Consider the following 54589-nt stretch of genomic DNA (forward strand, 5'->3'; position numbering starts at 1 on the left):
CCGACATCGACGCCATTGATCGTCAGCGTGATGTCCGAGGGCCAATCGGCGCTGGTGCCCGGCACTTCCGAAGACAGCTCTATCGCAACTTCGAGTCCGGTGATCTCGGCATTGGCGAGCTTGGCATTGTTGGGGAACTGGTATTCGACAAAACCGCGCGTGAACCATAGCAGACCGGCCTTCATGCGGTCCGGATCGAGGAAAGTGTTCGGCACATCGAGTAGACCGATGATGCCGTCCGGCGAACAAAGGCCGCAGGGCGCGGTAACCTCGAAGCCGGTATAAAGCCCGATCGGCATCGACACTTCGATCGCGTCGTTCTTGACCGCACGATATTCGCTCTTGAACACGACGAGCACTTCTTCCGCCGTCGGATAACAGATTTTCTGACTGCCTTTCTTCGCTTTCAGGTTCTCGGTGCGGATCAGCCCCGCATCCTCCAGCACCTGGATGTTGGTCGAGACGGTCGACTGCGGAAGCGACAGCACGGCGGCGATTTCGTTGACATTCATCGGCCCCTTCTCATGCAGCAGTTTCAGCATCGAGATCCGCGCCGAGGAGGCAAGCCCCTTGAGCACGGCAATGCCTTCCTCAGGTTCAATCACCAGAAAATTGCGACTCATAAAATTGCCCGGCCCATGTTAAATCCATATCCGAAATTACCCTGTATATCGGGATATCTGATTTAATCAATGTGCAGGCGGAACGCCGGGCAATTTGTTGAATCCGGCAGGGCGAGGGTCGCGCGGTGGCCCTGCACAGAATTTGTGCAGGAGCCATATGCAGAGTGGACACCTGAACGCCGATCGCCCAATCTAGTCCGGAGCCGAGCCCGGTGATGGCGGCTTGCACATAAAGCGGTTGGACGGGTCGTGACCAAAGGGTGGAAATTATACGATCAGCGACTGGCCTGGGTCCTCGTCGCGCCTGTGCTTTTACTGCTTACCCTGCTTCTGCTGCTGCCGATCGCGATGATGACGGTCTACACGTTTTTCACCTTCGTCACCGCGGGGGTGGAGTCGGCGGTGCTGACCTTCGACAACTGGAAGGAATTCCTCACCGACAGCTACTATCACGGTTTTCTTTGGAAGACCGTTCGCGTCGGCGCCATCACCGCTGTGATCTGCGCGATCCTTGGCTATTTCCCCGCCTATTTCATCTGGGCCACGACCTTCAGGCACAAATGGCTGTTGTTGCTGCTGCTCATCGTGCCGTTCTGGATCAGCTTCACCATCCGGACATTCTCGTGGATCCATATTCTCGGCGAACAGGGGCTGATCAACGTCGTGCTCATCAGGCTGGGGATTATCAACGAGCCGTTGCCGATGCTCTACACCGAGGGCGCCGTCATCATGGGGCTGCTGCATTTTCTGCTGCCCTATATGATCCTGAACGTCTATGTCAGCCTGGAAAGCATCGACCGCACGCTGATCGCCGCCGCCCGCTCGATGGGCTGTACCAGCGCGCAGGCGTTTCGCGAAGTGACCCTGCCGCTATCGATGCCGGGGCTGGGCGCCGGGCTGCTGCTCTGCTTCGTGCTGGCGGCCGGCTCCTATGTGACGCCGCAGCTGCTCGGTGGCAGCCGCGATGCGCTGTTCGGCAACTTGATCTACGACACCATCATGGGGCAGCTCAATTGGCCGATGGGCGCCACGCTTTCCATCGTCCTGTTCGTCCTGCTCGGCGCGGCCGCGGCCGCCTATAGCCGCTATATGGGCCTATCGCAGATCATGAAGGGCCTCAGTGCATGAGAGCGGATCATCCCGATCGCGAAGGCAGATGGGCGTGGCGGCTGACCGGCGCGATCACGGTGTGCGTCTACGTCTTCATGTTTGCGCCGATCCTCGCCACGGTCGTGCTTTCCTTCAATGCCTCGATGTTCGGCGGCTTTCCCCTCACCGGCTTCAGCCTGCGATGGTACGAAAAGCTGCTCACCAACGAGCCGGTTCTCGACGCCTTCCGGACATCGATGTGGATTGCCCTGGTGACGGCAACGGTGACGACGCTGCTCGGCATCATGGCGGCATTGGCGCTGGTGCGCTTCGAGTTCCGTGGCAAGCAGGCGATCAACACGCTTGTCATTCTTCCCGCGCTGGTCCCCGAAACGATACTCGGCGTCGGCCTGCTGGTCATGATCAAAGCCGTCGACCAGCCGCGCAGCATGACGCTGCTGGTGCTCGGCCACATTATGCTCACGCTCCCCTACGTGGTGCTGATCGTCCAGGCGCGCATGGTCGGCATAAAACGTTCCTATGAGGAGGCGGCGCTTTCGCTCGGGGCGCCGCGCGTGTCGACATTCCGCGAAATCACGCTGCCGCTGCTCATTCCCGCAGTGCTTGCCAGTGTTCTGCTCGCTTTCACCATTTCGTTCGACAACACCTCGGCCAGCCTGTTCTGGCGGCCGGCCGGCGTCGAGACCATGCCGACGCAAATCCTTTCGATGCTGAAGATCTCGATCAGCCCTGAGGTGAACGCGCTCGGAACCGTCATGATCCTTTTGACGGTCGGCATTCCCTTGGCAGGCGGGCTCATCCTGCAAAGCCTCACCTGGTTCAAGGCAGGCAAGTGAAAATGAAAATGGGAGAATGGAAATGAAACTGACAACCACCAAACGACTGGAACGGCTCAACGAACGCTATGCCAATGGTGACATCAGCCGGCGATCATTCCTGACGCTGACGGCGGCCGCTGCCGCCGCCACCGGGCTTTCCATGCCCTGGATGGGACGGGCGCTGGCCGCGGTTTCGGAAGTGCGCTTCGACGGATGGGGCGGCGTGGTGCAGGAGGCGATCGATAAGTACGCGTTCCAGCCTTATACCGCCAAGTCCAAGGTCAAGGTCGTCCAGGGCACCTTTGGCGACGAGAACGAGATCATCACCAAGATCAAGACGTCGAAACCAGGCGACTTCCAGATCGTCCATTCTTCCGGCGTCAACTACTACATCAAATACGTCAATGGCGGTTTCAATTCGGAGATCAACGAGGCAAACATTCCGAACATGGCGAATGTCCTGACCGCCATGATCGAGCCGTTCCGCAAGATCACGCCGAAGCTGTCGGCAGTGCCATATGATTACGGCACCACCGGCATCGCCTACAACAACAAGGTCATCTCGCCGGAGGAAGCCAAGGAAAAGGGCGCCAACCTGCTTACCGACACGAAATATGCCGGCAAGATCGGCGGCTATGCCGATATGACGACGCGCGTCTGGTATGCGGCACTGCAGACGAAACAGGACCCCAACAACATCCAGGACATGGATGCGGTCTGGGCCAAGGTTCGCGAGACCCGCGACCTGGCCAAGAAGTTCTGGAGTTCCGGCGCGGAACTCATGGACCTCCTGTCGCGAAACGAGATCGTTGTCACCGACGCCTGGTCAGGACGTGTCGCCGCCCTGCAGCAGCAGGGCCAGCCGATCGGCTATCTCGACCCTACCGGCTCATACGCGTGGATGGAGGACATGCTGGTCCTCAAGGGTTCGCCGATGGCCGAATGCGAGGAACTGATCAACTTCATGCTGGATCCTGCCACCTCGATCGCCGTCGCCGAGGGCCAGAACTATCCGCCATCGCTTGACCCCACCAAGGTGAAGCTGACCGACAAGATCGCGGCGCTTCCGGCCTTCGACCCGACTGGATCGATGAAATCGCTGACCTTCGCCGATCCGCTCTACTGGGCGAAGAACGAAGACGCCTGGACCAAGCAATGGGACAGGGTGTCGAAAGGTGCATGACGACAACAGCCACGACCAGCAGCCCCGGCCGGCTTCGGCCGGGGCTGATGGCGACCCGCTCGCCCAGAGCGAGCGGCAGCCGATAGGAAAGCCTGCGGTCGAGTTTCGCGACATCGATATTTTCTACGGCAAGTTCGCCGCTGTGCGCGATTTTTCACTGGCAATCCGCAAAGGTAGTTTCGTCACCTTGCTGGGGCCGTCCGGGTGCGGCAAAACGACGATCCTGCGCTCGATCGCGGGCCTGGTCGACATCTCCAGTGGCCAGATCTCGATCGGCGGAAAGCGGGTCGACGACATCCCGATCTATAAGCGCAACATTGGTCTGGTGTTCCAGAACTACGCGCTCTTTCCGCACAAGAACGTCTTCGACAACGTCGCATTCGGCCTGAAATACCGAAACGTGCCGAAACTGGAAATCGTGCGCCGGGTCAAGAAGGCGCTGGATATGGTGCGGCTGCCCGGCAGTGAGACAAAGCTGCCGTCACAGCTCTCGGGCGGCCAGCAGCAACGCATCGCACTGGCCCGCGCCATCGTCTTCGAGCCGGAAGTGCTGCTGCTGGACGAGCCCTTGTCGGCGCTCGACGCCAATATGCGCGAGGACATGCGCGTCGAGATCAAGAAAATCCAGAGGGAGACGGGCATCACTGCTATCTTCGTGACGCACGACCAGGAAGAAGCCTTGTCGATGTCCGACCACATCGTCGTGATGAACGCCGGCCTGATCGAGCAGATCGGCTCCCCCGCGCAGGTCTATGACCAGCCGGCCACCGCATTCGTCGCCAATTTCCTGGGCAAGGCCAACATGCTGCCCGGCAGCGTGACCGTGATGGACGGCAAGATGGCGACGATCGCGCTGGCCACCGGCCATATCGTAAAGGCGGCCGCGCCGAAGGCGCTCGAGACCGGCAGCGTGGTCACCGTCGTCGTTCGCCCGCAGAAGCTTACCGTCGGTACCGCCGGTGCTGCCAACAGGCTGGCGGGACGGATCGTCTCGACCTCCTATCTCGGCGGCAATGCGGTCTACGAGATCGACATCGGCGCCGGCACGCTGGTGCGCGCCAACACGTTGATCGACGGCCAGCCGCTGCGTGAAGGCGAAGCGGTCGATGTCTGCTTCGACCTGCTGGGCTGCGTGCTTCTCGACGCGCAAGGTGTACGCATCGCCTAGCGAGGCGGCGCTGACCCGTTCAGTCTTTCGCGTCACCCTTTGGCCCGAGAAATCGCGCATAGATCTCACCGACAATACCGCGCCGGAAAACCAGCACGCAGACCATGAAGGTCAGGCCCGTGGCGATGGTCACTGGAAAATTCGAGGTGGCGAGCGTGTTCTCCAGGCCGACGACCAGACTGGCGCCGATGATCGGCCCGACCATGGTGCCGATGCCGCCGAGGAGCGTCATCAGGATCACCTCGCCGGACATCTGCCAGGTGACGTCGGTGAGTGTGGCAAACTGGAAAACGATCGCCTTGAGCGCGCCGGCCAGCCCGGCCAATGTTGCCGACATGACGAAAGCCGCCAGCTTGTAGTTGGCGACGGAATAGCCAAGCGAAATGGCCCGGCTCTCGTTTTCCCGGATGGAACGCAGGATCATGCCGAAAGGCGAGTTGATGATGCGCCAGATGGCGAACACGCCGATCAGGAAGACCGCCAGCACGAAATAATAGATGTTCATCGAGACGTTCAGGTCGAGCATTCCAAGCAGCCTGCCGCGCGGCACGCCCTGGATGCCGTCCTCACCTCCGGTGAACGGCGCCTGCACGCAGAAGAAGAAGAACATCTGCGACAGCGCCAGCGTGATCATGGCGAAATAGATGCCTTGCCGGCGGATGGCAAAGAAGCCCATCACAAGGCCGAGCAGCGCGGCACCTAGGACACCGAGCAGGATGCCCGCTTCCGGTGGCCAGCCCCAGACCTTGACCGCGTATGCGGTGAAATAGGCCGCCCCGCCGAAGAATGTCGCATGGCCGAAGGACAACAGCCCGGTGTAGCCGAGCAGAAGGTTGAACGCGCAGGCAAACAGCGCAAAGCACAGCATCTTCATCAGGAAGATCGGATAGACGAAGAAAGGCGCCACCAGCAGCGCCAGGATGCCGAGCCCGACCAGCGCCCATTCAAGCCGTGCCGAATTCTTGGCACGCGTCTCGCGAAGTGTCAGTTCGGCCATCTCAGGCATCCCTTCCGAACAGGCCGGCTGGCCGGACCAGAAGCACGATTGCCATGATGACGAAGACCACCAGATTGGAGGCTTCGGGATAGAAGACCTTAGTCAGGCCTTCGGCGAGGCCGAGCATGTAACCGGTGACGATCGCCCCGAGGATCGATCCCATGCCGCCGACCACGACGACGGCGAAGACGACGATGATGAGGTCAGATCCCATCAGCGGGCTCACCTGATAGATCGGCGCGGCGAGAACCCCTGCAAGTCCGGCAAGAGCGGCGCCGAGGCCGTAGGTGAGGGTCAGCAGCAACGGCACGTTGACGCCGAAAGCCTGCACCAGGCCGGGGTTCTCCGTCGCCGCGCGCAGATAGGAGCCCAGCCTGGTCTTCTCGATCAGCGCCCAGGTGCCGAAACAGACGATCATCGAGGCGACCACCACCCAGCCGCGATAATTGGGCAGGAACATGAAGCCGAGATTGGTTCCCCCGGAGAGCAGCGGCGGCACGGAATAAGGACTTCCCGATACGCCATAGTAGTAACGGAACACCCCTTCGAGCACGAGCGCGAGGCCAAAGGTGAAAAGCAGCCCGTAGAGCGGGTCGATGTCGTAAAGCCTCGACAGCGCCAGGCGCTCGACCACGACGCCGAAGCCGCCGACGATCAGCGGCGACAGGATCAGAGCCGGCCAGTAGCCGATGCCGAACCGGGTGAGAAGCAGGTAGCCGATGAAGGCGCCGAGCATATAGAGCGCGCCGTGAGCGAAATTGATGACGCGCAACAAGCCGAATATGACAGCCAGGCCCAGGCTCAACATTGCGTAGAACGAGCCGTTGATGAGGCCGACCAGCAATTGGCCGAGGAATGCCTGAACGGGTATTCCGAAGATCATCGTCATGGCGCCATCATACACCCAGCACTTCATGCAGCAGCGTCATGCGATCCGGCAGTTCGCCGACCGGAAAGCCCGCCACGACCTTGCCGTGCTCCATCAGGTAGAAACGGTCGGTGATGCGGCTGGCAAAGCGGAAATTCTGCTCGACCAGCAGGATCGTCATGCCGCGCTTTTTCATCGTCGCCAGCAGATCGCCGATGCGCTGCACAATGACCGGAGCCAGGCCCTCGGTCGGCTCATCGAGAAGCAGCATTTTCACGCCGGTTCTGAGCATGCGCGCGATCGCCAGCATCTGCTGCTCGCCGCCCGACAGCCTGGTGCCGGGGCTGTTGCGGCGCTCCTTCAGATTGGGGAAAAGATCGAATATTTCCTCCACGCTCATGCCGCCCTCGGCGACGATCGGCGGCAGAACCAGATTCTCGTCCACGGTCAGCGTCGCGAAGATGCCGCGTTCCTCCGGCACCAGGCCGATGCCTTGATGCGCGGTCCGGTGCAATGGCAGGCGCATGAGATCCTTGCCGTCGAAAAAAATCTGGCCGGTCCGCTGGCGGATCAGCCCGATAATGGCGCGCAATGTCGTGGTCTTGCCGACGCCGTTGCGGCCCAGCAACGTCACAGTTTCACCTGGAAAGACCTCAAGATCGACGCCGTGCAGCGCATGGCTCTCGCCATACCAGGCGTTGAGGCCGCGGACGGCGAGAAGCGGCGCGGCGTCACTCATCGGCGGTGCCCATATAGGCGATCCTCACCCGCTCGTCGCGGCTGACCGTGGAGTAGTCGCCGGCGGCAAGGATTTCACCGCGCTGCATGACGGTTATCCAGTCGCAAAGATCGGCTACAACAGTCAGATTGTGCTCGACCATCAGCACCGCACGCTCCCTGGCGACCGAGCGGATGATGTCGGAAACCGTGCGCACATCCTCGTGCCCCATGCCGGCCATCGGCTCGTCGAGCAGCAGCACTTTCGGGTCGAGCGCCAGCGTCGTGGCGATCTCGAGCACGCGTTTCCTGCCATAGGAGAGATCGGCGGCGGGCCTGTTCTTGGCATCGTCGAGGCCGACCGACCGCAAAAGCTCCTCGGCGCGCGGCGTCAATCGATCGAGCGCAGACAGCGAGCGCCAGAACTGAACGCTGAGCCCGCCCGGCCGCTGCAGCGCAACACGCACATTGTCGAGCACGCTGAGATGTGGAAACACCGCCGAGATCTGGAACGAGCGCACCAGGCCCATCCGCGCGACCTTGGCCGGCGAGGTGCGGGTGATGTCGTGGCCGAGCAGTTCGATCCTGCCGCTGGTCGGCGGCAGGAACTTGGTGAGCAGGTTGAAGACGGTGGTCTTGCCGGCGCCGTTGGGTCCGATCAGCGCGTGGATGTTGCCGTGGTAGAGGTCGAGATCGACATTCCTGACCGCAACAAAGCCGGCGAAGTCACGCCGCAGGCCGCGGGCGGAAAGCACCACCCGCGGCCGATCCGGTTCAGGCGGCGCCATCGGTCCGCCAATCACTCGCCTGCCATGGGACAGCCGCTCTCCTTGGGGCTCAGAAACGCCTCGTTACCGGGGATCGTGGCGAGCGGTTTGTAATAGTCCCACTCCTTGGTGCTCTCGCTCGGCGACTTGACCTGATAAAGATACATGTCGTGAACCATGTTGCCGTCTGCCTGCACTTTGCCGTTTGCCGTAAAGACATCGTTCACCGGCATCGCATGCAATTCCTTGGCGACCGCCTCGGTTCCATCGGTGCCGGCTTTGTCGATCGCCTTCAAATACTGGGTCACCGCTGAATAGGTGGCGGCCTGGATCATATTCGGCATGCGGTTGGTGCGCTTGAAGAAGCGCTGGGCGAACTCGCGACTCTTGTCGTCGCGATCCCAGTAGAAACCTTCGGTCAGCACCACGCCTTGCGCCGCCTCGAGACCGAGCCCATGCACCTCGGCCAGCGTGAACAGAAGTGCTGCAAGCCTCTGACCGCCCTGCACGATACCGAATTCGGCCGCTTGCTTGATCGAATTGGAGGTGTCGAGGCCGGCATTCGCCAGGCCGATAACCTTGGCGCCCGACGATTGCGCCTGCAGCAGGAAGGATGAATAGTCGGTCGAGCCGAGCGGGTAACGCACCTCGCCAGCCACCTTGCCGCCATGGCTCTCGACGAACTTTGCGGTCTGCTCCTTCAGCGAATAGCCGAATGCATAATCGACTGTGACGAAGAACCAGCTGTCGCCGCCTTGCTGGACGAGAGCGCCACCAGTCCCCACTGCCTGCGAATGCGTGTCGTAGGCCCAGTGGAAGCCATAGGGCGAGCACTGTTTACCGGTTAGCTCGGTGGTCGCGGCGCCGGTGACGATGTCAATTTTTTTCTTTTCCTTGGAAATTCCCTGGACGGCGAGCGCCACCGAGGAGGTGGTCAGTTCCATGATGGAATCGACCTGTTCGGTGTCATACCACTGCCGCGCAATGTTGGAGGCGATGTCCGGCTTGTTCTGGTGGTCGGCGCTGACGATCTCGATCGGCGAGCCTTGTACCTTGCCGCCGAAATCCTCGACCGCCATCTTGGCGGCCTCGACCGACCACTTGCCGCCGAAATCGGCATAGACGCCCGACTGGTCGTTGAGAATGCCGATCTTGATCTTGCCGTCGGAAATCTCGGCGGCTGCGGCAGGCATCGCGGTCGCTGCAAGAAGCGCGGCCGAGACCAGGTACGATATCTTCATTGGTGACTTCCTCCCTTATGGTCGACAACCGAGCAACATGTCGGCGGCAGCCTGCTGCAGCACGAAGAGTGGCCTCCCACATTCCGTCCTCGCCGGCGCAAAATCACGCAGCGCTGTACGGCCGCCGTCCTTCAAATCGTAGCATCGCTCGGCAACGCGAGAACAGTTACTTTAGTATTAGGCATCCGCGATGCCCGGCCGCCGAAGCGCAACATAGCGCCGGATCGTGCGGCGTCCAGATCGGCCTCTATTCTCGCCGAAGCAATGATTACGGCTGACGGTCCGGATATCGTTGAACGAGAATTCCCTCGTCAACCGCCGGCTGGATGATGGCAAGCAACCAGGCGGCCCTCGCCAATGCTTTGGAGAAGCGGGCGCTCGCTGCGGCAGATCGGGGTGGCAGCTGGGCAACGGGTGTGGAACCGGCACCCCGAGGGTGGGTTCATCGGGCTGGGCAGATCACCCTTGAGCACCAGCCGGCCGCGCCGCGCCCGGTCGATGCTGGGTATCGGCACGGCGGAACGCAGCGCCGCGGTGTAATGATGTCTGGGCGCCGCAAAGACCTCGTCGGTCGGCCCGCTCTCCACGATTGACCCCAGATACATCACCGCCACACGGCTCGAGATTTGACGCACCACGGAAAGATCGTGGGCGATGAACACATAGGTCAAGTTGAACTCCTCGCGCAGGTCGGCGAGCAGATTGACGATCTGCGCCTGGATCGACACGTCGAGCGCCGAGACCGGCTCGTCGGCCACGATCAGCCGTGGCCGCAGCGCCAGCGCGCGGGCGATGCCGATACGCTGGCGCTGGCCGCCGGAGAATTCGTGCGGGTAGCGCGATGCGTGCTGGGGCGACAAGTCGACCCGGCGCAGGAGCTCGGCCACGCGGTCCGCCATTTCCGATGCCGAGAGGCGTTCATGGATGCGGAACGGATCGGCCAGCAGATCGCCGACCCGCCGGCGCGGATTGAGCGAAGCGCTGGGATCCTGAAAGACCATCTGCATCTGCCGCCGCAACGGACGAAGCTGGCGCTGGGAGGCGTCGCTGATGTCGCGGCCCTCGAATTCCAGCGACCCCGAGCTGATTTCGGTCAGACGCACCAGACACCGGCCAAGCGTGGATTTGCCGCAACCGGACTCGCCGACGATGCCGAGGTTCTCCCCGGGCCAGATGTCGAGCGACACCCTATCAACCGCATGCACGGTCCGGCGCTGCGCCGGGAAGATCGAGCGGCCGACGCTATAGCGCTTCGACAGGTCGCCGGCACGAAGCAGCGGACGTTCGAGTGGCCTGGCATTCATCGTTGCATCTCCACCACGCCGCCAGGCCTCTGGGCAGCGAATTGTCTGCGCGTAGGCTCCGGCAACAGGCACGCGGCGCGATGGCTCTCGCCTTGCATGATCGGCAGTTGAACCAGACAGGCGTCGTGGCGAAAGGCGCAGCGGGGGCTGAAGGCGCAGCCTTTCGGCAGGTTGGAGAGCGACGGCGGAATTCCCGGAATGGCAGCGAGCCGGGCTGGACGTGGTCCCTCCATCGGCGGGATCGAGCCGAACAAGCCCCATGTGTAGGGATGCAGCGGCGCCCGGAACACGCTGCTCTTGCCGCCCTCCTCGACAAAGCGTCCACCATACATAACCAGTACCCGGTCCGCGACTTCGGCGACGACGCCAAGATCATGCGTGACCAGGATCACAGCGGAACCGAACTGGTCGCGCAATCGTCCGATCAGTTCGAGGATCTGCGCCTGCACGGTAACATCGAGGGCTGTAGTCGGTTCATCCGCGACGAGCAGCGCCGGGTTGCACGAGAGCGCCATGGCAATCACCGCGCGCTGGCGCATACCGCCGGAAAGCTGGTGCGGGTAGCTGTCGATGACCCGATCCGGATTTGCGATGCCGACCGCATCCAGCAATTGCACGGCCCTCGCCCGTGCCGCTTTCGCCGATACCTTTTCATGCGCGCGGACCTGCTCGCCGATCTGGTTGCCGATCGTATGCACCGGGGTGAGCGCGGACATCGGATCCTGGAAGATCATCGCGATTTGGCGGCCGCGGATGGCATCGAGCGCACGCCGCTTGAGCCCGATCAGCTCCTGTCCCATGAAACGGATGGAACCGGAGACGATAGCGTTGGGGCTGTCGATCAACCCCATAATGGCGAGCAAGGTCTGGCTTTTGCCCGAACCGGATTCGCCGACCACACCGACGATCTCGCGCTGCTCGACGGAGAACGAAACACCTCCCACCGCCCGCACCAGGCCTTCGTCGCTGCGGAAGGAGACAGTGAGGTCCTTGACCACCAGAAGGGGAGCATCAGCCGACATTGCGCGCCCTCGGGTCGATTATGACGAAGACGACGTCGACGACGAAGTTTGCCATCACCACGAAGAAGGCGGCGTAAATCACCGTGGCCAGGATCATCGGCAGATCGAGGGTCTGCAGCGCCTCATACGTCAGTTTTCCGACACCCTGCAATCCGAAGACCACTTCGGTCAACAGCGCGCCGCCGCCGACCAAGGCACCGAAATCGAGGCCGAACATGGTGACGAATGCGACCAAAGAGGTCCTGAGGCCATGATGCAGCAGCACCCGGCGTTCGCCGATCCCCTTGGCCCGGGCGGTGCGGATGAAATCCTCCTGCATCATTTCGATCAGGCTTGCCCGCAGCACCCGGCCGTAGAGGCCGACATAAAGGGTTGCCAGCGTGAACCACGGAATGACGAGCGCCTTGAACCAGCCCCAGGGATTCTCGGTCAGGGGGATGTAGCCGAGCGGAGGAACCCAGGAAAACAGCCAGTTGTCGTGCCAGCGGCTTTGCGTCAGCAGGTTGGCGACCTCGCCCAGCCAGAAGACCGGGATCGACACACCTACCAGGCTCAGGATCATCAGCGCGCGATCAATGAATGTACCGCGCGTTGCGCCTGCGATCACACCGACGATCAATCCGCCGAGCACCCACAGCACTGCCGCGCCGCCGACCAGCGACAGCGTCACGGGAATGGCGCTTATCACGGTCGGAATGACGCGCTGCCCGCGATTGACGAAGGAGGTGAGATCGCGGCTGACGAAAAGCCGGTTCATCATCAGCCCATATTGCACCGGCAATGGCCGGTCGAGACCGAAATCGTGGCGCACCTGGATCAGCGTCTCTTGCGAAGCATTGCGGCCAGCAATGCGCGCCGATGGATCAGCGCCAGGCGTCGCAAAGAAGATCAGGAAAGCGACGACGCTGATACCGAACATAACCAGCACCATCTGGCCAAGCCGGAAGCCGAGCGCGGCAACCACTAGACGCCCCTCGGCGAGGATTTCGGATCGAGCGCGTCGCGCACGCCGTCGCCCAGAATGTTTAGAGCCAGCACCGTGATCACAATGGCTAGCCCCGGCGCCAGTGCCACGACCGGCCGCGAATAGAGCAGGCCCTGGCCGTCCTGGATGATCGTGCCCCAGCTGGCATCCGGCGGCTGCACGCCGATCGACAGGAACGACAGCGAGGATTCCGTCATCATGTTGAGCGCCAGGATCAACGGCACGAAAACGATGATGCGGGTCACCACATTGGGCATGATGTCGCGCAAAAGGATGCGCCAGGGCGATGCGCCAAGGCCGATCGCAGCGGTGACGAATTCGGCATGCATTAAGGTCAGGACATGGCCGCGGATCGGCCGCGCCACATAGGGCACATAGACGATGCCGATGATGAAGACCGGTAGCCACAGGCTGCCGGAGCGGATTTCGAACGGACCGATCTGGATACTCTGCGCAATCAGCACGATCGACAATGAAATTGCCAACAGGAAAATCGGAAAAGCCCAGAGCACGTCGAGAATGCGCGACAGGCCGATGTCGACGATGCCGCCGAAGAAGCCGGAAACGACCCCAAGGAATGTCGCGAGGACAAGGCACAGCACGGCTGCAGCACCCGAGATCAACAGCGAATCCCGTCCGCCGTAAAGCAGCCGCGCCGCGACGTCACGGCCCTGGTTGTCGGCACCCAGCATATAGGGTCCGATGCGCCAGGTCGGCCCGACCGGCGTCATGCCGAGGCCAAGGCCTTCGGTGGAGGGCTGCAGCACCGGCTGGGTCACCCCATCGACGACGATCTCGCCATTGAGATTGGTCACAAATGGATCGGTGCCGGAGACGTACCGCGCATAAAGCGGCGCCGCGAGCGAGGCGATCACGATGACGACGAGCACGGCGAAGGCAGATATTGCCGAACGATCGCCTTTCAGCTTGCGCCATGCGGTGCGCCACGGGCCATCGGTGGCCCGGCGAACCGGGATGGCAGGCTGGTCCGCAATGACATTGACCATGAACAGGATTGCCTGGGAAAAATCGCGGCCTGGAAGATGCGCTGATCCGCCGGAAAAGGAAATGCGACGGAGAGCCAGCGGCACTCCGTCGCATTGGCTCCGGTCGGCTATTCCACCCAGGACTGGCTGACAATCCAGTAGAATTGCGGGCTGAAGGTGAAGTTCTTCAGCCTGGAAGAGATCACATCGACGCGCTTTGGCGTGAACAGGACAGCGACCGGAGCCTTGTCCGTCACAGCCTTGTCGATGGCGGTCCAGAGTGTCGCGCCCTTGGCCGGATCGGCGATGGTGGCTGCCTCTGCCTCGTCCATCGATGCGTCGATCGACTTGTCGCAGAACCCCGAAATATTGACCGAGGCGTCGGAGCCCGGCGTAAACGAGGCACAGCTGAACAAGACCTGCAGGAAATTCGATGGCGCCGGGTAATCCTGGAACCATTGCGAGATCGAAATCTGCACCTTGTTATTGGTGTTCTGGATGTAGGTGAACTGTATGTTCTGCGAGATCGGCTTGACCGACGTCTTGTAGCCAAGCTGGTTGAGCACATCCTGCAGGTAGACGCCGATCGCTTTGGAGACCGTGGTGTCCTCGGTGATGATCGTCACCTCCTGACCTGCGGTTCCCGATTCAGCGACCAATTGCTTGGCCTTGTCCATATCCGGTGCTGACCACTTCTCGCCCGGATTGGCGGTGAACGGGCAATAGGCCACAAATGACGGGAAGCCCGGTGGCAGGATCTGGCAGGCCGGTTGCGCCAGATTGCTGCCGCCGAACAGCTTGACCATCGCGGCGCGGTCGATCGCGAAGTTCACTGCCTGGCGAACGCGGATGTCGTTGAACGGCGCCAGATTGGTGTTCATCGGCGCGTACCACATCGCTGTCAGCGGATGAACCGTGACCTGCTTGGCATATTTGGTGCCGAGTTCGGCGAGACGGTCGGACGGCGGCGGGTCGAACATCCAGTCCGCCTGGCCGTTCTCGACAGCGGTCACCGCCGCCTCGTCGGTTAGGCCGAATTCGTAGTCGATCTCGTCCGGATATCCGGCCGGCTGCGCTTCCTTGCTCCATTCCTTGAAATGAGGGTTGCGCACAATCTTCATCAGCTTGTTGGGATCGTAACTGGCGATCATGTAGGGTCCGGTGCCCGGGATCGGATCGGTGCCGGCGTCCTTCAGCGGCGCGCTCGCCGGCAGGATCGACGCATGCGGAACAGCCAGCTTCTGCAGGAACTCGGCATCCGGCTGGACCAGGTTGAAGGTAATGTTTCCGGCGGCGTCGTCGACCGACAGGCCACCTTCGAGGGTACACGTCGCAGGCGTCTTCAAGCACGCATCCGCGCCGACGATGCCTTTGTAGAAGGTCCCGGCCGTCGGCCCGCTGATCTTGAAGATGCGTTGGAACGAAGCCACCACGTCCTTCGTGGTGACATCCGACCCATCCGCGAATTTGATGCCCTTGCGCAGCTTGAAGACGTAGGTCTTGCCGCCGTTCTCGACCTGCGGGAGGCTTTCCGCCAGGTCCGCGACGACTTCGAAGCCGGTCTTGTCCCCGGCCTTCTTGTAGGTCACCAGGCCATCGTAGAGGACATAATTGATCTGGAAATACTGCAGCGTGTAGTTGATGTGCGGATCGGCGGTGCCTGCCGCGGCATTGGCCAGCAGTCGGAGTGTGCCGCCTGGCTTGCCCTCGGTGGCCAGGGCACTGTTTGCCGGCGACATCATGGACACGCCGAGCAGAGCCAGGCAGGGCATCAACGCTGCAAATGCTTTTTGGGGTCGCATATTTGTTCCCTCATGGAGGCGTCTCGGCTTTTGCCGCGCTGAGCCCGGTCGATCGACCATTGCGCGGCTGAAACAGTCTGGGTTTGCGAACGGTGTCCGCTACTTGGCCCAATCGCAAAAGACTACGGCGAGCGAAGCCGGACGGGATAGCTATTAAGATAGATAGGGTCGGACAGGCTTATCCCCGCCTATTTGTTGAGCAGCCGGCCGACATGGCTATTTGACAAGCAATCATCAGCGGGTAAGCTTGCCCGATGCAAAGCCTTCCAGGCGATCTAGAGAGCCGGTTCCAAACCGGAATGAGCATCGACGCTGCCATGGCGGTGGCAACGGAGGTGCTGGAGCCTATCGGTTTCACCGCATTCATCTACGACTATACGCCCGTGCCGGTCAGTCACAAGGGCGAGCTTATCACGCCCTCGTTGATGGCTCTGCGCAACGTGCCGCGCGACATGCAGGATCTCTGGTGCAAGGGCGGATATTATCAGCTTGACCCGGTGCAGGAGGCCGCGCTCACCGTATCCAGACCGTTTCTCTGGTCGCACAGCGGCGTTCAGAGCACCGTCATGCAGCGCGTGCTCCAGTCCAAGCACGATCCTGTGGTCAGCTATTTGCTTGACACCAGGATGACCTGCGGCGTCACCGTACCCATTCGCCTTGCCGGCGGCGATCTCGCCACCTTCACTGCGATCCGTGCCGATCCGGAGGCCGGGTTCGAGCTCGAAGCCAGACCCTTGATCGCCGAGATCGGAGATCTGGGTCATCTGCTGCATGACTCCGCCTACGCCGGTTTCGACGCCGGAATCCGCACCTGCCAACATGTCCATCTGACGTCGCGCGAACGTCAGTGCCTGCGCCTGGCCGCTGCCGGACTGACGGCCAAGCAGGTTGCGCGTGAGATTGGCCGCGCGGTGCCTACCGCAACGCTGCACCTCAACGCGGCGACGCGAAAGCTTGGCGCGCGCAACCGCTTCCATGCCATCGCGCTCGCCGCCCATTACCGGCTGCTCGAACCGGAGCATTGAGGCTCGCGACCTGCGGGCGATCGGCCTTGCCTCGGGCGAACCCATAACCGGCGAACCTATAAATAGTGCTAGCTGTAAATGCGCTGGGCCGCTTAGTACCGTCGGCCGCAAACAAGGCTTGGGAGGGGTGCACCAAAGTGGCTCCTGCCGCGCCATGATGCGGAGCTTGGACTGTGACGGCACATGCGATCACCGAAGGATTTAGCGACTACAAGGGCTATCGCACCTGGTACCGTGTGACCGGGGACATCGGGTCGGGCAAGGTGCCCCTGGTCGTCGCTCATGGTGGACCGGGCTGCACCCACGACTATGTGGACTCATTCAAGGAGCTTGCCGGAACCGGGCGAGCCGTCATCCACTACGATCAGATCGGCAACGGCAAATCGACCCATCTGCCGGACAAGGGCGGCGACTTCTGGACCGTCGATTTCTTCCTGGGCGAACTCGATGCGTTGCTCGCCCATCTCAGCATTGCCGGCCATTATACCCTGCTCGGCCAGTCCTGGGGCGGCATACTCTCGGCCGAGCACGCCGTGCGCCGCCCTGAGGGGCTGAAGGCATTGATCCTGGCCAATTCGCTGGCCTCGATGGCGCTGTGGGTGGAAGGAGCCCGGCAATTGCGCGCCGAGTTGCCAGCCGATGTGCAAAGTGCGCTCGACCGGCACGAAGCGGCGGGAACCACCGATCAGCCCGAATATGTTGCGGCGACGAAGGCTTTCTACGACCGTCATGTCTGTCGCGTCGTTCCGATGCCGCCAGAGGTCGCCCGGACATTTGCGGCAATCGAGGAAGATCCGACCGTCTATCACACCATGAACGGTCCGAATGAGTTCCACGTCATCGGCACGATGCGGAACTGGACCATCGTTGACCGCCTGCATCGGATCGAGGCGCCGACCCTGGTTTTCCGCGGCTTCTACGACGAAGCGACCGAGGCCTGCGTCCAGCCCTTTCTGGATCTTATCCCGTGCGTTGAAGGCCTGGTCTTCCCGAATTCCAGCCACATGCCGCATGTGGAGGAAAAGCACGACTGCCTCAGCGCCGTCGGGCGCTTCCTGGCCAAATACGATTGACGTTCCAGCACCAGGCCATCTGTTCCAACGGATCGTCGACACGACGCAGTCGTCGTGAGGCAGGTTCAGAAAACCTCGAACCGTCCCATTTCTCCGCCGACGCACATTGCTATGCCTCGGTGATGGCGACGCCACGCTATGTGGATGTCTCGCAAAGGCCTGCAGGGTCGTCCGATGAGGCCAAATCACGGGCAGAATGCCAGATCACGGACAGCATAAAGGAGCCCATTCGAGCGCCTTTTCCATTGCCCGCGGAGGCGAAGGCCTAACGTTGCGGCGCAGATTGGCATGTCGCCGGCATGGCCGCAATCAGCCTGCCATCCCCTGAACTGGCATCCCGTCGCTGAAAAACCTGACGGATACGGAGGACCAAGTTGCCGGTGGGTACGGAAAGTATCGGACCCAAAGTTTCGCCAAGCAGTTGCAACCGAATTCATTAGCCGGCGTTAAAGTGCGGGTGATCTAGCGGGGCATGGGGAGGCTTTCATGCAGACGTATCTCGTCGAGCGTATGGACGGCGACGATGTTATCTCGGTGCGCGTTGTCAACGCGCCGAGTCCGTTCAGAGCCGCAGCTATGATGACGGGCGGGCGTATTACCTTCCGAACGTGGGAAAAGGATTGGATCCGCGTGACCGACGAAAATCGGGGACAGATCTATGCCTATTGTTTCGTCCCCGGCAGCTATTCCGACACCGAAACATCGGCGGTATCGTCCGGAAGAACCACCGAATAGGCAATATGCCTGAATAGCGGCAATTCCATCTTCGACCCCACCTTGGTCTTCGAGCCCGCCTTGGCATGTGTCCGTGTCATGCGCACCACAACAGCCAGCGAGCCCGGCATGATTGGCTCTGCCGGCGGCTTGCGAAACAGGCGAAGTGACTAACCAAGCGTCATTGAGCGAAGATCGGGGCATCATCAGAATGATCGATGAAAAGATTGGGGCGGGGGGCGATAAGTGACCCTAATCTTAGCGTAGGCAACTCATGTCTTCGGCATATTTGGGATCAGAAGTCGCGGATCAGGATCTAGCGGTGGATTGTCAGACAACGACCTCGGATAATTGGTCAAGTGTCCCACAATACGCACTGGATCAGGGTGGTCCCGTACTGCGCCCATTTCAAAGATTGGGCGTCGATTTTACCAACATTGCGGCCTTCGATCACCTGAGAAATGTCGTCCGCCAGTACCCCGACAAGCTTGCAATCAGCGACGGCGCCAATCGTCTGACCTATTCCCAGCTCCTCCGGTCAGTCGAGACGCTGTCCCACCAGATCGCGGCGGCCGTCCCAGACGGACAGGCGATAGGGATTCTTCAGGCCAACTCGGCCTGGTATCCCATTGCCATGCTGGCAAGCATGACGGCTGGGCGGCCTTCGGTGCCACTCAACGCGCGAGATCCTAGCTCGCGTATCCTTGAAATCGTGGCCGGGGCGCGGCTCTCGGCTGTCCTGGGCGAGGGCAATGTCCGACCCGATGGTTTGCCTCACCTGGTCAATTGGATCGATGTGTCGACCAGTGCGGCCTCGCAGGCTGGGCAAGTGCCTCGTTCTTATTCCGTCTCGGTCGATGCGCCCGCCATCGTGCTTTATACGTCAGGGAGTACGGGCCGGCCCAAAGGCATCGTTAACAGCCAGCGCAGCTTGCTGTGCCGGGTCCAGCAATATGTCGATGCGTGCCACATCAACTCGGATGACGTTTTCCTGCCATTGACCGGACCGGCCACAATCGCCGGGTGCCGGGAGATTCTTGCTGCTCTTCTCACCGGCGCCACCTTGCATCTGGTCGAAGTCGAAGCGGTCGGCTTGCGCGCCGTTCAACGCCTGGTGCGATCCGAAGACGTGACAATCACCTATCTGGTGCCGGCACTGCTTCGCGCGCTTATGGCAGACGGACCTGCAGAAGCGTTCCATTCACTCAGAGTCGCCCGGATCGGTGGCGAGAAGGTGCCCTGGACCGACATCGCCCTGCTGCGCAAGGCCGTCTCCGATACGTGCCTTATCCAGATCGGTTATTCGTCAACCGAGACCACCGGCTCGCAATGGTTCCTGCCGCGAGACTGGCCAGAGCATGGAGATTCGGTTCCAGTTGGCTGGCTGCTGCCTGGAATCGCCTTCGCAATTGTCGACGAAGCGGGCCGCCGCGTTCAACCGGGCCGCAGCGGAGAGCTTCTGATCAGGAGCCCGTATGTCCTGCTTGGCCATTGGGAGGAGGGGGCGGTTGTGCCGGCAACATCAGACCCGCACGATCCAGGCCTTCGGATTTTCGCGACAGGTGACCTCGTTCGACTTGATGATCAAGGCCTACTGCACATCGTCGGTCGCAAGGGGCGCCAGGTAAAAATCAACGGTCGACGCGTCGAGCCAGCCGAACTCGAACGGGTGCTGCGTTGTGCACCCTCTGTCGCGGATGCCGTGGCAATCGTCACGGCCGCGAATGAGCTTGTCGCCTTTGCTATTCCTCGGCGCTCGGCCGAAGCGACCTTTTCGGACGAGCTTCGCCAGCTTGTCAGGACCAATCTGCCGCCGCCGCTGCGTCCCTTGCGGTTGCACACGATCGCCGAGATTCCGCGTCTGCCGAGCGGCAAAGTCGACATCACGACACTTGCAGAGATGGATCTTTCAGCCAGAGAGACAGCGGCGACCGCGCGTCCGCTCGAGCCGCAAGGCAAGCTGACCGCGCAGCAGGTCGTCCAGCGGGCATGGACCAGCATTCTCAATACGCGCGTAGCGGCAGGACGCTGGGATGACGCCGGAGGAGATTCGCTAAAGCTGCTGCACTGCGTCATGGAAATCGAAAGCGCCATCGGGCAGGAACTCGGCCTTGAGGCCTTCACCGTCGGGATGAGCCTGGAGCAAATGATCAAGGCGGTCGTGTCCGCCCAGGCAGGCGATCAAAGCGCGCGCGCCCAGAAGCACGACCCTCCCATTCTTTTTCTGTTCCCCGGGTCCGTCGGCTATGGCCCGAGCCTTGCTGCCTTTGCAGCAGCGATGGGCAAGGTGACCCGTGTTGCCCCGATCAGGTATCCGGCCCTGGCTATGATACTGCGCGGACAAGACAGCCTCGCCGATATGGCCGACGCCGCCGTCGACCAGATCCGCCGCGCCCAACCCTCGGGCCATGTACGACTTCTCGGCCATTCGCTCGGCGGCGCTGTTGCCTTCGAAGTTGCGGCGCGGCTGCTGGCAGCGGGGCGAACCGTAAAGTTCCTCGGCATCCTCGACACCAGCCTCGTCGGGGAGCGAAGCGCCCGCTGGGAGACGTTTACGCGCACAGTCAATCGAATCCGAACCAACCGCGTGTCCGCTTACCGGATGGCTTGCCGCGCCCTCGCGAAAGTTGCCGTGGCAATGAAGCGCGAGGCACAACTGGTCCAGTTTCTCGACCGCTTCGCTCAAGGACAGTTCAACGCGACGAGCTTTAGAACCAAACTAGAACTGCAAGAGGTTTTGCGCGCGCAAGCCTTCTTCCAGTGGGTGGCCGAGCCAAAGCCGGCTCTGCCGATCACAGGCACCCTGTTCCGCTGTGCTCGACCCGGAATGCCTCTGGCAATCGGCTGGGATAACGTCTTCGCCCATCTGGACGTGATTCCGATCGTCGGCAGCCACATCGATCTGGTTGTAGAGCCTCACCTTACCACCAATCGTCCCCTTATCGAGAAAGCGGTGGCGAAAACCTATTCGCCAATCGAGTCTCGCAAACTGGAGTACAAGCCATCGACCTGATCTCATCATTCGGCAAAGACGCCCTGGTGCTCGACGCTGGCGCGGAAGTCGATCGCATCGTCCAGATCTTGCGCCAGCAGGTCCTTGGCACGCTGCGACGTCGAGGCGTGGTTGTCGGCCTCTCAGGCGGCATCGACAGCTCCGTCGTTGCGGCGTTGTGTGTTCGCGCCTTTGGGAAAGGCAAGGTCCTCGGGATATTCATGCCGGAGCGCCATTCCTCCGGCGACTCACTGAGGCTCGGCCGCATTGTCGCCGCACACCTTGGTATCGAAACGATCCTGGAGGATATAACGCCGGCCCTGGAAGCGACCGGCGCCTATAGACGGCAGACCGAAGCAATCCAGACCGTCGTTCCCGAATATGGGGACGGCTGGAAATGCAAGCTGGTGCTCGCCTCGGTTCTCGAGAGCAACGGTCTCAACATCACGCGCCTCACGGTTCAGGACCCCGAGGGCAGGACCGACACAGTGCGCCTGCCGTCGGCAGCCTATCTGCAGATCGTCGCTGCAACCAACTACAAGCAGCGCCTGCGCAAGATGACCGAATACTACCATGCCGACCGCCTCAACTACGCGGTAGCGGGCACGCCGAACCGCCTGGAGTACGACCAGGGCTTCTTCGTCAAGCAGGGCGACGGAATTGCCGACCTGATGCCAATCGTCCACCTCTACAAGACCCAGGTCTACCAATTGGCCGAATATCTTGGGGTGGACGAAGAGGTCCGGCGCAGACCGCCCACCACGGACACCTTCTCGATGGCGCAGAGTCAGGAGGAGTTCTACTTCGCGCTTCCTTATTATCTGATGGATCTGTGCCTCTACGGCTTGAACCATGGGATCGCCGACGAAGACGTCGCTGAGGCAACCAGCCTCACGGTGATGCAGGTCCAGAAGGTTTTCAAGGATATCGACAGCAAGCGGCGCGCCGCACGTTATCTTCACGCGCGGCCGTTGGTGTCCTCTTCAATGGGCGAGGGCTAGGCGATGTGCGGCATCGCCGGAATTGTGTCGCTGAGCGCCGCAGCGGCGCCCCCTTCCCGGGATGCGCTGATACGCATGGCGGGGGCGCTGGCGCATCGCGGCCCGGACGAACGCGGCCTTTACCGGGACAGACGTGCGGGATTGGCGCATGCCCGCCTGTCCGTCATCGATCTCGCAAGCGGCCAGCAGCCACTCGCCGGCGCGGGCGACACAATGTGGATCGTCTTCAACGGCGAAATCTTCAATTACGTCGAGCTGCGACAAGATCTGGTTGCGCTCGGTTATTGCTTCCGCACACGCAGCGACACCGAGGTCATCGTCCATGCCTATCATGCGTGGGGCGAGGCCGCCTTCGAGCGAATGAATGGGCAGTGGGCAGTCGCCATCTGGGACTCCGTGGCAGCTCGTCTCGTCTTGTCTCGGGATCGGTTCGGCATTTGCCCGCTGCACTTTTGCGAGCATGGCGGGCGGCTTTACTTCGCCAGCGAGGTGAAGGCCATTTTCGCGGCCGATGCGGATATACCCCGCGCCTTCGATCCAGCCGGCATCGATCAGACTTTCACACTCTGGACTGTCGCGCCGCCACAAGGCGTGTTTGGAGGAGTAAGCGAACTCACGCCGGGGCATATCCGCATTTATGACAGCGGCGTCGTCCGGGAGCGGGCTTTTTGGAAGCCTGACTATCCAGAGGTTGACGGACCCGGCGATGATGAATTCACCGGCTCGCTTGATGACGCGGTGGAGGAAGTGCGCAGCGCCCTGGACGCCGCGACGGCGCTCAGGATAGTACGCGCCGACGTGCCGGTCGGCTGCTATTTGTCCGGCGGGCTCGACAGCTCGCTGGTCGCCACGCTGGGGAGACGCTTCGCGGGCGAGCGCTTCCAGACTTTCTCGCTGCGTTTTGCCGACGCCGAGTATGATGAGACGCATTTCCAGCGCCTGGTTGCCGGCGTGGCCGGCAGTGACCATCATGAGGTGGTTGTTTCGCGCAGCGATATCGCTGGCATCTTCCCTGAGGTGATCTACCACACCGAGCGGCCAATCCTCAGGACCGCGCCGGCGCCGCTGTTCCTGCTCTCGAGACTGGTGCGCCAGCATGGCATCAAGGTCGTGCTGACCGGCGAAGGGGCCGACGAAATGTTCGCCGGCTACGATTTGTTCCGCGAAGGCAAGGTCCGCCGCTTCTGGGGACGCCAGCCCGCCTCGACGCGACGCTCGCGGCTGCTGGAGCGCCTCTATCCCTATCTCAGCCGCTCGCCGGTACAGCAGCAGGCGATGGCACGCCAGTTCTTCGGGCGCGACATCCACGCCTGTGACGCGCCTGGTTTTGCGCATGGCACGCGCTGGCGAACCACAAGCGCCATCAAGCGGCTGTTTTCGGCAGACATGCGCGCCCAAACGGAGCGCCATAACGCCGTGTCCGAGCTGCTTGCCCGCCTGCCGCCGGAGTTTTCGCGATGGGGCTCTCTTGCGCAGGACCAGTATATCGAGATTCAGACGCTGATGTCGGGATACCTGCTTTCCTCACAAGGGGACAGAATGCTGATGGCTCATTCCGTCGAGGGGCGCTTCCCGTTCCTCGATCATGAACTCGTGAGACTCGCGAATTCGCTTCCGGCCGCCTACAAGCTGCGCGTGCTCGATGAAAAGCATGTGCTGAAGCGCGTAGCGCAACCGATCGTGCCGTCGGAAATCGTCACCCGCAAGAAGCAGCCTTACCGGGCTCCCAACGCGCTTTGCTTTGTCGCAGATGGCGCTCCGGCCTACATTCGCGAAGCACTTTCGGAGGCGGCGCTGCGCGAAGCGAACGTCTTCGATCCCAAGTCGGTTACCCGGCTCTTGAGCAAGTGCCAGGCCAGCGCCGGCGGCGGCGACCTGTCCAACTCCGACAATATGGCGCTGGTCGGAGTGCTGTCGACGCAGCTTCTCCATCGGCAATTTATCGCGAGCCGTCCAAGTGGGGCCCGCACGCTCAAGCTCAGCATCGATATCGACCGCGAACACCGCGAAGAGGTGCTCGCATGATGCATGGCGCCGTACCGCTCCTGCACGACTATCTCACCCACTCTGCCAGCCGGCTCGGCGAGAAGGTGGCCCTGGTGTGCGGCAATCAACGCGTCACTTATGGCGATCTCGATATGCGTTCGAACGCCATAGCGCACCATTTGACCGATGCCGGAATTGCGCGTGGCGATCGCGTGGTGGTCTTCGCCGACAACACTGTCGAGGCCGTCATTGCGTTCTGGGCGGTGCTAAAGGCCAACGCCGTGGTGTGCATCGTCAATCCGCTCACCAAAAGCGACAAGCTTGATTATCTGCTCAACGATTGCCGCCCGACGGCACTGATCACCGACAAACACCTGCACTCGATTTTCAGGGAGCCGGCGCGGAATTGCCCATCGTTGCGCCGCATGATCGTCTCCGGGCCGATCGAACACAGCGACCTGCAAGAATTGCCGCATGCTGTGCGCTGGGACGCTGCGGTCGCGGCAGCCGGCAGCACGCCGCCCTGGCGCCGCTGCATCGACATCGATCTCGCTGCGATCATTTATACGTCCGGCTCGACGGGCGAGCCCAAGGGCGTGATGCTGACGCATCGAAACATGATCGCCGCGTGCGCCTCGATTTCCTCATACCTGGCGCTTGCCGAAGACGAGGTGATCCTCAATGTCCTGCCGCTCGCCTTCGACTACGGTCTTTACCAGATGATCATGGCATTCGGCGCGGGCGCCCGGCTGGTGCTTGAGCGCTCATTCGCCTTCCCGGCGCAGATCCTTGGGCTGATCAAGCAAGAAAGGGTGACGGGTTTTCCCGGCGTACCGACCATCTTCGCCGCACTCGGGGAGCTCAGGTCTCTCAGGGATCAGGATTTTTCGAGTATTCGCTACGTCACGAACACTGCGGCCGCCCTGCCGCTCAAGCACATTCTCCTGCTGCAAGAGCTGTTTTCTGGCGCCCGCATCTATTCGATGTACGGCCTTACCGAATGCAAGCGCTGCACCTACCTGCCGCCGGAGGATCTGGAGCGAAAGCCGTCGAGCGTCGGGATCGCCATCCCCAATACGGAAATGTGGATTGTCGACGAGCATGACAGGCGGGTCGGCCCCGGCATCGTTGGTCAGCTCGTCATCCGCGGAGCGACGGTGATGAAGGGCTATTGGGGCAAACCGGAGGCGACAGCCAGGAAGCTCAAGCCCGGCCCGCTGCCGGGTGAGCAGGTCCTATACACCGGCGACTACTGCCGGATGGACGCCGAGGGCTACCTCTACTTCGTCGGTCGCGGCGACGAGATCATAAAATCGCGCGGAGAGAAGATAGCGCCGAAGGAGGTAGAAAACGTGTTGATGAACATTGCGGGCGTACGGGAAGCCGCGGTCATCGGCGTTCCGGACGAACTGCTCGGGCAAGCAGTGAAGGCATTTGTCGTGATGGAGCAGGGAAGCATGATCGGTGAAAAGCAGTTGCAGAAAGAGTGCCAGAGACGGCTGGAAAACTTCATGGTTCCGAAGTCCATCGTCATCGTACCCAGTCTGCCGATGACCGACACGGGTAAGCTCAAAAAAACGGCCCTGTCATGAGTCGGTACCAGGGCGAAGTTGATCAGCATTCATCTTTTGTACCGGAGGCGAAATAAATGTTATCTACCAAGGATAGAACCGATACCTGCAGCGAACAAATTCGCGCTTTCCTGGCCTCGAATTTCTATATAGCCGATCCCGAGAGCCTGGAGAGCGACACCTCGCTCCTCGACCAGGGCATCGTGGACTCGACGGGTGTGCTCGAGGTTATCGGCTTCATCGAGGAGACCTTCGGCATCACGGTCGAAGACAGCGAGCTGCTGCCGGAGAATCTCGATTCCATCGAGGGAATTGCGCAATACGTCATGCGCAAGAGAAACTGACGCAAGAGAAACTGATTTCCGAAATCTCGCGCAACTCTGTTTCAGCTTCCCGGCCGTTTCTAGCCGCGACAGCGCGTCTACCTGCCGCGGCTGCGATGCTTACGCCTGCGCCCTCGTATGTCCCACAACCACCCTGACCTCACCGGCCTGGTTGGTGACTGCCCGGATACTCTCATAGGCCTTGGAACGCTCGAGCAAACTCATGACCTGCCGGTCCTGGCCAAGCCCCACTTCGAAAAGGAGGATGCCTCCGCGCCGCAAATAGCGCGGCGCCTCCTTGAGCACCCGCATGTGGATGCTCAGGCCGTAGGGGCCGGCTGCGAATGCTTCACGCGGCTCGAGCTCGACCAGATGCGAACGGTCGCCCTCGAGCCGTTTTTCCGAAATGTAGGGCGGGTTGCAAACGATCACGTCGATAGTGCCGTCGAGCTCCAAGCCTGAGAAGGCGCTGAACAAGTCGCCCTGAAGCACCGTTACCCGGTCCTCGATTTTAAGATGGGTGACGTTGCGGCGCGCGACCTCCACGCATCCGTCGGTAAGATCGCTTGCCCACACGCGCGCGGTGGGAGCGTGGTGCGCGATGGCGCACGCCAGATTGCCCGCCCCACAGCACATGTCGACAACGCGAGGCACCGGCAGGTTCAGTTGGCTCAGGACATCGAGAGCGGCCTTGCCGAGCAGTTCCGTTTCCGGCCGAGGAACAAGCGCACCGGGCGAGACCAGCAACTGCAATCCCATGAAGGTGCTGCGCCCCCTGCCGTAGGCATCGGCAACATTGATCTCTTCGCTCACGACACTCGCCTCCCCGATTTAGCCGGCGTTGGTGGCCGACGTACCGATGAAGTGTATCTCAAAACCGTTTAACTCTCGATCGACAAAATCAAAACCCATCCGTCGCCAGACGCTTTGAAGCCTTGATGCTACAAAGATGATCATAAGCTTCTGCCGGGTGTCATGATTAGGAATATCTCCTTACCTGACCCGGTTATCCCCAGCCTGGCGAGCCAGTTGCCGAATTCTCAGCCTGGCGTCACGATTTTGCTACATTTTAATCAAAGAAGGCACGTATGTAAGCAATTCGTAATGTTCAGCAGCGGGGCGGGGCTGCTGCTTCCCGGAAGGTTAAAGTTTGTCCCTCATCGAAAGAATCGACGAGATTGCGCGGCAATTTCGCGTCAACGAGCGCACATCATGAAGTCGACCAAAGGGCGCTCGCTCGATCTCCGCTCCGCAATGTTCGGCTGTGTGCACGGCCTCGTCGGCGTAGGCGTTTTCTCGGCATTGATAAATATCCTCGCCTTGACCGGCTCCGTCTACATGCTCCAGGTCTATGACCGCGTGCTGCCTTCGCAGAGCGTGCCGACTCTTATCGGATTTACAGTCGGGATGCTGGGACTTTACGCGGCCTATGGGCTCCTCGATTTCGTGAGGCTTCGCCTGTTGGTCCGCATCGGCAGCCGCCTGCATAGAAATCTGCAGCAAAAAGCGTTCGCAGCCTCGCTTTCCCTGCCCCTCGTCGCCGGGCCGGATGCGAACCGGGTACACCCGCTTCGTGATCTGGACCAGCTACGTGGCTTTCTTTCCGGGCTCGGGCCGACAGTCTTGTTCGACGCTCCCTGGATACCATTTTATATGGTGGTCATCTATCTGCTGCACCCCGCGCTTGGCGTGCTGGCAACGCTCGGCGCATGTGCCGTTGTGTTTTTGACGGTGGTTGCCGAGATCATCGGCCGCAAACCAGCGGCTCGTGCATCTGAGACACTCGTAGCGCAGCGGCTTCTGGCCGACTCCGGCCGCCGCAACGCAGAGGTTGTTCAGGCGATGGGCCTTTCCGCCCCGCTTAGCCGGCGCTGGAACGAGGTCAGTCATCTTTATCTGAAGAACCAGGAACGGCTCTCCGACGTCGTCGGCGCAGCAAGCTCACTGTCGAAGACGCTCCGAATGGCCCTGCAATCATGTGTGCTGGGGCTTGGTGCCTACCTTGTGATCGGAGGCGAGGCCTCGCCCGGCGTGATCATTGCATCGTCCATATTGCTGGGCCGCTCGCTGGCACCGGTCGATGTGGCGATCGCAAACTGGAGAGGGTTTCTGGCAACCCGCAAAAGCTATTCCGAGCTGGCGGCAGCCCTGGATGCTTTTGATAGCCAGCAAGAGCCAATGGAACTGCCCGGCCCGAAGGCTGAGCTTGCGGTCGAGGAATTGACCGTCGCGCCACCAAGCCTGCAGAAGCCCACCATCTTCAATGTAAGCTTCCGCTTGGCGAGAGGCGCAGGGTTGGCGGTCGTCGGCCCGAGCGGCTCCGGCAAGACCACGCTCGTGCGCGCTTTGGTCGGCGCATGGAAGCCGCTTCGTGGCACGGTAAGATTGGACGGCGCCTCGCTCGATCAGTGGAACTCAGAACTGCTCGGCATTCATATTGGCTACCTGCCGCAGGACGTTGAGCTGTTCGACGGGACGATCGCCGACAACATTTCGAGGTTCGGCGGTAAAAGCGACGCAAAAGGCGTGCTGGCAGCTGCCAAGGCCGCGGGCGTGGACAAGATGATCATGCGTCTTCCGCAGGGTTTTCAAACACGCATCGGAGAAGGCGGCGCGGCCCTTTCGGCTGGGCAGAGGCAGCTCGTCGGGCTTGCCAGGGCACTTTACGGCGATCCATTCCTCGTCGTTCTTGACGAACCAAATTCCAATCTGGATGCAGACGGTGATGCTGCTTTGGCCGGCGCAATCCTGGCAGTGCGTCGGCGCGGCGGTATCGTGATCGTCGTTGCGCATCGCCCCTCCGCTCTCGTCAACATCGATCAGGTACTCGTCCTGTCGAACGGGATGCTCCATTCGTTCGGCTCGCGCGAAGACGTTCTGGCAAATGTGGTCCGGCCCTTCCCGCGCCCGGACAAGCCAAACATTGTCGTTCCGCTGCAGCACGGTGCAAGCGGGCATGCGTGAGGTATTGCTTAGTGTCTAACGTGACCATGTCGTCATATGCTGCGGTTGGCGGCGAAGGCCCGCCGACCGGGCAGAAGCCGCAGCCGGATGGGATTCGAGCCAATCTACCCTGGGGTACTCTGGTCCGGAGCCTAGCAGCACATTGTCGTTCCGCCGCACAAGGGTGCAGCCGGGCATATGCGAGGTATCGCTCTGCTGTTGCCGTGTCATACGTCGCAGCCGGTGGCGAAGGCCGTTCGTTGGAGACGAAGCCAGAGCCGGATGGCATCCGGGCCAATCTGCTCTTGGGCCTGGCAACCAGCTTGCTGTTGATCTTTGGCGGCGGGCTCTGGTTGGGATTGACCAAGATTGCCGGCGCGGTGATTGCGCCCGCAACCGTGGTGGTCGAAAGCAACATTAAAAAAGTCCAGCATCAAACCGGCGGCACCATCGGCGGAATCTTCGCTCAGGACGGCGATCATGTGAAGGCCGGCGATGTGTTGGTCAGGCTGGACAACACATTGACCCGAGCAAACCTGCAGATAGTCACCGAGGACCTCAATCGCGCCACCATTCGTCTGGCCCGACTGGAGGCCGAGCGCCAGGGTCTGCCGGAAATGCAGACCCCGCCCGACCTTCGCGCTCAAATGGGCGACCCGCAAGTGGCGGCACTTGTCAGTGGCGAGCGTGCCTTGTTTGAAAGCCGTGCTGCGGCGCTGGCTGGCCAGAAGGCACAATTACAAAGCCGCGCGAAGCAGCTGGAACGTCAGATCGATGGCCTCAAATCGCAGCAGTCTGCAACGGACGAGTCTCTGGATCTGCTGACCAAGAACCTTGCGGATGTCGAATCTCTCTACGCAAAGAAGTTGGTGTCCAAGGAGAGGTTGAGCAATGTCAGCCTGGACAAGACCCGGGCTCGCGGCGAATCGGGACGCCTTGTCGCAGCGATAGCAGAGGTCCAAGCTCACATCAGTGAAACGGACCTGCAGGTGCTTCAGCTCGACGAACAAATGCGGAGCGACGTGACCAACGAACTTCGCGAAACGGAAGCCAAGCAGACCGAGCTCAGTGAGCGCAAGGTGGTGGCCGAAGACGAACTCAGCAGGACAGACATTCGTGCCCCGCAATCGGGCACAGTACAAGAATCCTCGGTCCATACCGTAGGAGGCGTGATTGGCGCGGGAGAGGTGCTCATGATGATTGTGCCCGATTCCGACAACCTTGTCGTCGACGCTTCCATTCCTCCGTCGCGTATCGACGAGATTCATCCCGGACAGCAGGTGTCGATCCGCTTTCCAGCGTTCGACGCCGGCACCACACCTGCTTGCGAAGGCTCGGTCAAGCGCGTCTCAGCGGATCTGATCAAGGATCAGCAACGCCAGCTTTCCTTTTTTTCGGCGCGCATCGACGTCGAGAATGAAGCGACGTGCCTGACAGGAGAGAAAATACTCAAACCGGGCATGCCCGCCGAAGTCCACATAAGAACCGACGAGCGCAGTGTCTGGTCCTACTTGATGAAGCCCCTCACCGACCAGTTTTCCAGAGCTTTCAGGCAGTAAAGCGGTTGCCCACACTCAACCGACAGTGCGGCGGCCGATTGGATCGGGGCGCAGCCGATCTATCGGGTCGCCGCATTTTCGAGAGCGCTGCTGAATCTGACCTCGATCGTGTCTCCCGGCATGACCTCGGTGTCTTCTTGGGCAAGCTGTTTTCGCCATTCTTCGCCGACCTTGCGAATGATCGTGACCTCGGCCTGGATCGTTTCGCCGGCAACCGGCAACGGCAGAGCGGCCGCTCCCGTGGGCTGCAACTTCTGGCTGGCGGCGCGAAGTCTTGCGCTAACGTCGGCAAGACGCACGTTGGTATCCTTCAACTCAGTCAGCAGACCCATCCTTCTTTGGTTGACATTGCGTTCGTGCTGTCTGGTAAAATCGTCCTGCTGACGTCGTGCTCTCATAAGCTCAACCGACGTTTCGAGTGCTCGGCTGGAAGAAAGAACCAAAGCGCGCCGGACATCGGCAAGCCGGGTATTGGTTAGATTTCCGGACTCAAACGCTTTCCTTACGCGCGCCAGCTCGTCTTCGTCCGCCTTCACTCCATCCGCTTCGGCCTGCTCGCGCTTGAGCAGGGTCTCGGTTTGTGCAGCAGCATCCTTGCCACTTTTTTCGAGAAAGCCCTGCTCTTGCCGGAAGTTGTCCAACGAGAGCTTCAGCCCTTCCGCTTCAGCCTGCGCGATCGCCGACGCAAAACTTGCCGGCAAGGGAGATCCTTGTGGTGGCTGCATGTCGAAAGTCGGTTTGTCCTGAAGTTCGGCGCGGATGCGGGCGCTATGAAAATAATCTCTCGTATATTCCCCCCAAAGCGACTCGTAATCGCGCCGCAGATCCACCGGATCCGGGCCAACCTGGTTTGCCCGGGACCGCAAAAGGCTGAAACCGCCTGACACGGCAATCGCCTGCCGCACGGTCATCAGCGGGCGGTAGGCCTGCTGTCCGGGAGTGAGCACGTCGCCGGTCACATAGATCGGCCTGTACTCCGCAACCACGGCGGTCACGTCTGTCGGCTTGATGACGATCATTTGCTCCCGCCCATCAGGCAGACGCTGGTGGAATATCTTGGTCGGCAAGATCGTCTGCATGCGCGTTTGCAGTTCAGCCGGAGTTAAGCCCCCCACCGAAACCATCCCGACTTCGGGAAGCGCGATCGTGCCGTCCATCTGGACCACCGCACGTTGCGTTCGCTCCGGGATGGAGGCAATTCCAATCTCGACGGTGTCGCCGGCAGAAAGTCGATAGGCGACCCGCGGTTCCGCTGCAGCAGCCGTATTCATGGCAGCCAGCATACCGAACACGACAAGAAGCATTCGATCAACGAGGACCATTGGCGGCAATCTCCTTCTGGTTCGACCGCGGCTCTTCCGGCCAATCGAGACGGGTGACGAATTCGTAGACCGGCCCGCCAGGCACGCCCCAGTTGCTCGACCAGATTACCTGCGAGCCGTCGGGGGATGGCGAGGCATGGGTCTCGCTCCAGTAATCGGACGGGACGTTGTGAGTTTGCGTGATGCGTCGAACCTCCCCGCTGCCGTCGAGGCGAAGCGCGATCACCTCTCGCGCATATGGCGCCCAGTCGGGATTGGCAGATATCTCTTCCGGCTTGCCGCCATAGCTTACGAACACCCAACCGCGCCTGTCCAATGCCCGCAGGGATGCATGCTCGGCTTCGCCAAACTTCATAAGTGAGGTGACCTTTCCGTCGCCCAGCCTCCTTTTGATGACGTGATATTTGTCAGGGTCGGACTTGCTGATGCCCACGAAAACTTCGCTGCCGTCGTTATCCACCGTCATATCGCCATGGCCGGGGCGATGATGGTCAGTCCACCTCTGCCGCAACGTCCCGTCGACGGAGAAAATAGCCCGCTGCTCTGTGTCCTCGTTCACATTCTGAAAGCACAGGATGTTCGCACCGAGCGGGGAGATCGAGCAGGCGCTGACGGTTCCGGCAAGCTGAGCAAGATCGATGTCCGGAAATTTCCGGCGCTGCTTGAGATCATAGGCAAATACAACCATCGCGCCATCCCCACGGATTGCGCGCACTGCTATGCGATCGCCGTCACGGCTGGGATTGCCTTTGGACGGCCCGAACTGAAGATCACGATAATTCGGTGAAACGAACAGGACGTCTTCGCGATTGGTCCGCGGCGCCCAGGTCGAAATTTTCCGGTCCTGAACGCAGATCATCAGATCGGCATTTTGCGGATGCCATTCGCATTCAGCCGATCGAGCACGACGGAAGAGCGGGACATAGGTCTGCCCGTCGAAAAAGCACATGCCATTGCAGCCGTTGGTGATGACGAGGAGAGTCTGGTCCGAATTCCAGGCCTGGGCGCTGGAATAACGGTGGCTGCAGAATTTTTTCTCGCATACGACTCCATTCCCAAGGGCCCCAGGCTTGGTAATGCGCATGAAAATTGTCCCGAAGGCTGGGTCGGTCGCGGGTTGGAGATAATCGGGCAAGTCCATCGTCACTGGCGCAACAAATTGTCTCGACGCGCTGCTTTGCCGACTGCCTGCCACGGTCAAATCCAACGACAAGGCAGCCGCAATCAACAGAGCCAATCCTCCCGGGCGAAAGCTCATGTCATGTAGCCCATCTCGTGTCGCACCCGGCCTTCGCTGAGGCGCCCTTGCCACCATCCGATGGTCCGCTCCAGGCCTTCGCGCAGGCTGGTCTGGGCACGCCATCCAGTCTTGCTTTCGAGGAGCGAAGAATCGGCCAGCAAGGCACGCACCTCGGAATTCTGCGGCCGCAGGCGGCGCTCGTCCCGGTGGATTGGTTTCTTGCAGCCACTCAACTCGATCACCAGATCCAATATGTCCGAGATCGTCACGGCGCGCTGGCTTCCGGCATTGTAGGCATGGCCAAATTCGAGCTCGGCGGAACCTGCGGTCAAAAACGCCGCCGCGGTGTCTTCCACGAAAGTAAGATCGCGGATCGGGCTTGTGTCTCCCACCATGATCGCCGGGCATTTCTTGTCGAGAGCCTGGCGTATAATGGTCGGTACTATGGCCCGCTCACTCTGGCGCGGGCCGTACGTATTGAAGGGCCGCATGATAACCACAGGGATGTCGAACGATCTGGCGTAGGACTCCGCCATCATGTCCGCGCCGATCTTGGATGCCGAATATGGTGACTGTCCCTGCAACGGGTGCGATTCGCTGATAGGCATTGTCAGCGCGGTGCCATAAACCTCGCTTGTCGAGGTGTGCACCACACGCTCCGTATCCCATTGGCGCGCCGCTTCGAGGACGTTGACCGTGCCCAGGATGTTCGTTTCTACATAGGACTGGGCCGCGGCGTACGAATATGGGATAGCTATCAGTGCGGCGAGATGAAACACGACCGCCTGGCCACGCACGATCCGGTTAAGGAAGGCGCTGTCACGAACATCGCCGCGGATGAGGTTCAACTGGCTTCGAATGGTGTCCGGCAAATCGTCCAGCCAGCCGTGGCTGTCGAAGGAATTGTAGAGAGCCAGCGCAGTGACGTCCGCGCCGCTACGGACGAGTGCTTCGGTGAGATGCGACCCGATGAATCCGTCGGCACCGGTAACCAGAACTTTCCTGCCCTTGTATGCCATGACCCAAGCGTTCCCCCTATGACGTGAGGCACTGACTTTGCAAATCCACGAGAGTGCGGGTGTTCCACCTGCTCTCAAGTTCCGATCGGCGACGGCGAAACCACCCCAAGCACCGCCAGCAAGCCGCGCACCATCCACACAACATCGGACCCGATCGTGCGCTGCGGATAATAGGAAAGGTCGAGCCTGGCTTTGGCAGGAAACAGAACCTGGCGATAGAACAGTAGCGGGTCCATCGATCGCGGATAGAAACGGGCTTCATGCCGGAAGAGAACCTGGGCTGGACCCAGCAAGCCTGGCTTGTATTGTAAAATGTCTTCGAAGCCCCCGCGAAAACAATCGGCGAAGGCAAGGCTCTCCGGGCGTGGCCCGATGATTGCCATCTCGCCTCTGAAGACGTTCCAAAGCTGTGGCAGTTCGTCGAACTTGGTGACCGCGAGGAACCGTCCTATCGGTGTCATGCGGCTGTCATCGGCCATGGTCAGAGCCAAGCCACCGGGGTCACATTGCACGCTGAACTTGCGAAACTTGTACATGCGGAATGGGCGAGCACCGGCCCCGACGCGGGTCTGTGCGAAGAAGATGGGCCGACCGCCTTCCAGCAGCAGCGCCACGGCAATCAGCAGCATCAGCGGGGCGAAGACGATCGCCGCGGCTGCAGCAATGACGAGATCGATTGCTCGTCTCGCAGACCCATGGGCGGCGCTCGAGCCGTTAGGCCTGTGAATGGCTAGGTCCAGGGCATTCATGCGGCTGTTCCTGTCTGAGCGCAGTTATTGACCGCTGCGGCAAGAGCGACCACCACCGTTTCGACCAAAGGTGCGGTGATCTGCGGATGCAGCGGTACAGTCAGTTCGCGCTGGGCGAAATCTTCAGTGCGCGGTAAGTGAGTACCGGGAATGAGCTCACGATAGAGCGTCATCTGGTGCACCGGCGGGTAGTGGATAGTGGTTTGTATCCCTTGCCCGCGCAGTGCGTCGATGACGTCTTGCCTGTCGGCGTAACGTGGCAAAAGGATAGGCATGATGTGGTAGGCCGACGTCCGCGGCTCGTGGAACGGGATGGTCACGGCTGGGCAATGCTTCGCTATGAGACGACGATACAGCATGACCAGGATACGCCTGATCTCATTCCACTCCTGCAGATTTTGCAGCTGGACCAGTCCGATCGCAGCCCGCAATTCGTCCATGCGATAGTTGAATCCGAGCATGGTGACATCATACTGAGGGGTGCGGCTGTTCAGCCTTTGACGTGTCCCGGTGGTCATCCCATGTCCACGCGCCTGGCGGATTGTCTCGAGCAGACCGGCATCCCTGGCGATCACAGCCCCGCCTTCCGCCGTGGTCATGTTCTTGTTGCCGTAGAAGCTGAAGGCGGCCGCGGCACCAAATGTCCCCACCTCCTTCAAGCCCGGCGCATGCGCGGCGTCCTCGACGATGTGTAGCCCCCGGGCACGGGCGAACCTCTGCCATTGTTCCCGATCGGCGAGGTAGCCGGCGAAATGAACGAGAATGATTGCCTTGGTGCGGGCCGTGCATTTCGCTTCGGCTTCCACGATCGACATCAGCGGCACGTCGGCTGACTCGATGTCGACGAAAACCGGCGTCGCACCGACATAGAGGACCGCATTTGCGGTCGCCACGAACGTCAAGGATGGCACCAGCACCTCGTCGCCCGGTCCGATGCCAAGTGCGTGCAAAATGAGATGAAGCGCTGCGGTGCAAGAACTGACCGCGACGCAATCCTCCGCATCATGAACGTCGGCAAAAGCTTGTTCGAAGGCTCGTACCTGCTCCCCCATGGTCAGCCAGCCGCTGTCGATGACCCTGGTCAAAGCAGTCTTCTCCGGCACACCCAAGATCGGGGCACTGACCAAGAGCATCACAACCTCCTAGACTGATAACTGTGGGAACCGGGCTCGTGACTTCATCATCATCATGCAGCCGTCGCAGTGACCTCGATCGAGGCCGACTGGTCTTCCCAGGAAATGGTCTGTGCGTTCTGAAAATCGTCGACGCGCCCGATATCGAGCCAGAGACCCTCATGCTTGTACACGTGCACGGTTGTGCCGTTCTGCATCATCTGCAGCATCAGGTCGTCGAACCCAAAGGGTATGCCGGATGGGATAAACTGCAGAACATCCGGGTTCATGCAGTAAATTCCCATGCTGACCAGATGCGAAAGCGTCGGCTTCTCGCGAAAGACCTGCACGGTATTGTCGACTTCGTCGATGACGCCGAAATCCATCTTGATCAGGCGACAGGCTGTTGCGATTGTCACTGGATCGGTGTGCTTACGGTGCGCTGCTACAAATCGACTGAGGCTTAGATCCGTGAGGACATCGCCATTGAGAACGATGAATGGCTCCGTCAGTTCATCCCTGATCAAAGACAGTGGCCCGATGGTGCCAAGCGGCTCCATCTCCTGCGTATATCGAATTTTCAGGTTCCACTGCGAGCCATCTCCACACACGGTGCGGATCAAGTGGCCGAGATACCCGGTTGTAATATAAACTTCCTGAATGCCGTTGCGTCGCAACCATTTCAGAAGCATCTCGAGAACCGGCCGTGCGCCGATCGGCATGAGCGGCTTCGGCAAGACCGAAGTGAAGGGGCGGAGGCGTGTTCCCATTCCTCCACATTGAATAACCGCTTTCATCCTGGTCCTCCCTTGTTCATTCGGCCTGAACGCCATCGTCACGGGCCGGCTATCCTGCCCTGGTCAGCACCCGGGAAACGCGTTCTTGTCCCCTCAGAAGAACCGGTGAGATTTCCCGTAGAAGACCGGTGAGATTACTCCACTGTCCCCTGATCCGGACATTGCATCTGGATGGTATGTGGCCGTCAGGGTGGATGTCGTCGTGCATTCGAATGGTAACAATTCAGCCGTTTTGCTGTTCTATATCTTTAGGCCTATAGCACTGCTGAACGACCGGCCGGTCTGTCAGCTGTCCAAAAGGTCAGAACGTATGTTCGACGACGTTCGGCGGGTTTCGCTCACAAGGGGCAAAAAAAGAGGAGCGTTTCCCGTCATTTAAGATTATATTAGAAATCTGGCGTTTGCGGTGTTGGGGGTGCCGCAGCGTCGGCTGGATGAATCGACGAGTGGATGGCCACGATTTTCAGGCCATTACCGTTCAATCCATTCAGATAGGCGTTGGGGTAGTTCAATGTATCGAATCGTCATCGCCGACGATCACGGCTTGTATCGTCGCGGCTTGCGATTGGCACTGACCGCAGGCATTCCAGGTGTGGAGATCTTTGAAGCGTCCTGTTTCGACGCGGTGCTCAGTTTGCTGGCAGAGCAGTCGTTCGTGGATCTTGCGATCCTGGATCTGAATATGCCGGGCCTGTTCAATCAAGAAGTGCTCGGCGGGATCCTGTCTGCCTATCCGGACACGCGATTTGCGATCGTTTCCGGAAACGATTCACGCTCGGAAATACTCACAGCTCTGTCGATCGGGCTTCACGGCTACATCGTAAAATCGCAGACCGACGAAGAGGTTGTTTTGGCCGTCAATGAAATCCTCTCCGGCCGCATCTATGTTCCTGCGCTTCTGTCACGCCCGGGAGCGACGCAAACAACCCACGCGCATACCCATTCCGACGACAAAGGCCCACAGAGGCGTACCGCTGGCGTCAACCTTGGCAGGCTGACTTCGAGGCAAAAGGAAGTCCTCAAGCTGATGGCGGAAGGCTATTCAAACAAGGAAATTGCGCGCGATCTGGAAATCGCGGAGGCGACCACGAAAATCCACGCTGCTGCGGTTCTGCGTGAATTGGGGGTACGCAATCGGACCGAGGCTGCCGTTATGCTGAAGACTTGGCTTTCGAGACATGCCAGCTAGAGCGCCGCGCGTCCTTTTGGACGTGCAAACGGCGTCGCAAGACTCCTCATGCATTTTACTGCATATCCCAAAGCCGCGGCGCAGCTTTGGGCCGACGACATTCTTGGAAGGAACCCTGCGCATCTCAAAGGCCGCTCAGCGCGACCCGCCTTTAGATATCTGCTTTGCGATTGGAGCACTGCACTACAATCCGATTTCCTTGCGTGACAGCCGCAGCGAATACCGTAACCCTTGGTCCGATATTTCCAGCCTGGGAGAGTGACCGACAAGCGGCGCTCCATCCACTCCGATTATCATGGAACCGAAGCCATGACGGACTACGCTCGAGGTCCGCCGCCGCCCCGATTCCACCCACTCGAACCCGATCTCGCTGCCTGTGTCTTCAGGTGCGAACGTCCAGCTTACGTCGATCCGGCCTTTTGGATCGCCAAGCGCTCCATACTTCATGGAATTGGTGGCAAGCTCGTGAACGATCATCGCAAAACTCTCGGCGGCGCCTCCCGACATCGTCACGGAAGGACCGCCGACCGATATGGCGCGTGTTCCCATATATGGTTGCAATTCTTGCGCAACGAGATCGTTTAGCGTCCCCGATACGCTGCCGTTGCGTGAAAGAAGCAGATGGGTTGCCTCAAGCGCGCGTATCCGGTCGATCAGCATTTCCTTGTATTTGGCAACATTGTTTCCAGGAGCATCGACCATTTTCACGAGCGCCGTGATCACCGCGAAAACGTTGCCGAATCTGTGACGCTGTTCGAGCATAATGCGCTCCCGCTTCTTTGCCGCGGCGCGCAGCAGCGTGGTTTGTCGTCTCTCGCTCAGGTCGGCGGCCACCCCAAGCCGTTGTCCACCATCATCATGTCTTTCCTCCCTTCCGCGCAGGGCAACCCAGCGGATATGTCCGTCCGGTCGGCGGACGCGTATCTCGACATCGTAATTCGTGACCGATGGTGCGGCCTTTCTCGATGCCGCCAGCTTTGGCCAGTCCGCCGGATGAACGACAGCTGACAGCTCCTCCAAACTGCGGCTATTGGCCTGGGCCAGGCCGAGAATGTCCCAGAACGTGTCCGAGCCCGTGACTACCCCGTCTTTAAGGTCTATGCGCCACGTGGCCAAGCGTCCAGCAGACAGAGCGAGGTCCAGCCATTCCTTCTGGGCCCGAAGCGCTTCGTGAACAGCGCGTCGTTCCGAAATATCGTCGACCACCACGAAGATGCTCTCCGAGAGGCCACCCTCGGGCACGGACGAAGAAAGCGTTAGCCTGGCCCAGAATGCCGTACCGTCCTTTCGTGACAGACGCACCTCCGAAACGAACGAAGAAATGTCATTGCCCAGCCTCGCCAGCAATTGCGCCAAGGTATCCCGGTCGTTCGGATGGGCGAGCGTATCAAGCTGTAATTGGGCAAGCTCCTCCTCCCTGTACCCGGTCATCTCACAAAGGCGTCTGTTGGACTGCAGCAACTCACCTTTCTTGTTGGTGTTCGCGAATCCCATGGCAGCACGTTCGAAGGCCCAACGATAGCGGCTTTCGGTCGCCTCGACGGCAGCGAGCCTGGCCTCCGCGACTTCCAGCAACTCACGCAAGTCCTGCCGCAGACGATGGAAGGTCATGGCAATCACGCCACCCGAAACCAGAAGCAGGATTGCGCGTGCCCAGTCTCCACTTGAAATCTGATCGTGTCCTCGTGCCCACAGCCCGACAGCAACCATCAGAATGGTCGCAGCGAGCGCAGGTACGCGGTCTTCGAGATAAGCGATAATAATAATAGCCGGAATAAATTCCAGAAAACTTGCGCCTTGCCCAATATAGGCTGACGATTTTATTTCAAATATCAGTGTGGCAGCTAACACCGATGCAGACGCAATATGAGTTAGCAATCTGCCCGACGGGTTCGAATTCGACCTGCGCGACTGCGAGCTCATGGACACAGACTACAACCTTCTGACTAGCCCGTCGAGACTAGAGCAAAAAACGTACAGCTTAGTACCACTGCCGGATTGCCATACCGCTATCATAGCGCGCATTTTATCGGACGCAGCGGGGCCTAAGAGCTGCCTTAGAACTGTCGGATCATATTAAGTTTTCAAGGTGATGATGAACGTATTATCCGTCAGCGCATAGAAGACTATAATCCAGCTACACATAGAAGACTACATGAATCCCGAATACTTATTTCGGGCGTGTGAAACTTTGGGTTAGGGGTAGAAAATGAATCTGATCGATAGACAGGTCGATGCTTCTTCGAACAATCGGTATATTGTTACGAGGACCAAGTATGATTTTGAAGCGCGGAATACGCGGCCCTCTTCTGGTCACCTTCCCGATCGCGCATCGGATCCATTGGGCGCAAGGTTCGGCGAACCAAAAGGCCGCAGTCTGGAATCCATAACCGGCGTGCTTGATCGCATTGGCTGTGGCTATCTCGTGTTGAATCGCGAAAGAAAAGTAGTCGAGTGGAACGCAGCCGCCCAAACCACGCTTGAGCGCCAGGGCGAAGCGGCCGACACGGCGAGCGGACTTACGGCCGCCCTAAGGCGGCTGATCGCGAATGTTCCGGGCCAATTCCTGCCGGGCTCATTGTCTTGGGTGGTGATCCGCAGCAGGGGCGACCGACCGGTGATACTGAACGAGAACGGCGTTATCGCTCCCGACGGAACAAGCATTGTGGCGCTGCTGGATCGCGACAACAGGTCGGGGCCAAATCCTCGGACGCTGCAAAGAATGTTTGGCTTGACGAGCGCAGAAACGCACCTCGCCTTGCGCTTGGCCCAGGGCGACGCACCTTTGGAGATCGCTCGCAGCTGGCGTCTCAGCCGCACCACGATCCGTTCCCAGCTTGCCTCGCTGTTCGCCAAGACCGAAACAAAACGCCAGGCGGAACTGGTGGCCCTTCTTGGGCGTATTTCGGTCCTGCCGTAAGGGCCGCGCAGTTGTTGGGGTCTAGTTGGCGGCATCCACATGCGACGGGGCTTGGTCGACCGGTGCTGGAGGCCGTTCCAACCTAGCTTGGCAGGTCACGTTGCGCAGCGCGTGGCCGGCGCCTGCTCACCTGTGCCGACGCCGACGCCCCGGCACATAACATCCCGGCACAATTGGCCGGGATCTCGGAATAGGCAATTCGACACTGTCGAGTGACGTCGAAGGGGCAAAAAATTGGATCATGATTTAAACGGTGGTTCCGTTCTTTCTGCGGAAAATATGGAAACCGCCCGATCCCGGTCAGACCGCGCCGTGAAGGAACTCGTCCCGATAGGACCGATCGTCGTCACCGGTGCTGCAGGCTTCATTGGTTTTCACGTCGCCTTGCGGCTTTTGCGTCTGGGTGCCGAAGTCATCGGCGTCGACAATTTCACCCCCTACTACGATCCACGACTCAAGGAAGCGCGGTTTGCACGTCTCTGTGCCGAGCCGGGCTTCACTTCGATGCGAATTGATCTGGCGGATGCCGCCCGCGTTCAGTTGCTGTTTTCAGAATTTCGCCCCTCACACTTTGTCCATCTCGCGGCTCAGGCCGGCGTGCGTCATTCACTTGCTGACCCGCATTGCTATGTGCAATCGAACATAGTGGCGTTTCTCAACGTCCTTGAGGGCTGCCGGCACTTCGGCGTTAGTCATCTCGTCTACGCTTCGTCGAGCTCCGTCTACGGCTCAAATCGAACCACACCGTTTTCTGAGCATCACGGCGCAGACCATCCTGTCAGTCTGTACGCCGCAACCAAGCGTTCAAACGAATTCATGGCGCATTCATACAGTCATTTATTCTGCTTGCCCGTGACCGGACTGCGCTTCTTCACCGTTTATGGCCCCTGGGGCAGGCCCGACATGGCAGTCTACATGTTCACGCGTTTGATTATCGAGGGGAAACCAATCGAAGTAGCCAATGCCGGCCGCGTGTGGCGAGACTTCACCTATATCGACGACGTCGCTGAGGGGGTGGTTCGAGCACTCGCTGCACCGCCGCGACCCGACCCGGGTTGGGATTTTCTTACCGCAGATCCCGCCACAAGTTCTGCACCGTACCGCGTCTATAATATTGGCAACGACCGGCCGGAGGAGATTAACCGGCTGATTTCGCTCATCGAGACCGCCCTTGGCTGCCGGGCGATTCGCGTGGAAGTGCCTCTACCACCGGGCGACGTTCTGGAGACTCGCGCCGACGTGAGTGATCTTCGTAACGCTGTCGGCTTCGCCCCGGCGACAACGCTCGAGGACGGAGTGCAACGCTTTGTCGAATGGTACCGGGACTTTCATGGAACGAACATCGCAGCCAGCACACAGCAACAAACGTTAATGCATGTGTAAGCCCACCGTGTAATCCGCGCCTTGTCGGAGCGACGAATCCACGCGTCGGCCATCCTTGTCGCGGCTGCTGGTCTGGTCAAAAGATCCAGTTGGTACCGCATAACGTGACGACGACATTCCCGAGCATCGATGCCCGCGCGATCCCCGCAGAAATCAGTTCATCGCGGGCAAGTCCAACGAGCGGTCTCAATTTCAGAGCTGCAGTTGTGCCCCGCCCGGAGCACAAAGAATTCGCTACATCGCCGCTCCGCCGAACGATGTCATTCAGATGGATGATGGTGACGTTCAGGCCCCATCGTAAGCTCCGGTCAACCGCATTTTGCCTCCTCGGAATCGCGAGCTCATGTCCCAAAGCTACTTTCTGAGATCCAGGACGGTTCCTACGGTCGAGAAAATAATCACCCGTGTTCCTCCAAGCCCGATCGGCAGTATTCTGCGCGCGGCAGGAGGCGTTTCGGCCATGGCGATTGCCGGTCAGTTGACTCTCGTCGCCGCTATTCCCGTTTTGGCCCGGCTCTATTCCCCGGCAGATTTCGGGATCTTCACGATTTATCTTTCGATCGTAAACATCCTCGGCGCGATCGCAGCACTGCGTTTCGAGGCCTCTCTCTATGGTGTCAAGGACAATGCGCGGGCGTATGTGACTGTTAAGCTCATTCTCCTGGCTGTGTCGGTGACGAGTGTCCTCGCCTTTGCGGCAGGATTGCTGTGGGCGAGCATCGCTCCAGCGCGGGTCGGCCACCTCGCCTGGCTCGTTCCACTTGGGATGGCGGGCGCAGGTCTCGTCGAAGCCATGAACTGCTGGAGCCTGCGCGCAGGCCTGCTACGAGACTTCGCCCTCGGCCGGCTGATCTTGCCGGCGACCATGGCCCTGCTGCAATTGATTTTTGGGCTCGCCCATTTCGGAGGTGAGTCGATGGTACATGCCCATATCCTGAGCCAATTCATTTTTATCGGACTCCTCGGCTCTCGGATTCTGAGCTGGAAGGACTTACACGGCGTCGCCCGAGCGCCGTGGCGTACCGTCTTTGCCGTCGCCAGGCGAGAATACAAGTTTCCGTTATTTGACATTCCCTCAGCTCTCGCGAGTTTCGCCATTATCAATCTTCCCGCAATACTTGTTGGTTCGCTGTTTGGCGCCGCTTTTGCGGGTTACCTGGGAGTGGCAGCGCGGCTGGTGACTGCGCCGGTCACGCTGATCGCCACCCCGCTCAGCAATGTTTTTGTCTCCGAGGCGAACAAAAACAGTGATCGCAGACATCTGCTCGGCACCGCACGCGGCCTCTTGATGCTTTCAGCCTGCCTCACTGCATTGCCAATATTGGCGCTTGGCCTGGCTGCGCCATATATTGTCGTCCCCCTGCTGGGCCCGCCCTGGGTTCCCGCCGCAGACATTATGACCGCGCTGGCGTTCATGGGGGCTGCGCAGGCGTTGGCGACGCCGCTTCAAGATGTCCCAGCTCTCCTGCGCCGGCAGGAGCTACGGCTTCTCGTCGACGGCGCGCGGACGGCGCTGGTGTTTGGTCCGCTTCTTGCCGGTGCTGAGGCAGGTTGGGAACCACTCAAGGTCATTTATCTGATGGCGGCCGGCGGCGGCGTCGGGTTTGCACTGAAAACGGCGGCCTCTCTGTATATTTTGAGCCATGCCATTAAACCAGCGGGAGCTGCCATACCAAAACAAGGTCATCATCTCGAGGGAAAAGCACCATGAAACAATCGCAGCTTGATCAGCTCCAAACGACCGCTGTGGTTGACCAACATCATCGCGCTGATGCTTCGCGACTGCGCCCTTTCATTTCAGTTGCAATCCCAACCTTTCGCCGACCGGACACGATCCGCCGGGCAATGGATAGCATTCTGAGTCAGAATTTTTCCAGTTGGGAGTTGGTCGTCAGCGACGACGAGGGCCGGGACGGACCGACTTGGGCAATCGTGGCCGAGTATGCGCGGACCGAGCCTCGCATCCGAATTGTCGAAAACTGCCGGGGCCGCGGTCAGGTAGAGAATACCAACAATGCCATGCTCGCTTGCGCCGGAAAATGGATCAAGCTGCTCCATGACGATGACTGGCTCGCCCCGGGCGCACTCAAGACCTTTGCCGAGGTTTCCACCAAGCATCCCTCAGCTGCATTCATGACCTGTGCAGCCAATATAATTGAGGACGATCGGATGAAATTCCGATTGCCACCGCAGGGGCGGCAACGAATTTCCGTCTACTCAAGCCAGCAATGCCTGACGGACCTCTATCTGGTCCGCACGACGCGGAGCCTTGGGATCATCCCATCGACGCTTTTGATCAACCGCGACGTCATTCACGCGGGTTGCCTGATGCGCGCCCATAATTCAATCCCAGCTGGAGTCGACCAGCTGTTCTTTGTCGATCTGGCCTGCCACGGAGACATGGTCGCGATAAACGATGGCTTGATCTTCTACGACGCGACGAACCACCCGAGCATCACTACAACCAAGAGTTTCGATGAGGTCGATCAGGTAACGCTTGCCGTCAAAGAGCTTAACTGGAACCTCATCGAGGATCGTAAACATCTTCCCTGCCCTGAGACTCTGTTACGGGCGCTGCGGGTTGCTCGTCTTCCCAGCAGATTCCACCAGCAACCCTGGCGGGCGACGATCCGAGATGCGATGCAAATTCTTCGCCCGTCAGTTATGAAAATAGCGAGCCAGCACATTCTTACTTACGTGTTCGCGATCCGCCCGAGACTGGGTCGATTGCGTAGCCTGAGACGATTTAGCTTCTGAGCATGGCGGCATCGTCGAGCGCGACGGCGGGCGGGCTGGGGCGCATCATATACCGTCGAAGGCGGCTTTCCTTCGGTCTGGCCTTTAGGGGTAAGCGAGATGACCATTTGTCCGGCGTGTGCCAGTGTATCAACCGCGAAATTGTTCGAAGTGACAGCAGATGAGGCCTCTCGACATTTCATCAATCCGCGTCAGGACCCCGATCGCTCTCGAAAATTAACAAGCCACCTGTCGGATCTCTGGGGCAGCAACACATGCGATATCCGCAAATGCGCAGATTGCGGATTCGGTTTTGCAGATCCCTTCGTCGCTGGCGGCGTTGAATTTTATAACTTAGCCTGGGCGTACCCTTCCTATCCGACCATGAAATGGGAATATTCAAGGACTATCGAAGAGCTCGCGGGCCTGAAGACTGGCGGAAAAACTGCCCTCGAAGTGGGGTCTGGGTTCGGATATTTTCTCGATCGCATCAAGAATAAATTCTTCCATGTTTCCGACATCTCTGCGGTCGACTACAACGAAACGGCGAGGTCTGTACTGGCGTCGAAAGGCTTTAAGACCTATTCAGGCGATTTTCGGATGGACAGCTTCGATTCTATGAAAGAGTCCTTCGACTTTATTTTCATGTTTCAAGTCTTCGAGCATATGGACCAAGTGGACGACGTTTTTGCTCGATTGAAATATCTTTTGAAGGCGCAAGGATCTGCCTTTATCGCCGTGCCAAATGAAAACAGAACTTACTACATGGAGTCCCATGGCTCGCTCATAGACATGCCACCAAACCACATCGGCCGATGGACGAAAGAAGCCTTCGATGCCATATGTCAGCGGCACGGCTTGCAATTGAGCAAGTGCGAGCGGGAGCCGTTCAATCTCGCCAAATTCCTGAAACAAGACATCGTCCACAGCTTTTTCCGAAAGGGAGAGAAACCAGGTAGCGTGAGTGAGTTCGTGCGCGCCCTGCCGCGAAGCAAAGCGCAACGGATTGCGCAAGGTTTGACTGCCCTTGCGATTTCACCATCGCGGTTGCCGGCATGGGCATACGCGGTCAGGAATGCATCGACGATGGGGGGGAGCGCACTCTGGGCAAAGATCGACAAAGTCTCGTCACCTGCGCTACGGATTCATCGCCAAGCCAAGCAGCGATGAGCGGGTCCGCGTGAAGGGTGATTTCGACACCACTAGGCGCGCGGTGAACGCCAAGCAGACGAAGGACGGCGTCAGGCGCGTTGCCTCAGATGGGGTCCGGAATTCATGAATGCCCGTCCGGCGGCTCCTGGCCGTAGGTTCCGTTGTGACACTTCGGACCCACGCTCCGGATGGATCTCTCCGCGACAACCCCAGCTACTGCCGGATGGCCCGCGCCCAGCAGCCGATCGGCGCAGCGCCTAGCGCGGTGATTTTCAACCAAGCGGGAAGTGCGCAACAACAAGAGCCGCGCTCGTCATGTCCTCTCCAGCAAGAGGTCAGCGCTGTCCCCGAACCGGTAACCAGCGTGCTTCCTGAGATTAACCTTCGTGAGAACGCTTGCGACGGGGACCGAAGCTGGTGCATCGCCCGCAAGCAGGTCCAGAACGCCTCGCGCGATGCTGCGTCGCGTTTTCGCCCAGCGAACGGCGAAAAGAACCACGTCACCCCAGCCTGTCAGGAGCCTGGCCTCTGGTCCCTCAAGCCCCAGCGGTCCATTTATGATGACGACCCGATAGATCGAGTGCAGTTCATCTTTGAAAGGGGAGCCGTCGACACTGGACAGCAAGGGCAGCAGATCCTCCGACGGTGCGAGCGCCATGAAGTCGATCCCGATCGCCGACATTCCTGCTATCGCATCGTGCAGTGCACAACGGTCACTCACATAGTCTCCGAAAAAATTGTGCGGCTTACGTGCGCTGAATTCCTTCACAAACTCGCCCGTAAGGCGGTGGTCCGTGCGGTCCAGATCAATGAAGAGTACTCGCCCTCCAAGTCTGGTGGCCGCCAAGGCCATGCTCCATGCGAGCTCGGTCTTGCCATCATCCTCACCGCAGGATGTTATCAAGATTATGTTCGAGTAATCCCTTGCCTGTTGGGGCGCCGCGGCGACAAGCAGGGACGTCACGGCGCGGCTGTATCTGCACCCCTGCTGGCCTGAAACCAGCTGCTGCAGTCGCTTCGCGTGCGTTGTGGGAGCCTGGGGTATTAGCCCGAGGCACGGAACCTTGAGCGCTGCTTCAGCTTCGGCCTCTCCGCGCAAAGTGCGATCGAAGCGTTGGCGGACAAGTATGAAAATCCCTCCAATCAGGCCAAACACGACCATGCCAGGCGGAATAAGAAAAATTGGCGAAAGAGTCGTTGGATTGGTAGGGGGCCACGCCGCTGAGAGAAGCCTGACTCCGGGGGATGGACTTGCAATACGCCGCATCAAGTCCTGTTGCCGGGTCAAAAGGTCGTTGTAGCGCTGCGTCAGGATGCTGACCTGCGGCTCGAGAGCACGCAGTCCGGAAAGCCGGCCGGCTGTATCGGCCACAACCGCATCTAGGACATCCTTACGCTTTTGCAGCGCCGCAATCTGGGAGCGATAGATGTTTGCCTCAGCAGCGACGCGGGCGATTTCTTGTTCGATCTCACGATCGATCGCATTTGTGACATTCTCATCTGCCGTGCCGTTGGCCTGGCCTGCCAAGAGATCGGCCAGCAAGGGTGATCCGATGGCTTCGGCTACCGAGGCAACGGGCGCGCCCCCCTTTCGCAAGTCCTGAATGTGTTGGAGTCGGGATTCCGTTGCGGAGAGGTCCGCTTTCGACAAGGAAATTTGCTGAGTGAGTTCGGCTGTCTCCTTGGCAGCATTGTCCGCCGCACCTTGATCGACCGCGCCATGGCTCAACCGATATCTCTCCAGACGATCGGTCGCTTCTGCCAGACTGCTTTGTATAGTCGGCAGCCCGGAGACTATCGAGTCGAGTTCCAGCCTGTCCGACGCTTGGCTTTTCCTTGCCAGATCGCCAATATACACTTCGACGAACGTGTTGGCGATCAGAGCGGCTCGCGCCGGATCGTGATCGGTGAAGCCGACACTGATAACTCTCGATCGCAGCTCCTGGCCGATCCTCATACCTTCACGCAGCACCTTGAGTTCAGCCGCATCTGGCGCCGCCGGCGTGCTTCGCGGCCAAATTTTGGCCAGCAAATCGGCTGGAACCGAGCGCAAATTCAGCGGCTCGACGCCAACAGGCTTCGGAGGATGGTTTCCGGTTCGAGCACCAGCCTGTTTAGCACCATTGGCAGCATCCGTTTTGCGCAGCGCTGCCACTACGCTTCGCAGGTGGCTTTGCGATGAGAGCATGGTGATATGGTCGTCAATGCTGGAATCCAGCTGATCCTGAGCAGAGATCAAGCCGCCGGCAGGGGCTGCTCTACTAGGTGCGTCGACGATTACCTGCGTGGTGGCCTCGTATAGGGCAGGCCGTGCAAGCCCTCCAAGCGCGGCCAAGACACCGCCTGCGACGACCATGGCCAGGAGGAACCACTTTTTTCTTGAGAGGGTAACGAGGAGCTGATGGAGCGGGGTTTGCGTGTCCATCTGCTCACGTAACGGCCGTTTCATGCGCGGAGTGATTTCGCGCGCAGGCAAGTGCATTTCGGTAACGTGCGGAAGGTGGATGCGGCTAACTATGGACCCTTCCATCTTAATCTCCTGTAAGTTCGGGCACGCGAGAACCCGTTGCTGGCGGCGATGGCCGCCTTGCCTCGTTGTGCCAGGCCTGGAACATCAAAGCCGGCCACAATTCGCGAGAATGGTCGTGCCTGCCATCGACGTGACCGCGCCAGCACGCATCCACCTTCGCAAGGTCGAAAATTCCGTCTCCGGAGATGCGCATATCGGCGACAAGATCGTTTGCCCAACTGAGCAGCGGGCCCCTCAGCCAGACTGCTATAGGAACATCGAAACCTTGCTTTGGCCGCTCGATCAGTCGCTGCGGAACGTACCGGCGCAACAGCTGACGAAGGATCCACTTACCTTTGCCATTACGAACCTTGGTATTCGTCGGCAGGCGCCAGGCGAATTCGACAACCCGATGATCGAGTAGCGGGCACCGCCCCTCGAGGCTGTTGGCCATGCTGGCGCGGTCCAGCTTCACCAATATATCGCCGGGCAGGTAGCCGTCCATATCGTCATACAAAAGACGGGACAGCAGCCCATCAAGCCGGTGCTCGACGTGGATTGATGAGGGGGGCTGGTGCAGGCTGAGGTTCTCGGTCGACGATCTCGTCAGTCGCCGAAACAACTCGTCCTCATCGGCTGCAGCGAGTAGCTGAGCGAGGCGATCCAGCCGGTCGCCCCGCAGCGCATGCCGTGCACCCTCCGAAAGCGGCAGCTTCCCGACGAGATCGTGACGGGCTGCACGGGCCAGTAACCCAGTGCCTGCCGCGAGCGCCCGACGCAGTGCCGACGGCAGAGTATGCTGTCGTCGCAGGCGGGCAGCCATGAAGTGGCGGGCGTAGCCGGCGAAGCATTCGTCGCCACCGTCACCCGACAGAGCCACCGTAACGTGCCGGCGGGCGAGCCGCGCCACCAGCAGAGTTGGTATCTGCGATTCGTCAGCGAAAGGCTCGTCCCAGATCTGCGGCAATTCTGGAATGACTTCGCGCGCTACGGCAGCCGAAAGGTGGAGTTCGGTATGGTCGGTGCCCAGATGCCGCGCGACTTCCGCCGCGTGGGGAGCCTCATCGAACCCGCCCTCTCCGAAAGCGATCGTGAACGTGCGCACCGGCTTGTCCGATTGAGCCTGCATCAGGGCTACAACCGTCGAGCTGTCTATTCCGCCCGACAGGAAGGCCCCGAGCGGAACGTCAGCGATCATGCGCTCCCGAACGGCAAGTCGAAGCAGGCCATCCAGTTCAGTGGTAAGTTCTTCGTCACTGCCGACGACCTGCTCCGCCCGCCCTTTGGCGGCGGTTTCGGCTAGCGACCACCAGTATCGAATACGATGCGCTAGCGAGGCGGCACTTCGCGACGCGGCGAAGTCAGCTGCCGTCACCGACAGGACCGAACCCGGCGGTAATTTGAACACGCCTCGCCAGATGCAGCTGTCATCCGGTACCCATCCGTTCGAAAGCATCGCCGCGGCCGCATTGATATCGAGCTCCTGACAAAAACCTGGAAAACGGGTGATCGCCTTCAACTCAGAGGCAAAAACAAGCGCATCACGTGTTGAGGCGACATAAAGCGGCTTTTTGCCCATTCGGTCGCGGGCGAGATGGAGCGTCCTCGTCTTCAGATCCCATAGTCCTAGCGCGAACATGCCGGCGAAGCGTGTGAGTGCTTTTTCGAGGCCCCAATTCTCAATAGCGGCAAGCATGACCTCGGTATCGCTGGTGCCCCTGAAATGACGACCTGTACTTTCCAGTTCGCAGCGCAGATCGCGGAAATTGTATATTTCGCCGTTAAACGTAATGACGTATCTGCCGCTTTCGGAATGCATTGGCTGGCAGCCCGCCTCCGACAGATCAACAATGGCCAAACGCCTGTGACCGAAGGCAAGCCCGGCTTCGCTATGTATCCAGAATGCCTCGCCATCCGGTCCGCGGTGACGAAGCGCGGCCGTCATTTGCTCTATTGCCTTGAGCGGCTTCGTGTCGGCTGAATCGGGGGCAAGAAGAATTCCGGCAATACCACACATGCCATTAACCCGGATTGTTGGAGATTGCAGAAACTGCTTTCGGAGCACCGGCGACAAGGCAGATGGTCAGCGCAAACCACACGATCGGGTGACGGATGATCAGGTGCGGCATTCCGAAAATAGCGATTGACACCACGAGCGCTAACAGCGCGTCGAGCTTCGCACGCCATACCGACACGATGGCGGCGCTGACGATCCAGACCAGCGCCAGAACCGCAATAAGTCCACCTTGAGTGTACAGATCGAGGATCGTGTTGTGAGCCTCGAAGGGTCGTTCCAAAAATTGCGATTCGAACACTGATGGGCGCTCGAGATGCGGACCTGGACCAAGGCCCAACGACCCGGATTCCGCGCCCTTCTCTATTGCTTCGTCCCAGAGATGCACGCGGAGTGCGGCGGTTTCGGCAGTGGCCTCGCCGCCCTTGTCCTTGGTCAGGCCCTTGGCGAAGTTTTCGAGGACGCTCGCCTCCGTCACGGCGTAGGGGGTTATCGCGATCGCCAACGGAAGGATACCGACGAGCAACAGGAGGACGGCTTGCCGTGAAAAGCTGCCCCTATTGCCACTGGTCTTGAGCCATGTCCTGATCCGCAGCCCGAAGAACGTCAGGCAGGTCAGGATGCTGGTATACAAATAGGTATCGCTCTTTGTCAGCCTCCCGACATAGAAGGTTAGGAACAAGCTGGCGATCCCAAGAGACCTGCCCCATCGATTGCTGGTGGTGGTCGCAAGATGCAAGGCTAGCGGGCCAAAGATTGCGCAGTAGAGCGCGAGCTGGTTTGGATTGTGCGACCAGCCGCGAAAGCGGTCCCAGTACCAGGGATCGACGCCAGCTCGGGGGATCCAGCCCCAGCCTTGTCCCAGCTGAATGGCAAGGGCCATATTCGCGATACCCACGACCCACCAGCCAGTACGACGGAGATGGCGGTCGGCCTCGGGTTCTGCAGCGGCAAGGCAGGTGACGCTGACCAACAGCAGGTAGGCCATCGTATCGTGCATCAGGCCCGTCAGATATAGAACTGTGGTCAGATAGCCGACAACGGTGCCGACCCCCAGAGCCAGCGCCATAATCGTCCAGTAGCTTGCAAGGAGTGTCAGCGCCGGCCTGGTCTCCAGGCGACCGCCGGCAAGGACGCGCGCGATCGACAGCATGATCCAAAGCACGAGGAACAGTTCGCCAATCCCCAAGGGCGACCCAGGAATGTCGAGTTGCTCCGCATAGGTCGTTGCGAGCCCGCAGGCCAGGATCGCGTCCCGGATCATCGGCGCACATCCAATCTACCGCTGACAGCATCGTCTCTAATTAAGATCGGATACGCCGGTCGGGCGAGGCCACCGTGGGATTTGGCGCCAAGGATATTTTCGTACAGATCGCAATACTGAGCGACCACCCGCGGCAGCGCGAACTGCTCACGGACGAGTTCGACAGAACGACCGCCCATGATTTTTCCGTGACTGCGGTCGGACAGGATGTCGACTATTCGAGATGCAAGGCCATCGGCGTCGTAAGGTTGGACTAGGTAGCCGTTCCATCCATCCTCGACCACCTCATTGCAGCCGGGCATCTTTGAGGCGACTATGGGCAATCCCGCCAGCCCTGCCTCGAGCAGGACGCGCGGGATTCCTTCTCGATATTGTGTGGGGAAGGCGAACACGTCGGCCATGCCAAGAAGGGCTGGAACATCGCGTCGTGGGCCTAGCGCGATAATATGAGGAGCGTGTCTATCGATTTCCGACTTGTCGACTGCAAATGGACCTTCGGACTCCCAAGGGCCGACAAGCACGAAACGCGCATTAGGCCTTTTAGAAAGGACGCGGGGGACTGCTTGGAGCAGCGTCGGGATGCCCTTCTGGCGGGTTAGCCGGCCCACAAAAATTACGATCTCTGCTGACTGGAGCCCGAGTTCCTGGCGCATTTTCGCCGCCGGCGGAGCAAGATGCCTCGCCATAGCGAACGCATCGACATCGATGCCAGAACTGCGGATCACTCTTCCGCTGCCAGGTTCAATCAATCGAAAGCGCTTGAAGAAAGCCTCATCGTCCCGATTCTGAAATACCGTCGCTGCCGTCCAGAAGGAGGCAAGCCATTGTAGTCCGCAAAAAATTGGACGTAAGGCCAGAGCCCGCGGTTCCAACGATGAGAATGTCCAGCCCAGGCCGTTGATCGTGCGCACGACCGGGACCGTTCCGCGCACCGAAATGGGTGTCAGCAGGTTAGGCTTGGTATCGAAGCTTTGGACGATGTCAGGCCGGAGTTCCGCAAGCAATTTCCGAATCGCTCTTACAGCGGTCCACTCGCCAGTGCCGCTGGCAAATCGGTCGAAACCGTAGCGACGATGCGGAATGCCATGCCGCAAAAACGCAGCCTCATCGCCGGTTGAAACTGCCGTGACCCGGAAGCCGCTTTCGCGCAGGGACATTAGGAACGGAATTCTCAGGGCGTGATCTTCGCCTCCGACACAAACGAGATGCGGATTCATCCCGAAGCTCCCGTCCGTGCGCCGTGTTCCGGTCGCGTGAAGTAACTGCCTTTCGCATCTGCTTTCATGGTTTTGCTTCGTTACTTCTGTGCGCGTGAAAGGATACGGTAGGAGGAGGCTTGCATACTGTCCTCGTCTGTTTGAATGAGGCAAACTGCATGGGGATCACGGCCTTACGGGTATCGCGAACCACCTCGACGGCATCTGGTGGTGCATAGGAACGGGTACGCGGATGAATTGCGCCTCGAACACTAGGGGTTCGGCCAAGCCGGACTTGCAACTGATAAGGCAACCGAAGAAAGCGCTTCCCACAGTCGTGCGTTGTACGGCTGCTCTACGCTGGGCGCGTCGGATTCCTAAGCGCCCGGTCCGGGTTCGCGCCTCAGCTTGTCCCGCTTGTGCTACCAGGCATGATAGTCGACCCCTCAGCCACAACTCCTGGCGCAACCTGCCTCCTTGCGACCAGCGGATAAGCCGATTCGACCGTACCGATGCCGGCAACCTGATCTGCCGACCGATTTCACGCGACGAACGCGGGGACGCCTACGAATTATCCACAACTAATTGGTTGCGGGAGTGAGACTGTGGAGGGGTCTGGCTCTTAGGTGAACGTCTGTCTGATCTCTCAATGCGCGGGTGAACAGTTAGATAGAAACATAGTTTAAAAGTTTATTTCAGCGATCTGCAAGATACGCTCTAGATATTAAACTATCTGTCTTTCAATCTGACCAGATGGGCTGGATAAACACGGCCCTTTGATGGGATCATATTCTTGTTACTTATTTATTATGTCCATGGAAGTTACTCCTTCCGTGCAGCATTCCTATTGGCGATCAACCATTCTATCAGAGCCTGCAGGTATGTGATTTGGCGCTAATATACACCCTCTAGTAGGCAGACATCCGCGGGGCGCTATCGAATCAAAATGAGGGATTATGGATGGCAACTCTGCACTATGCATCGGGTGGTTCTGCCACCGAAATCGCAACCGCCGGCTTCAATCTGGCTGACGTTCAGTATGTTTCGCTGGTCGACGCATTGCCTGACGGCATGAAAGGCCTGGTGTACCTCAACGAGCATGAGGGCGTAACCGCATCCTTCATCGAGAAAATGACCCCCTTCCTCGGCAATCCGAATGTGTTTGGGTTCTATCTGGTTGACGAGCCCGATCCCACGGGCAGGTGGGGC

The 54589-nt window shown here is 59.9% G+C and carries 43 protein-coding genes and 1 pseudogene; 21 read left to right on the top strand and 23 right to left on the bottom strand.

Features of this window, described 5'->3' with window-relative positions; genetic code table 11:
- Nucleotides 1-623, bottom strand: a 623-nt coding sequence (locus tag NKI72_RS23555) for an ArsR/SmtB family transcription factor (protein ID WP_352851012.1), incomplete at its 3' end; no start/stop codon positions are given.
- Nucleotides 624-872: 249 nt separating this feature from the next.
- Between NKI72_RS23555 and NKI72_RS23560 the strand changes: the two genes are divergently transcribed.
- Genes NKI72_RS23560 through NKI72_RS23575 form a run of 4 tightly spaced genes read left to right on the top strand, consistent with a single transcriptional unit; the run spans nt 873 to nt 4902 of the window.
- Nucleotides 873-1751 (top strand): ABC transporter permease, encoded by an 879-nt coding sequence (locus tag NKI72_RS23560; RefSeq protein WP_352851013.1) that lies wholly within the window; start codon nt 873-875, stop codon nt 1749-1751.
- Complete coding sequence (locus NKI72_RS23565; protein ID WP_352835850.1) at nt 1748-2569, top strand: ABC transporter permease; 822 nt, start codon at nt 1748-1750, stop codon at nt 2567-2569. The genes NKI72_RS23560 and NKI72_RS23565 overlap by 4 nt, the downstream gene beginning before the upstream one ends.
- 22 nt (nt 2570-2591) lie before the next feature.
- Complete coding sequence (locus tag NKI72_RS23570) at nt 2592-3734, top strand: extracellular solute-binding protein (RefSeq protein ID WP_352835853.1); 1143 nt, start codon at nt 2592-2594, stop codon at nt 3732-3734.
- A complete protein-coding gene (locus tag NKI72_RS23575) occupies nt 3727-4902 on the top strand; it encodes an ABC transporter ATP-binding protein (RefSeq protein ID WP_352835856.1) in 1176 nt (391 codons plus the stop codon). The genes NKI72_RS23570 and NKI72_RS23575 overlap by 8 nt, the downstream gene beginning before the upstream one ends.
- 19 nt (nt 4903-4921) lie before the next feature.
- Here the strand turns inward: NKI72_RS23575 and NKI72_RS23580 are convergent, their stop codons facing one another.
- The 10 genes from NKI72_RS23580 to NKI72_RS23625 form a co-directional block, all read right to left on the bottom strand.
- Nucleotides 4922-5899: a branched-chain amino acid ABC transporter permease gene (locus tag NKI72_RS23580; protein ID WP_352683173.1), complete on the bottom strand. Its 978-nt coding sequence runs from the start codon at nt 5897-5899 to the stop codon at nt 4922-4924.
- Between the two features lies 1 nt (nt 5900).
- Nucleotides 5901-6788: a branched-chain amino acid ABC transporter permease gene (locus NKI72_RS23585; RefSeq protein WP_254819527.1), complete on the bottom strand. Its 888-nt coding sequence runs from the start codon at nt 6786-6788 to the stop codon at nt 5901-5903.
- A gap of 7 nt (nt 6789-6795) precedes the next feature.
- Entirely contained in the window at nt 6796-7506 is a 711-nt protein-coding gene (locus NKI72_RS23590; protein ID WP_352851014.1) for an ABC transporter ATP-binding protein, read from the bottom strand.
- On the bottom strand, nt 7499-8272 hold the full coding sequence (locus NKI72_RS23595) for an ABC transporter ATP-binding protein (protein WP_352472485.1): 774 nt from the start codon (nt 8270-8272) through the stop codon (nt 7499-7501). The genes NKI72_RS23590 and NKI72_RS23595 overlap by 8 nt, the downstream gene beginning before the upstream one ends.
- A gap of 11 nt (nt 8273-8283) precedes the next feature.
- Entirely contained in the window at nt 8284-9492 is a 1209-nt protein-coding gene (locus NKI72_RS23600; RefSeq protein WP_352835865.1) for an ABC transporter substrate-binding protein, read from the bottom strand.
- A gap of 311 nt (nt 9493-9803) precedes the next feature.
- Nucleotides 9804-10796 carry an ABC transporter ATP-binding protein gene (locus tag NKI72_RS23605; RefSeq protein WP_352835867.1) on the bottom strand — a complete coding sequence of 331 codons (993 nt, stop codon included), beginning with the start codon at nt 10794-10796 and terminating at the stop codon, nt 9804-9806.
- On the bottom strand, nt 10793-11818 hold the full coding sequence (locus NKI72_RS23610; protein WP_352472482.1) for an ABC transporter ATP-binding protein: 1026 nt from the start codon (nt 11816-11818) through the stop codon (nt 10793-10795). Before NKI72_RS23610 ends, NKI72_RS23605 begins: the two co-directional genes overlap by 4 nt.
- Nucleotides 11808-12782 (bottom strand): ABC transporter permease, encoded by a 975-nt coding sequence (locus tag NKI72_RS23615; RefSeq protein WP_352541714.1) that lies wholly within the window; start codon nt 12780-12782, stop codon nt 11808-11810. Before NKI72_RS23615 ends, NKI72_RS23610 begins: the two co-directional genes overlap by 11 nt.
- Entirely contained in the window at nt 12782-13810 is a 1029-nt protein-coding gene (locus tag NKI72_RS23620) for an ABC transporter permease (protein WP_352449667.1), read from the bottom strand. Before NKI72_RS23620 ends, NKI72_RS23615 begins: the two co-directional genes overlap by 1 nt.
- A 107-nt stretch (nt 13811-13917) precedes the next feature.
- Complete coding sequence (locus tag NKI72_RS23625; RefSeq protein ID WP_352541715.1) at nt 13918-15591, bottom strand: ABC transporter substrate-binding protein; 1674 nt, start codon at nt 15589-15591, stop codon at nt 13918-13920.
- A gap of 299 nt (nt 15592-15890) precedes the next feature.
- Here NKI72_RS23625 and NKI72_RS23630 point away from each other — a divergent pair, with 299 nt between their 5' ends.
- From NKI72_RS23630 to NKI72_RS23665, 8 genes are all read left to right on the top strand, one after another.
- A complete protein-coding gene (locus tag NKI72_RS23630) occupies nt 15891-16616 on the top strand; it encodes a LuxR family transcriptional regulator (protein ID WP_245274646.1) in 726 nt (241 codons plus the stop codon).
- Between the two features lie 173 nt (nt 16617-16789).
- Nucleotides 16790-17689, top strand: a complete 900-nt coding sequence (locus tag NKI72_RS23635) for a proline iminopeptidase-family hydrolase (RefSeq protein WP_352835870.1) — start codon at nt 16790-16792, stop codon at nt 17687-17689.
- Nucleotides 17690-18175: 486 nt separating this feature from the next.
- Nucleotides 18176-18424 carry a hypothetical protein gene (locus NKI72_RS23640; protein ID WP_352472478.1) on the top strand — a complete coding sequence of 83 codons (249 nt, stop codon included), beginning with the start codon at nt 18176-18178 and terminating at the stop codon, nt 18422-18424.
- Between the two features lie 253 nt (nt 18425-18677).
- The gene (locus tag NKI72_RS23645) at nt 18678-21416 is read left to right on the top strand and encodes an AMP-binding protein (protein ID WP_502898619.1); all 2739 of its coding nucleotides are present in this window, start codon (nt 18678-18680) and stop codon (nt 21414-21416) included.
- On the top strand, nt 21413-22396 hold the full coding sequence (gene nadE / locus NKI72_RS23650) for an NAD(+) synthase (RefSeq protein WP_352472523.1): 984 nt from the start codon (nt 21413-21415) through the stop codon (nt 22394-22396). Before NKI72_RS23645 ends, nadE begins: the two co-directional genes overlap by 4 nt.
- 3 nt (nt 22397-22399) lie before the next feature.
- Complete coding sequence (gene asnB / locus NKI72_RS23655; RefSeq protein WP_352835877.1) at nt 22400-24421, top strand: asparagine synthase (glutamine-hydrolyzing); 2022 nt, start codon at nt 22400-22402, stop codon at nt 24419-24421.
- Nucleotides 24418-25974: a class I adenylate-forming enzyme family protein gene (locus NKI72_RS23660; protein ID WP_352835880.1), complete on the top strand. Its 1557-nt coding sequence runs from the start codon at nt 24418-24420 to the stop codon at nt 25972-25974. Before asnB (NKI72_RS23655) ends, NKI72_RS23660 begins: the two co-directional genes overlap by 4 nt.
- A 56-nt stretch (nt 25975-26030) precedes the next feature.
- A complete protein-coding gene (locus NKI72_RS23665; RefSeq protein WP_023675628.1) occupies nt 26031-26297 on the top strand; it encodes an acyl carrier protein in 267 nt (88 codons plus the stop codon).
- Between the two features lie 99 nt (nt 26298-26396).
- Here NKI72_RS23665 and NKI72_RS23670 read toward each other — a convergent pair whose 3' ends face one another.
- Complete coding sequence (locus tag NKI72_RS23670) at nt 26397-27089, bottom strand: N5-glutamine methyltransferase family protein (RefSeq protein WP_352472474.1); 693 nt, start codon at nt 27087-27089, stop codon at nt 26397-26399.
- 399 nt (nt 27090-27488) lie between these two features.
- On the opposite strand from NKI72_RS23670, the gene NKI72_RS23675 reads away from it, so the two are divergent.
- Both NKI72_RS23675 and NKI72_RS23680 read left to right on the top strand, forming a co-directional pair.
- Nucleotides 27489-29240: a type I secretion system permease/ATPase gene (locus NKI72_RS23675; RefSeq protein WP_352472473.1), complete on the top strand. Its 1752-nt coding sequence runs from the start codon at nt 27489-27491 to the stop codon at nt 29238-29240.
- Between the two features lie 239 nt (nt 29241-29479).
- Nucleotides 29480-30778 (top strand): HlyD family type I secretion periplasmic adaptor subunit, encoded by a 1299-nt coding sequence (locus tag NKI72_RS23680; protein ID WP_352472472.1) that lies wholly within the window; start codon nt 29480-29482, stop codon nt 30776-30778.
- 59 nt (nt 30779-30837) lie between these two features.
- On the opposite strand, the gene NKI72_RS23685 is transcribed toward NKI72_RS23680, so the two are convergent.
- From NKI72_RS23685 to NKI72_RS23710, 6 genes are all read right to left on the bottom strand, one after another.
- Nucleotides 30838-32100, bottom strand: a complete 1263-nt coding sequence (locus tag NKI72_RS23685) for a polysaccharide biosynthesis/export family protein (RefSeq protein WP_352835883.1) — start codon at nt 32098-32100, stop codon at nt 30838-30840.
- Nucleotides 32087-33358 (bottom strand): TolB-like translocation protein, encoded by a 1272-nt coding sequence (locus NKI72_RS23690; RefSeq protein ID WP_352835885.1) that lies wholly within the window; start codon nt 33356-33358, stop codon nt 32087-32089. Before NKI72_RS23690 ends, NKI72_RS23685 begins: the two co-directional genes overlap by 14 nt.
- Nucleotides 33355-34359, bottom strand: a complete 1005-nt coding sequence (locus NKI72_RS23695) for an SDR family NAD(P)-dependent oxidoreductase (protein ID WP_352472469.1) — start codon at nt 34357-34359, stop codon at nt 33355-33357. The genes NKI72_RS23690 and NKI72_RS23695 overlap by 4 nt, the downstream gene beginning before the upstream one ends.
- A 74-nt stretch (nt 34360-34433) precedes the next feature.
- The gene (locus tag NKI72_RS23700; protein ID WP_352541723.1) at nt 34434-35108 is read right to left on the bottom strand and encodes a sugar transferase; all 675 of its coding nucleotides are present in this window, start codon (nt 35106-35108) and stop codon (nt 34434-34436) included.
- Nucleotides 35105-36241, bottom strand: a complete 1137-nt coding sequence (locus tag NKI72_RS23705; protein ID WP_352472522.1) for a DegT/DnrJ/EryC1/StrS family aminotransferase — start codon at nt 36239-36241, stop codon at nt 35105-35107. The genes NKI72_RS23700 and NKI72_RS23705 overlap by 4 nt, the downstream gene beginning before the upstream one ends.
- A 53-nt stretch (nt 36242-36294) precedes the next feature.
- Nucleotides 36295-37017, bottom strand: a complete 723-nt coding sequence (locus NKI72_RS23710; protein ID WP_023675619.1) for a nucleotidyltransferase family protein — start codon at nt 37015-37017, stop codon at nt 36295-36297.
- Nucleotides 37018-37528: 511 nt separating this feature from the next.
- On the opposite strand from NKI72_RS23710, the gene NKI72_RS23715 reads away from it, so the two are divergent.
- Nucleotides 37529-38206, top strand: coding sequence for a LuxR C-terminal-related transcriptional regulator (locus NKI72_RS23715; RefSeq protein WP_023675618.1), 678 nt, complete (start codon nt 37529-37531; stop codon nt 38204-38206).
- A 183-nt stretch (nt 38207-38389) separates the two neighbouring features.
- Here the strand turns inward: NKI72_RS23715 and NKI72_RS23720 are convergent, their stop codons facing one another.
- On the bottom strand, nt 38390-40129 hold the full coding sequence (locus tag NKI72_RS23720; protein WP_352821425.1) for a PAS domain S-box protein: 1740 nt from the start codon (nt 40127-40129) through the stop codon (nt 38390-38392).
- A 286-nt stretch (nt 40130-40415) separates the two neighbouring features.
- On the opposite strand from NKI72_RS23720, the gene NKI72_RS23725 reads away from it, so the two are divergent.
- The 5 genes from NKI72_RS23725 (at nt 40416) to NKI72_RS23745 (ending at nt 46415) form a co-directional block, all read left to right on the top strand.
- A complete protein-coding gene (locus NKI72_RS23725) occupies nt 40416-41126 on the top strand; it encodes a helix-turn-helix transcriptional regulator (RefSeq protein ID WP_352472466.1) in 711 nt (236 codons plus the stop codon).
- 279 nt (nt 41127-41405) lie between these two features.
- Nucleotides 41406-42509 carry an NAD-dependent epimerase gene (locus tag NKI72_RS23730; protein ID WP_352472521.1) on the top strand — a complete coding sequence of 368 codons (1104 nt, stop codon included), beginning with the start codon at nt 41406-41408 and terminating at the stop codon, nt 42507-42509.
- A gap of 460 nt (nt 42510-42969) precedes the next feature.
- On the top strand, nt 42970-44220 hold the full coding sequence (locus NKI72_RS23735; RefSeq protein WP_352472465.1) for an oligosaccharide flippase family protein: 1251 nt from the start codon (nt 42970-42972) through the stop codon (nt 44218-44220).
- Nucleotides 44217-45266 (top strand): glycosyltransferase family 2 protein, encoded by a 1050-nt coding sequence (locus NKI72_RS23740; RefSeq protein ID WP_352472464.1) that lies wholly within the window; start codon nt 44217-44219, stop codon nt 45264-45266. The genes NKI72_RS23735 and NKI72_RS23740 overlap by 4 nt, the downstream gene beginning before the upstream one ends.
- A 99-nt stretch (nt 45267-45365) precedes the next feature.
- On the top strand, nt 45366-46415 hold the full coding sequence (locus tag NKI72_RS23745; protein WP_352472463.1) for a class I SAM-dependent methyltransferase: 1050 nt from the start codon (nt 45366-45368) through the stop codon (nt 46413-46415).
- A gap of 295 nt (nt 46416-46710) precedes the next feature.
- Here NKI72_RS23745 and NKI72_RS23750 read toward each other — a convergent pair whose 3' ends face one another.
- The 4 genes from NKI72_RS23750 to NKI72_RS23765 are packed head-to-tail and all read right to left on the bottom strand — an operon-like array spanning nt 46711 to nt 53401.
- The gene (locus NKI72_RS23750) at nt 46711-48927 is read right to left on the bottom strand and encodes a GumC family protein (RefSeq protein ID WP_352472462.1); all 2217 of its coding nucleotides are present in this window, start codon (nt 48925-48927) and stop codon (nt 46711-46713) included.
- Between the two features lies 1 nt (nt 48928).
- On the bottom strand, nt 48929-50923 hold the full coding sequence (gene asnB, locus NKI72_RS23755) for an asparagine synthase (glutamine-hydrolyzing) (protein ID WP_352501443.1): 1995 nt from the start codon (nt 50921-50923) through the stop codon (nt 48929-48931).
- A 4-nt stretch (nt 50924-50927) separates the two neighbouring features.
- Nucleotides 50928-52184, bottom strand: a complete 1257-nt coding sequence (locus tag NKI72_RS23760; RefSeq protein WP_352835890.1) for an O-antigen ligase family protein — start codon at nt 52182-52184, stop codon at nt 50928-50930.
- The gene (locus tag NKI72_RS23765; protein WP_352835892.1) at nt 52181-53401 is read right to left on the bottom strand and encodes a glycosyltransferase; all 1221 of its coding nucleotides are present in this window, start codon (nt 53399-53401) and stop codon (nt 52181-52183) included. The genes NKI72_RS23760 and NKI72_RS23765 overlap by 4 nt, the downstream gene beginning before the upstream one ends.
- Nucleotides 53402-54340: 939 nt before the next feature.
- Here NKI72_RS23765 and NKI72_RS23770 point away from each other — a divergent pair.
- A pseudogene (locus NKI72_RS23770) lies at nt 54341-54589 on the top strand (calcium-binding protein); the annotation flags it as partial.

The organism is Mesorhizobium sp. M0437, assembly GCF_040321335.1.
Taxonomy (GTDB): domain Bacteria; phylum Pseudomonadota; class Alphaproteobacteria; order Rhizobiales; family Rhizobiaceae; genus Mesorhizobium.

Coding starts and splice junctions, on each gene's coding strand:
- NKI72_RS23565 (WP_352835850.1), top strand. CDS start 1,748: ATGAGAGCGGATCATCCCGATCGCGAAGGCAGATGGGCGTGGCGGCTG.
- NKI72_RS23570 (WP_352835853.1), top strand. CDS start 2,592: ATGAAACTGACAACCACCAAACGACTGGAACGGCTCAACGAACGCTAT.
- NKI72_RS23580 (WP_352683173.1), bottom strand. CDS start 5,899: ATGGCCGAACTGACACTTCGCGAGACGCGTGCCAAGAATTCGGCACGG.
- NKI72_RS23585 (WP_254819527.1), bottom strand. CDS start 6,788: ATGACGATGATCTTCGGAATACCCGTTCAGGCATTCCTCGGCCAATTG.
- NKI72_RS23590 (WP_352851014.1), bottom strand. CDS start 7,506: ATGAGTGACGCCGCGCCGCTTCTCGCCGTCCGCGGCCTCAACGCCTGG.
- NKI72_RS23595 (WP_352472485.1), bottom strand. CDS start 8,272: ATGGCGCCGCCTGAACCGGATCGGCCGCGGGTGGTGCTTTCCGCCCGC.
- NKI72_RS23600 (WP_352835865.1), bottom strand. CDS start 9,492: ATGAAGATATCGTACCTGGTCTCGGCCGCGCTTCTTGCAGCGACCGCG.
- NKI72_RS23605 (WP_352835867.1), bottom strand. CDS start 10,796: ATGAATGCCAGGCCACTCGAACGTCCGCTGCTTCGTGCCGGCGACCTG.
- NKI72_RS23610 (WP_352472482.1), bottom strand. CDS start 11,818: ATGTCGGCTGATGCTCCCCTTCTGGTGGTCAAGGACCTCACTGTCTCC.
- NKI72_RS23620 (WP_352449667.1), bottom strand. CDS start 13,810: ATGGTCAATGTCATTGCGGACCAGCCTGCCATCCCGGTTCGCCGGGCC.
- NKI72_RS23625 (WP_352541715.1), bottom strand. CDS start 15,591: ATGCGACCCCAAAAAGCATTTGCAGCGTTGATGCCCTGCCTGGCTCTG.
- NKI72_RS23630 (WP_245274646.1), top strand. CDS start 15,891: ATGAGCATCGACGCTGCCATGGCGGTGGCAACGGAGGTGCTGGAGCCT.
- NKI72_RS23640 (WP_352472478.1), top strand. CDS start 18,176: ATGCAGACGTATCTCGTCGAGCGTATGGACGGCGACGATGTTATCTCG.
- NKI72_RS23645 (WP_502898619.1), top strand. CDS start 18,678: ATGTCTTCGGCATATTTGGGATCAGAAGTCGCGGATCAGGATCTAGCG.
- asnB (WP_352835877.1), top strand. CDS start 22,400: ATGTGCGGCATCGCCGGAATTGTGTCGCTGAGCGCCGCAGCGGCGCCC.
- NKI72_RS23660 (WP_352835880.1), top strand. CDS start 24,418: ATGATGCATGGCGCCGTACCGCTCCTGCACGACTATCTCACCCACTCT.
- NKI72_RS23665 (WP_023675628.1), top strand. CDS start 26,031: ATGTTATCTACCAAGGATAGAACCGATACCTGCAGCGAACAAATTCGC.
- NKI72_RS23675 (WP_352472473.1), top strand. CDS start 27,489: ATGAAGTCGACCAAAGGGCGCTCGCTCGATCTCCGCTCCGCAATGTTC.
- NKI72_RS23685 (WP_352835883.1), bottom strand. CDS start 32,100: ATGGTCCTCGTTGATCGAATGCTTCTTGTCGTGTTCGGTATGCTGGCT.
- NKI72_RS23690 (WP_352835885.1), bottom strand. CDS start 33,358: ATGAGCTTTCGCCCGGGAGGATTGGCTCTGTTGATTGCGGCTGCCTTG.
- NKI72_RS23695 (WP_352472469.1), bottom strand. CDS start 34,359: ATGGCATACAAGGGCAGGAAAGTTCTGGTTACCGGTGCCGACGGATTC.
- NKI72_RS23700 (WP_352541723.1), bottom strand. CDS start 35,108: ATGAATGCCCTGGACCTAGCCATTCACAGGCCTAACGGCTCGAGCGCC.
- NKI72_RS23705 (WP_352472522.1), bottom strand. CDS start 36,241: ATGCTCTTGGTCAGTGCCCCGATCTTGGGTGTGCCGGAGAAGACTGCT.
- NKI72_RS23710 (WP_023675619.1), bottom strand. CDS start 37,017: ATGAAAGCGGTTATTCAATGTGGAGGAATGGGAACACGCCTCCGCCCC.
- NKI72_RS23715 (WP_023675618.1), top strand. CDS start 37,529: ATGTATCGAATCGTCATCGCCGACGATCACGGCTTGTATCGTCGCGGC.
- NKI72_RS23720 (WP_352821425.1), bottom strand. CDS start 40,129: ATGAGCTCGCAGTCGCGCAGGTCGAATTCGAACCCGTCGGGCAGATTG.
- NKI72_RS23725 (WP_352472466.1), top strand. CDS start 40,416: ATGAATCTGATCGATAGACAGGTCGATGCTTCTTCGAACAATCGGTAT.
- NKI72_RS23730 (WP_352472521.1), top strand. CDS start 41,406: ATGGAAACCGCCCGATCCCGGTCAGACCGCGCCGTGAAGGAACTCGTC.
- NKI72_RS23735 (WP_352472465.1), top strand. CDS start 42,970: ATGGCGATTGCCGGTCAGTTGACTCTCGTCGCCGCTATTCCCGTTTTG.
- NKI72_RS23740 (WP_352472464.1), top strand. CDS start 44,217: ATGAAACAATCGCAGCTTGATCAGCTCCAAACGACCGCTGTGGTTGAC.
- NKI72_RS23745 (WP_352472463.1), top strand. CDS start 45,366: ATGACCATTTGTCCGGCGTGTGCCAGTGTATCAACCGCGAAATTGTTC.
- NKI72_RS23750 (WP_352472462.1), bottom strand. CDS start 48,927: ATGGAAGGGTCCATAGTTAGCCGCATCCACCTTCCGCACGTTACCGAA.
- asnB (WP_352501443.1), bottom strand. CDS start 50,923: ATGTGTGGTATTGCCGGAATTCTTCTTGCCCCCGATTCAGCCGACACG.
- NKI72_RS23760 (WP_352835890.1), bottom strand. CDS start 52,184: ATGATCCGGGACGCGATCCTGGCCTGCGGGCTCGCAACGACCTATGCG.
- NKI72_RS23765 (WP_352835892.1), bottom strand. CDS start 53,401: ATGAATCCGCATCTCGTTTGTGTCGGAGGCGAAGATCACGCCCTGAGA.